The organism is Pseudomonas sp. TE3644, assembly GCF_056278815.1.
In genome coordinates this window covers 6,470,641-6,526,469 of the sequence record NZ_JBWBQF010000001.1, presented here as the reverse complement: position 1 = coordinate 6,526,469, position 55,829 = coordinate 6,470,641, and the positions used below count along the sequence as shown (strand labels likewise).

54 protein-coding genes and 1 pseudogene (2 of these 55 only partly in view) are annotated in these 55,829 nt (G+C 62.3%); 19 read left to right on the top strand and 36 right to left on the bottom strand.

Going from position 1 to position 55,829, the window contains the following annotated elements; genetic code table 11:
- Both ACZ9GA_RS29075 and ACZ9GA_RS29070 read left to right on the top strand, forming a co-directional pair.
- Nucleotides 1–18 carry the final stretch of an MlaD family protein gene (locus ACZ9GA_RS29075; RefSeq protein WP_457358878.1) on the top strand. The gene continues 900 nt to the left of window position 1, outside the view, so the window shows 18 of its 918 coding nt (coding positions 901–918); its start codon lies beyond the left edge, outside the window; the stop codon is at nt 16–18.
- Nucleotides 15–629, top strand: coding sequence for an ABC-type transport auxiliary lipoprotein family protein (locus ACZ9GA_RS29070; protein ID WP_457358880.1), 615 nt, complete (start codon nt 15–17; stop codon nt 627–629). The genes ACZ9GA_RS29075 and ACZ9GA_RS29070 overlap by 4 nt, the downstream gene beginning before the upstream one ends.
- 11 nt (nt 630–640) lie before the next feature.
- Here ACZ9GA_RS29070 and ACZ9GA_RS29065 read toward each other — a convergent pair whose 3' ends face one another.
- From ACZ9GA_RS29065 to ACZ9GA_RS29035, 7 genes are all read right to left on the bottom strand, one after another.
- A complete protein-coding gene (locus ACZ9GA_RS29065; RefSeq protein WP_457358881.1) occupies nt 641–1,942 on the bottom strand; it encodes a hypothetical protein in 1,302 nt (433 codons plus the stop codon).
- A 121-nt stretch (nt 1,943–2,063) separates the two neighbouring features.
- A complete protein-coding gene (locus ACZ9GA_RS29060) occupies nt 2,064–3,305 on the bottom strand; it encodes a nucleoside recognition domain-containing protein (RefSeq protein ID WP_457358883.1) in 1,242 nt (413 codons plus the stop codon).
- Nucleotides 3,306–3,504: 199 nt separating this feature from the next.
- Complete coding sequence (gene gltP, locus ACZ9GA_RS29055; RefSeq protein ID WP_457358885.1) at nt 3,505–4,833, bottom strand: glutamate/aspartate:proton symporter GltP; 1,329 nt, start codon at nt 4,831–4,833, stop codon at nt 3,505–3,507.
- A 741-nt stretch (nt 4,834–5,574) separates the two neighbouring features.
- Entirely contained in the window at nt 5,575–6,045 is a 471-nt protein-coding gene (locus tag ACZ9GA_RS29050; protein WP_457358887.1) for an inhibitor of vertebrate lysozyme family protein, read from the bottom strand.
- Between the two features lie 6 nt (nt 6,046–6,051).
- Nucleotides 6,052–6,216, bottom strand: a complete 165-nt coding sequence (locus ACZ9GA_RS29045) for a DUF1328 domain-containing protein (RefSeq protein WP_457358889.1) — start codon at nt 6,214–6,216, stop codon at nt 6,052–6,054.
- 70 nt (nt 6,217–6,286) lie between these two features.
- Nucleotides 6,287–6,559 carry a hypothetical protein gene (locus ACZ9GA_RS29040; protein WP_457358891.1) on the bottom strand — a complete coding sequence of 91 codons (273 nt, stop codon included), beginning with the start codon at nt 6,557–6,559 and terminating at the stop codon, nt 6,287–6,289.
- Between the two features lie 182 nt (nt 6,560–6,741).
- Nucleotides 6,742–7,593: a BON domain-containing protein gene (locus ACZ9GA_RS29035; protein WP_457358892.1), complete on the bottom strand. Its 852-nt coding sequence runs from the start codon at nt 7,591–7,593 to the stop codon at nt 6,742–6,744.
- Between the two features lie 209 nt (nt 7,594–7,802).
- Here ACZ9GA_RS29035 and algB point away from each other — a divergent pair, with 209 nt between their 5' ends.
- A complete protein-coding gene (gene algB / locus ACZ9GA_RS29030; RefSeq protein WP_457358894.1) occupies nt 7,803–9,149 on the top strand; it encodes a sigma-54-dependent response regulator transcription factor AlgB in 1,347 nt (448 codons plus the stop codon).
- Nucleotides 9,146–10,933, top strand: coding sequence for a KinB sensor domain-containing domain (locus ACZ9GA_RS29025; protein ID WP_457358896.1), 1,788 nt, complete (start codon nt 9,146–9,148; stop codon nt 10,931–10,933). The genes algB and ACZ9GA_RS29025 overlap by 4 nt, the downstream gene beginning before the upstream one ends.
- Before the next feature lie 103 nt (nt 10,934–11,036).
- On the opposite strand, the gene ACZ9GA_RS29020 is transcribed toward ACZ9GA_RS29025, so the two are convergent.
- From ACZ9GA_RS29020 to ACZ9GA_RS28990, 7 genes and pseudogenes are all read right to left on the bottom strand, one after another.
- Entirely contained in the window at nt 11,037–12,656 is a 1,620-nt protein-coding gene (locus tag ACZ9GA_RS29020) for an EAL domain-containing protein (protein ID WP_457358898.1), read from the bottom strand.
- 76 nt (nt 12,657–12,732) lie between these two features.
- Complete coding sequence (locus tag ACZ9GA_RS29015) at nt 12,733–13,509, bottom strand: N-acetylmuramoyl-L-alanine amidase (RefSeq protein WP_457358900.1); 777 nt, start codon at nt 13,507–13,509, stop codon at nt 12,733–12,735.
- Nucleotides 13,510–13,667: 158 nt separating this feature from the next.
- Nucleotides 13,668–15,734: a GGDEF domain-containing protein gene (locus ACZ9GA_RS29010; RefSeq protein WP_457358902.1), complete on the bottom strand. Its 2,067-nt coding sequence runs from the start codon at nt 15,732–15,734 to the stop codon at nt 13,668–13,670.
- Nucleotides 15,731–16,609, bottom strand: coding sequence for an endonuclease/exonuclease/phosphatase family protein (locus ACZ9GA_RS29005; RefSeq protein ID WP_455920987.1), 879 nt, complete (start codon nt 16,607–16,609; stop codon nt 15,731–15,733). The genes ACZ9GA_RS29010 and ACZ9GA_RS29005 overlap by 4 nt, the downstream gene beginning before the upstream one ends.
- Before the next feature lie 15 nt (nt 16,610–16,624).
- Entirely contained in the window at nt 16,625–17,275 is a 651-nt protein-coding gene (locus tag ACZ9GA_RS29000; protein ID WP_457358903.1) for a thiol:disulfide interchange protein DsbA/DsbL, read from the bottom strand.
- 156 nt (nt 17,276–17,431) lie between these two features.
- Nucleotides 17,432–18,037, bottom strand: coding sequence for a c-type cytochrome (locus tag ACZ9GA_RS28995; protein ID WP_457358905.1), 606 nt, complete (start codon nt 18,035–18,037; stop codon nt 17,432–17,434).
- Nucleotides 18,037–18,189, bottom strand: a pseudogene (locus ACZ9GA_RS28990) (hypothetical protein); the annotation flags it as partial. The gene ACZ9GA_RS28995 and the pseudogene ACZ9GA_RS28990, both read right to left, overlap by 1 nt.
- Nucleotides 18,190–18,413: 224 nt before the next feature.
- Between ACZ9GA_RS28990 and yihA the strand changes: the two are divergent.
- The gene (yihA, locus tag ACZ9GA_RS28985; RefSeq protein ID WP_457358907.1) at nt 18,414–19,046 is read left to right on the top strand and encodes a ribosome biogenesis GTP-binding protein YihA/YsxC; all 633 of its coding nucleotides are present in this window, start codon (nt 18,414–18,416) and stop codon (nt 19,044–19,046) included.
- 558 nt (nt 19,047–19,604) lie between these two features.
- Here the strand turns inward: yihA and polA are convergent.
- Entirely contained in the window at nt 19,605–22,370 is a 2,766-nt protein-coding gene (gene polA, locus ACZ9GA_RS28980) for a DNA polymerase I (RefSeq protein ID WP_457358908.1), read from the bottom strand.
- Nucleotides 22,371–22,444: 74 nt separating this feature from the next.
- Here polA and ACZ9GA_RS28975 point away from each other — a divergent pair, with 74 nt between their 5' ends.
- Nucleotides 22,445–22,735: a DUF2782 domain-containing protein gene (locus tag ACZ9GA_RS28975; protein ID WP_457358910.1), complete on the top strand. Its 291-nt coding sequence runs from the start codon at nt 22,445–22,447 to the stop codon at nt 22,733–22,735.
- A gap of 58 nt (nt 22,736–22,793) precedes the next feature.
- On the top strand, nt 22,794–23,744 hold the full coding sequence (locus ACZ9GA_RS28970) for a homoserine kinase (protein WP_457358911.1): 951 nt from the start codon (nt 22,794–22,796) through the stop codon (nt 23,742–23,744).
- 166 nt (nt 23,745–23,910) lie between these two features.
- On the opposite strand, the gene ACZ9GA_RS28965 is transcribed toward ACZ9GA_RS28970, so the two are convergent.
- Nucleotides 23,911–24,834 carry a zinc ABC transporter substrate-binding protein gene (locus tag ACZ9GA_RS28965; RefSeq protein WP_457358913.1) on the bottom strand — a complete coding sequence of 308 codons (924 nt, stop codon included), beginning with the start codon at nt 24,832–24,834 and terminating at the stop codon, nt 23,911–23,913.
- Nucleotides 24,835–24,900: 66 nt separating this feature from the next.
- Between ACZ9GA_RS28965 and zur the strand changes: the two genes are divergently transcribed.
- The 4 genes from zur (at nt 24,901) to ACZ9GA_RS28945 (ending at nt 27,751) form a co-directional block, all read left to right on the top strand.
- Nucleotides 24,901–25,383, top strand: coding sequence for a zinc uptake transcriptional repressor Zur (gene zur, locus ACZ9GA_RS28960; protein WP_457358914.1), 483 nt, complete (start codon nt 24,901–24,903; stop codon nt 25,381–25,383).
- Nucleotides 25,383–26,180: a zinc ABC transporter ATP-binding protein ZnuC gene (gene znuC, locus ACZ9GA_RS28955; protein ID WP_457358916.1), complete on the top strand. Its 798-nt coding sequence runs from the start codon at nt 25,383–25,385 to the stop codon at nt 26,178–26,180. The genes zur and znuC overlap by 1 nt, the downstream gene beginning before the upstream one ends.
- Complete coding sequence (znuB, locus tag ACZ9GA_RS28950) at nt 26,173–26,955, top strand: zinc ABC transporter permease subunit ZnuB (protein WP_457358918.1); 783 nt, start codon at nt 26,173–26,175, stop codon at nt 26,953–26,955. The genes znuC and znuB overlap by 8 nt, the downstream gene beginning before the upstream one ends.
- An 85-nt stretch (nt 26,956–27,040) precedes the next feature.
- The gene (locus ACZ9GA_RS28945; RefSeq protein WP_457358920.1) at nt 27,041–27,751 is read left to right on the top strand and encodes a PA5502 family lipoprotein; all 711 of its coding nucleotides are present in this window, start codon (nt 27,041–27,043) and stop codon (nt 27,749–27,751) included.
- A 98-nt stretch (nt 27,752–27,849) separates the two neighbouring features.
- On the opposite strand, the gene katE is transcribed toward ACZ9GA_RS28945, so the two are convergent.
- Nucleotides 27,850–29,988 carry a catalase HPII gene (gene katE, locus ACZ9GA_RS28940; RefSeq protein WP_457358922.1) on the bottom strand — a complete coding sequence of 713 codons (2,139 nt, stop codon included), beginning with the start codon at nt 29,986–29,988 and terminating at the stop codon, nt 27,850–27,852.
- 267 nt (nt 29,989–30,255) lie between these two features.
- On the opposite strand from katE, the gene ACZ9GA_RS28935 reads away from it, so the two are divergent.
- The 3 genes from ACZ9GA_RS28935 to ACZ9GA_RS28925 all read left to right on the top strand — a co-directional run bounded on the left by ACZ9GA_RS28935 (nt 30,256) and on the right by ACZ9GA_RS28925 (nt 32,774).
- On the top strand, nt 30,256–31,263 hold the full coding sequence (locus ACZ9GA_RS28935; RefSeq protein WP_457358924.1) for a methionine ABC transporter ATP-binding protein: 1,008 nt from the start codon (nt 30,256–30,258) through the stop codon (nt 31,261–31,263).
- On the top strand, nt 31,263–31,934 hold the full coding sequence (locus ACZ9GA_RS28930; protein WP_457358926.1) for a methionine ABC transporter permease: 672 nt from the start codon (nt 31,263–31,265) through the stop codon (nt 31,932–31,934). Before ACZ9GA_RS28935 ends, ACZ9GA_RS28930 begins: the two co-directional genes overlap by 1 nt.
- A gap of 66 nt (nt 31,935–32,000) precedes the next feature.
- The gene (locus ACZ9GA_RS28925) at nt 32,001–32,774 is read left to right on the top strand and encodes a MetQ/NlpA family ABC transporter substrate-binding protein (RefSeq protein WP_457358928.1); all 774 of its coding nucleotides are present in this window, start codon (nt 32,001–32,003) and stop codon (nt 32,772–32,774) included.
- Nucleotides 32,775–32,952: 178 nt separating this feature from the next.
- Here ACZ9GA_RS28925 and ACZ9GA_RS28920 read toward each other — a convergent pair whose 3' ends face one another.
- From ACZ9GA_RS28920 to ACZ9GA_RS28900, 5 genes are read right to left on the bottom strand one after another with little or no spacing between them, the layout of a single operon-like run.
- Complete coding sequence (locus ACZ9GA_RS28920) at nt 32,953–33,585, bottom strand: SCO family protein (RefSeq protein ID WP_457358929.1); 633 nt, start codon at nt 33,583–33,585, stop codon at nt 32,953–32,955.
- Nucleotides 33,582–34,478 carry a heme o synthase gene (cyoE, locus tag ACZ9GA_RS28915; RefSeq protein ID WP_457358931.1) on the bottom strand — a complete coding sequence of 299 codons (897 nt, stop codon included), beginning with the start codon at nt 34,476–34,478 and terminating at the stop codon, nt 33,582–33,584. Before cyoE ends, ACZ9GA_RS28920 begins: the two co-directional genes overlap by 4 nt.
- Before the next feature lie 18 nt (nt 34,479–34,496).
- On the bottom strand, nt 34,497–35,546 hold the full coding sequence (locus ACZ9GA_RS28910) for a COX15/CtaA family protein (RefSeq protein WP_457358933.1): 1,050 nt from the start codon (nt 35,544–35,546) through the stop codon (nt 34,497–34,499).
- Between the two features lie 9 nt (nt 35,547–35,555).
- Nucleotides 35,556–36,149 carry an Ntn hydrolase family protein gene (locus ACZ9GA_RS28905; RefSeq protein ID WP_457358935.1) on the bottom strand — a complete coding sequence of 198 codons (594 nt, stop codon included), beginning with the start codon at nt 36,147–36,149 and terminating at the stop codon, nt 35,556–35,558.
- Nucleotides 36,115–36,870, bottom strand: coding sequence for an SURF1 family protein (locus ACZ9GA_RS28900; protein ID WP_457358937.1), 756 nt, complete (start codon nt 36,868–36,870; stop codon nt 36,115–36,117). The genes ACZ9GA_RS28905 and ACZ9GA_RS28900 overlap by 35 nt, the downstream gene beginning before the upstream one ends.
- Nucleotides 36,871–36,896: 26 nt before the next feature.
- Here ACZ9GA_RS28900 and ACZ9GA_RS28895 point away from each other — a divergent pair, with 26 nt between their 5' ends.
- Complete coding sequence (locus tag ACZ9GA_RS28895) at nt 36,897–37,100, top strand: twin transmembrane helix small protein (RefSeq protein WP_457358939.1); 204 nt, start codon at nt 36,897–36,899, stop codon at nt 37,098–37,100.
- 6 nt (nt 37,101–37,106) lie between these two features.
- On the opposite strand, the gene ACZ9GA_RS28890 is transcribed toward ACZ9GA_RS28895, so the two are convergent.
- From ACZ9GA_RS28890 to coxB, 4 genes are read right to left on the bottom strand one after another with little or no spacing between them, the layout of a single operon-like run.
- Nucleotides 37,107–37,994 carry a cytochrome c oxidase subunit 3 gene (locus tag ACZ9GA_RS28890; RefSeq protein WP_457358940.1) on the bottom strand — a complete coding sequence of 296 codons (888 nt, stop codon included), beginning with the start codon at nt 37,992–37,994 and terminating at the stop codon, nt 37,107–37,109.
- A 50-nt stretch (nt 37,995–38,044) separates the two neighbouring features.
- Nucleotides 38,045–38,578 carry a cytochrome c oxidase assembly protein gene (locus ACZ9GA_RS28885; protein ID WP_457358942.1) on the bottom strand — a complete coding sequence of 178 codons (534 nt, stop codon included), beginning with the start codon at nt 38,576–38,578 and terminating at the stop codon, nt 38,045–38,047.
- On the bottom strand, nt 38,575–40,167 hold the full coding sequence (ctaD, locus tag ACZ9GA_RS28880; protein WP_457358943.1) for a cytochrome c oxidase subunit I: 1,593 nt from the start codon (nt 40,165–40,167) through the stop codon (nt 38,575–38,577). The genes ACZ9GA_RS28885 and ctaD overlap by 4 nt, the downstream gene beginning before the upstream one ends.
- 33 nt (nt 40,168–40,200) lie before the next feature.
- Entirely contained in the window at nt 40,201–41,328 is a 1,128-nt protein-coding gene (gene coxB / locus ACZ9GA_RS28875; RefSeq protein WP_457358944.1) for a cytochrome c oxidase subunit II, read from the bottom strand.
- A 327-nt stretch (nt 41,329–41,655) separates the two neighbouring features.
- Between coxB and ACZ9GA_RS28870 the strand changes: the two genes are divergently transcribed.
- The gene (locus ACZ9GA_RS28870; RefSeq protein WP_457358946.1) at nt 41,656–42,294 is read left to right on the top strand and encodes a hypothetical protein; all 639 of its coding nucleotides are present in this window, start codon (nt 41,656–41,658) and stop codon (nt 42,292–42,294) included.
- A 112-nt stretch (nt 42,295–42,406) separates the two neighbouring features.
- Here ACZ9GA_RS28870 and ACZ9GA_RS28865 read toward each other — a convergent pair whose 3' ends face one another.
- Together ACZ9GA_RS28865 and ACZ9GA_RS28860 are read right to left on the bottom strand one after the other, a co-directional pair.
- A complete protein-coding gene (locus tag ACZ9GA_RS28865; RefSeq protein WP_457358947.1) occupies nt 42,407–43,936 on the bottom strand; it encodes a SulP family inorganic anion transporter in 1,530 nt (509 codons plus the stop codon).
- Between the two features lie 202 nt (nt 43,937–44,138).
- Entirely contained in the window at nt 44,139–44,858 is a 720-nt protein-coding gene (locus ACZ9GA_RS28860; RefSeq protein ID WP_027980992.1) for a carbonic anhydrase, read from the bottom strand.
- 377 nt (nt 44,859–45,235) lie between these two features.
- Between ACZ9GA_RS28860 and ACZ9GA_RS28855 the strand changes: the two genes are divergently transcribed.
- The gene (locus tag ACZ9GA_RS28855) at nt 45,236–45,502 is read left to right on the top strand and encodes a type II toxin-antitoxin system RelB/DinJ family antitoxin (protein ID WP_457358949.1); all 267 of its coding nucleotides are present in this window, start codon (nt 45,236–45,238) and stop codon (nt 45,500–45,502) included.
- Between the two features lie 15 nt (nt 45,503–45,517).
- Here ACZ9GA_RS28855 and ACZ9GA_RS28850 read toward each other — a convergent pair whose 3' ends face one another.
- The 7 genes from ACZ9GA_RS28850 to prlC all read right to left on the bottom strand — a co-directional run bounded on the left by ACZ9GA_RS28850 (nt 45,518) and on the right by prlC (nt 53,703).
- Nucleotides 45,518–45,799 carry a type II toxin-antitoxin system mRNA interferase toxin, RelE/StbE family gene (locus ACZ9GA_RS28850; protein WP_457358951.1) on the bottom strand — a complete coding sequence of 94 codons (282 nt, stop codon included), beginning with the start codon at nt 45,797–45,799 and terminating at the stop codon, nt 45,518–45,520.
- A gap of 70 nt (nt 45,800–45,869) precedes the next feature.
- The gene (locus tag ACZ9GA_RS28845) at nt 45,870–46,928 is read right to left on the bottom strand and encodes a PA0069 family radical SAM protein (protein WP_457358953.1); all 1,059 of its coding nucleotides are present in this window, start codon (nt 46,926–46,928) and stop codon (nt 45,870–45,872) included.
- A 168-nt stretch (nt 46,929–47,096) separates the two neighbouring features.
- Nucleotides 47,097–48,398 carry a c-type cytochrome gene (locus ACZ9GA_RS28840; RefSeq protein ID WP_457358954.1) on the bottom strand — a complete coding sequence of 434 codons (1,302 nt, stop codon included), beginning with the start codon at nt 48,396–48,398 and terminating at the stop codon, nt 47,097–47,099.
- 12 nt (nt 48,399–48,410) lie between these two features.
- Nucleotides 48,411–50,195 (bottom strand): GMC family oxidoreductase, encoded by a 1,785-nt coding sequence (locus tag ACZ9GA_RS28835; protein ID WP_457358956.1) that lies wholly within the window; start codon nt 50,193–50,195, stop codon nt 48,411–48,413.
- Nucleotides 50,196–50,197: 2 nt separating this feature from the next.
- Nucleotides 50,198–50,938: a gluconate 2-dehydrogenase subunit 3 family protein gene (locus ACZ9GA_RS28830; protein ID WP_457358958.1), complete on the bottom strand. Its 741-nt coding sequence runs from the start codon at nt 50,936–50,938 to the stop codon at nt 50,198–50,200.
- A gap of 435 nt (nt 50,939–51,373) precedes the next feature.
- Nucleotides 51,374–51,655: a YheV family putative zinc ribbon protein gene (locus tag ACZ9GA_RS28825; protein ID WP_027980985.1), complete on the bottom strand. Its 282-nt coding sequence runs from the start codon at nt 51,653–51,655 to the stop codon at nt 51,374–51,376.
- Entirely contained in the window at nt 51,652–53,703 is a 2,052-nt protein-coding gene (gene prlC / locus ACZ9GA_RS28820) for an oligopeptidase A (RefSeq protein WP_457358960.1), read from the bottom strand. Before prlC ends, ACZ9GA_RS28825 begins: the two co-directional genes overlap by 4 nt.
- A gap of 89 nt (nt 53,704–53,792) precedes the next feature.
- Between prlC and ACZ9GA_RS28815 the strand changes: the two genes are divergently transcribed.
- Nucleotides 53,793–54,356: a gamma carbonic anhydrase family protein gene (locus ACZ9GA_RS28815; RefSeq protein ID WP_457358962.1), complete on the top strand. Its 564-nt coding sequence runs from the start codon at nt 53,793–53,795 to the stop codon at nt 54,354–54,356.
- A gap of 13 nt (nt 54,357–54,369) precedes the next feature.
- Nucleotides 54,370–55,017 carry an HAD family hydrolase gene (locus ACZ9GA_RS28810; RefSeq protein ID WP_457358964.1) on the top strand — a complete coding sequence of 216 codons (648 nt, stop codon included), beginning with the start codon at nt 54,370–54,372 and terminating at the stop codon, nt 55,015–55,017.
- A gap of 114 nt (nt 55,018–55,131) precedes the next feature.
- Here the strand turns inward: ACZ9GA_RS28810 and ACZ9GA_RS28805 are convergent, their stop codons facing one another.
- Nucleotides 55,132–55,829, bottom strand: partial view of an aminopeptidase gene (locus tag ACZ9GA_RS28805; RefSeq protein WP_457358966.1) — the 3' portion only. It continues 385 nt past the right edge of the window; the window shows 698 of its 1,083 coding nt (coding positions 386–1,083); its start codon lies off the right edge, out of view; its stop codon occupies nt 55,132–55,134.

The window sequence follows — 55,829 nt, the reverse complement described above, 5'->3', positions numbered from 1 at the left end:
AAGGAGTTTGAACCATGAGTGCCGTGCTCCGCAGTGTGGCCCTGGGCCTGGTCATCAGCCTGCTGCCCGCCTGTTCGATCCTGCCCAAGTCCGAGCCCGCCGACGTCTACCGCCTGCCCGCCACTGCCACCCCCCCCCACAGCGGCCCCAGCCTGCCCTGGACGCTGCGCATCGGCAAACCCCAGGCCAGCGACGCCCTGAACAATCCGCGCATCGCTGTAGTGCCTCAGGGCGACCTGATCAGCAGCTACAAAGGCGCGCGCTGGAGCGACCCGGCGCCGGTGCTGCTGCGTAATCGCCTGCTCGATGGCTTTATCAGCGACGGCCGTGTGCGCGGGGTCAGCAACGATGACAGCACCGTACAGGGGACGTTTGAATTGGGCGGGGAACTGCAGGCCTTCCAGAGCGAATACTCAGCCGGCAGCGTGACCGTGCGTGTGCGCCTGGATGCTCGGCTGGTGGACGGCCGCAGCCAGCGCATCCTTGCCAGCCGGCGCTTCGAGGTCAGCCAGCCGCTGACCTCTGCGGCCGTGCCGAGCGTGGTAGCGGGCTTCGGCCAGGCCAGCGACCGGCTGACCGCGCAGGTAGTCGAGTGGACGTTGGCCGAAGTAGACTTGGGAGTTAGATAGGTAAACACACACTAACTCGGCTGACTACGCAGTTTGAGAATGACGCTACCCACTGCGAGGATAACGCTGTTGTCCGGAAGAACGTTGATCTTTCCAGCATGAACAACGCGCCCAAGTTCATCACTAATGGAAACTACACCGTTGTTGCCGAATGAAGCATCAGGTTTACCGCTTGCCAGAAACCTCAATACCCTGATCGTTTTTTCCGCTTGATCAGCATGAAAAACGGTAAATCGGTAGTCATCTGTGGTGCCGCTGGAAGTAGCGCCGTTCCACTCTTTAGAGTTAACGGAAAGGTAACCCGCTTCGCCGAAACTTCCATCGTTTTTTCCATTGACATCAAATGACCGCACGCCCATCGCACTTTCTGATAGTAAGCCCCAAGCCTTGATTGACTCATCGGTGTCTACGGTCAGGCCGTTGGGGATTAGCAGTTGTTGCGTAGTGATAATGGCCAAGCCCTGATCATCTGCTTCTCCGTCACCGAAGGTATAGTCCCGTTGCCCGTCCGAAAGCACGCGCAGAACATGATGAATCCGCGACCCGACCGCTGAGGGGCGCGTCCCGAACAACAACAAATTATTCACTCCAGCAGTCGTACGCTGAGTTGCTACCGCGCTAACATAGTTCCCTTTCGGCCAAGGACTTATCAAAGAAAGAAACTTTGGTCGCCCCCCGTTGAACGAGGAATCCAGCTCACCGGTTTCATCCAAGCAAATAATTACAGGTACCTCCGGCAGACCCAACTCTATATCTTCAGGCCAGTTCACATTGAATACGATGAAAAAACGGTCTCCGTCCACGGTTCCCAAAGCTTTGGAAACAACCATGTTGTTCTCTTCATCACCACCCAAACCCATAGCAAGATTATGGGGGCCATGGCTATCTTCAGAAGTATCTGGAGGCAGAGTGGAAACTTTGATCCGAAGTTCACCTGCATTACCGAACTCAACGTCGGCGGTGCCATCCAAGAGATAGCGGAACACGAGAATACTATCCGATGAGTGCCCGAGCACAACGAACGTATCATCAACAATATGAAGTGACGTAAACTGCTCCGCCATCGTTGACTCCAGTATCACCTCACCCTGATGACCGAATTGAGGATCAAGATTTCCGCTCTCCGTAAGTTTTAGAACGCTGTAGTTCAAGTAGTTCTTGTCTTGCCGGGTAAACACAAGAAAGCTTCCGTCCGATAGCCGGCAAAAATCAAGAAAACTATAACTAATCAGATCAAAGTTTAGGATGGTCTTTCCATCGGTGCCAAACGACGGATCAAGCGTCCAATCGGCTCGAGCTGCGAACTCATTCATGTCTATTGCTCCTGTAAGGGCTGGACTGCCCAACCCCATTAGGATCCACTTCACTGGATTTGAAACCTGTTAGATCTGACAGGTGGCCTTAGGCCATTGGTTTTATCCAGTAACGCAACACTCAGGCCGCCGTGGCCCCGAAGAACCAATAGCACACGGCAATCGCCGCCACCACGCCGGAAAACTCGGCCAGCAGCGCACAGCCCACCGCATGGCGGGCGCGCTGAATACCGACCGCGCCGAAGTACACGGCAAGCACGTAGAAGGTGGTTTCAGTGCTGCCCTGAATGGTCGCGGCCACCAAGGCTGGGAAGCTGTCCACGCCTTTGCTCTGCATGGTTTCGATCAGCATGGCCCGTGCGGCACTGCCGGAGAACGGCTTGACCATGGCGGTGGGCAGGGCGTCGACAAAGCGGGTGTCCATGCCCAGCCATTGCACCAGGTGGCGAATGCCGTCCAGGCCGAATTCCAGGGCGCCCGAGGCGCGCAACACGCCGATGGCGCACAGCATCGCCACCAGGTACGGCAGCAGGTTCTTGGCCACGTCGAAGCCTTCCTTGGCGCCTTCCACGAAGGTTTCATAGACCTTGACCTTGCGCAGCGCGCCAATGATCAGGAACAGCATGATCAGCCCGAACAGCGTCAGGTTGCCCAGGATCGACGACAGGCTGGCCAACGCCGCCGCCGACATGCCCGCCAGCATGGCCATGAACGCGCCCAGCAGCAGCGCGCCGGGGACCAGGTAAGCCAGCACCACCGGGTCCCACAGGCGCAGGCGCTGCATCACCGCCACCGACAGCAGGCCCACCAGGGTGGAAACACTGGTGGCCAGCAGGATCGGCAGGAACACCAGGGTCGGGTCCATGGCGCCTTGCTGGGCCCGGTACATGAAGATGGTCACCGGCAGCAGGGTCAGGGAAGAGGCGTTTAGCACCAGGAACAGGATCTGCGCGTTGCTGGCCGTGGTGGTGCTGGGGTTGAGCTCCTGCAGCGAACGCATGGCCTTAAGGCCGATGGGCGTGGCGGCGTTGTCCAGACCCAGGGCGTTGGCGGCGAAGTTGAGGGTGATCAGGCCCAGGGCCGGGTGGCCGCGCGGCACTTCAGGCATCAGGCGGGCGAACAGCGGGCCCAGCACCTTGGCCAGCCAGTCGACGATGCCGGCCTTCTCGGCGATGCGCAAAAAGCCCAGCCACAGGGTCAGGGTGCCGAACAGCAGCACCATCACCTCCACCGACAGCTTGGCCATGGCGAAGATGCTTTCCACCATTGCCGCGAAGATGCCGGCGTTGCCGCCAACCAGCCATTGGGCCAGGGCGGAAATGGCCGCCACCACGAAAAAGCCGAGCCAGAGGCCGTTGAGCATCAGTCATACCCCGAAGAAGATGCGGCGAATGATAGCGGCCTGGGTCCGGAAACGACAAACCCCGACACACAGGTCGGGGTTTGGGGGTGTTTCTGGATATTTACTGTGGGGCTGATGGCCTCATCGCGGCCAAGGCCGGCTCCTACGCTGTCCGTGGTAGGAGCCGACTTTAGTCGCGATGCAGACACCGCGACCACACTTACTCGGCGACTGCCTTGCCGGCAGCAGCCTGCTTACGGCTCAAGTGCGGCAGCGAGTTCCAGTAGCGCTCGCCCTTGGCGTCGTCGTACATGCCTTCCCAGCGGGCGATAACCAGTACGGCCAGGGCGTTGCCGATCACGTTCAGTGCGGTACGCGCCATGTCCATGATGCGGTCGACACCGGCGATGAAGGCCAGGCCTTCCAGCGGGATGCCCACGCTGCCCAGGGTGGCCAGCAGTACCACGAAGGACACGCCCGGCACGCCGGCGATACCCTTGGAGGTGACCATCAGGGTCAGCACCAGCATCACCTGCTGGCTGATCGACAGGTCGATGCCGTACAGCTGGGCGATGAAGATGGCGGCGATGCTCTGGTACAGGGTCGAACCGTCGAGGTTGAACGAGTAGCCGGTCGGCACCACGAAGCTGCTGATGGCTTTCGGCGCGCCGTAGGCTTCCATCTTCTCGATCACGCGCGGCAGCACGGTTTCCGAGCTGGCGGTGGAGTAGGCCAGTACCAGTTCATCCTTGAAGATGCGGAACAGCTTGAACACCGAGAAGCCGAACAGCTTGGCCACCAGGCCCAGCACGCCGATGGCGAAGAACAGGATGGCGACGTAAACCAGGATCACCAGCTTGGCCAGCGGCAGCAGCGAGGCGAAGCCGAAGTTGGCCACGGTGACCGCGATCAGGGCGAACACGCCGATAGGGGCGTAGTTCATGATCATGTGGGTGACCTTGAACATGGTCTCCGACACGCCCTGGAACACCTTCACCAGCGGCTCGCGGGTTTCAGGCGCCAGGCTCGACAGGCCCAGGCCGAAGAACACCGAGAAGAAGATGATCGGCAGCATGTCGCCACGGGCGATGGCCGCGAAGATGTTCGACGGGATCAGGTTGAGAATGGTCGCGATGAAGGCGTGATCATGCTGCACTTCCGAGGTGGTCTTCTCGTACTGCGAGATGTCCACGGTGCCCAGGGTGCTCATGTCGATGCCGGTTCCAGGGTGGAACACGTTGGCCAGCAGCAGGCCCACGACGATGGCGATGGTGGTCACCACTTCGAAGTACAGGATGGTTTTCAGGCCGATGCGGCCCAGCTTCTTCGCGTCGCCCACGCCGGCGATACCAACGACCAGTGACGAAATCACGATCGGGATAACGATCATCTTGATCAGGCGAATGAAGATGTCACCAGCCGGTTGCAGGACGTTACTGATCCACCAGGCCTTTTCGGCACTGAAATGGTTGAGCAATGCGCCCAATGCAATGCCCAGTACCAGACCGATGAGGATCTGCCAGGCGAGGCTGAGTTTTGCCTTCTTCATATTATTACCCTTGCTTCAAGTGAATCCGGGACATCTGCGTTTGATCCGTCAGAACCCGCAGGCTTGAGCCTTTGGAAGCTCTTTTGCCAGGTCTGCGGATGCCCCCGTAGAAGGTTTTCGCCGCACACCCATAAGGGCGCTTGCCAGCGAAAAAAGGCGCAACTATTCCGATGCAGGCCCGCGACGTCTAATGCCGTAAACGCCTACCCTATGCCGAATCGGCATGATATTTTTTGTGTCTAACGGACGTCACAACGGGTTGCTCTACACCCGTTCGGATTCTCGACGGTGGCCCGAACGGCACCGTTTAACCCGTTGCGCCCCTTGAATCGGGGGCATGGCCCGGCATTGTTCGACAATCCGAACGCGGTTTCCGAACGTTGAGGTAGAAGCGAGAGGGAAAAAAATCACGATAAATGGTCGGCCGGGCTGCGACAAAAAGTCCAAGGGCGTGGCGTCCTACAACCGACCAAACGCAAAAAAACCGCCGAAGATCGCCTGGCGGTTTTCTCAAGTTTCAAGCTCTCCGCAAGTCCGGCCATTGCTGGCACACGGACTTGCGTCGCAGCTTTCTCCTGACCTGGCCCTACATCGGAGGCACTCCCTGTACCCCTAGGTCACTCCGATCCTGTAGCAATCAGAACGTCCCGGCCCCTTGGTCATGCGTCGGCCCTCCTCGGGCGGGCGCAGTTAGTAGAAGCTAAATCCTTGAAAAGGTTCAGCTTCTTGATAAACCACTGGTCAGTACCAGTTAGGGTCTTTTTTCAGTTGCTCCATCAGCAGGGCCTGCATGCCCTGGTCCGGCTTGCCCAGCCACCGGTAATCCGCGTGGCGGGTGGGTGACTTGTCCGAAGGCAGGCCCTCGGGCACATCCACCAACATGGCGTAGGCATGCTGCTTGTCCCAGCTGAATGCCACGATCAGGCGATGGTTCTTGCAGACCTGCTGGCTTTCGCACAGCGGGCCCACAAGGTACTTGTCTCCATCTTCTTCTACAGCCGACATCTGCTGCTCGGAGACGCCAGTGAGGTTGAGTACCCAATCGGGCACGCGTTCCTCTTTCTTGACGACACCTTGCCATGTCTCGCGATACTGGGGGTCGCTGCTCAAAAGGCCATTGACCTGCACCTGGCCGTCATTGGCCGCCATCGCCATGCCACCGCAGCCCATCAGCAGGGCCACGGCGACAGCCTTGAAGGTCATGCATCGCATTGGTGTCTAGCCTCGCCCACGACGGCCAAAGATGAAGGAAGCCACGAACAACACCAGGAAGACGATGAAGAGGATCTTGGCGATCCCGGTCGCGGCGCCAGCGATACCACCGAAGCCCAGGACTGCAGCAATGATGGCAATGATCAGGAATGTGATTGCCCAGCTCAACATGGTGACTCTCCTTACCGTTTTTTGATTAGGGTGCTGCCTACTGCGATGCTCGCGGGGGCGAGACTGTCATCTAGAACACCCAGCTCTGGCTACGCACTGTCTGATCGCTGCTCTCGGCCCGCCGCAGCATGGCCTGGTCTTGCGATAACGGTGCGCGGTTGGAGCTGACGGCATTGAAATGTGGGTAGCTGATAGCGGTTTGCACGGGCGCCTGATGGGCTTCGTGCCAATGCTGATAGAGCTGACCGGCAAGCAGTGTGATCATCAGCGCCAGGGTTACCGACAGGCCCTGCTGGATCTGTTTGGACGAGATCGACAAGTGGGGTGAACATTGGCTTCTCATCCGGTAACTCCTCTTGGTGGTCTGATGATCATCACTGCCTGATAGTGATATTGCAGACACCGTGCCAGCTTTTTGAGAAGAGAAAACCCTTTAGAATCAGTGTGTTACGAGGTAGCTGTAACATCCCTTGGCGAGCAACCTGCACGATGGCCGCCGGTTGCTCGGGCGTTTTGCACGATGGTTCAGCTGGTGGACTTGCCCGCCACTTTCAGCAGGTCGGCGTCCACCCCGCGCACGCCCCGAATGTTGCGGGCGATCTCGACGGCCTCGGTCTTCTCCTGGGTGCTGGCGACCACGCCGGTGAGCGTCACCATGCCCTCCCGGGTGTCCACCTTGATATTGATGCCGTCCAGGTTGCGGCTATATAGAAGGCTGGCTTTGACCTTGCTGGTTATCCAGCCATCGCTGATGGACGCCTCGGTGGTCTTGGCGTCGGCTTCGGCCTTGGTGGTGTTGGTGTCGGCCGCCCCCAGGCTGATCAGGTTGTTCACCTGGGTGACGCCTTCGGTATTGGTCGCCAGGTCACCGGCCAATTGCTTGGCGTCGGCGGTTTGCGCGTGGCCCTTGAGCGTCACCACGCCGCCCTGGGTGTCCACGTCGGTGTCCAGCGCCTGGGTGGCACTGTTCCACAGCAGCTTGGACTTGATGGTGGCGGTCAGGGTGGCGTCGTCGAAGCGCTGGGCAATACGTTTTTGTACGGGAGGCTGGTTGGCCAGGGCCGGATCGATGGTCAGCTGGTTGTCGACCTTCTCGATGCCGGAAGTCTGCAGGGCAATCTGCTCCGCCAGGTCACGGTCCACTTCGTCTTCCACGCCGCCTTTGAGTGTGGCGACGCCCTGGCTGACGCTGACGCTGATCTTGAACGGGCTCAGGTGCCGGTTGAGGGCAAAGGAGGTCCAGATTGAGCCTTCCTGGCGAGCCGCCTGCAATTGGCTGCTGATTTGACTGGTTTCACCGGTGGCCGCCTGGCCGAGTGCAGGGATCAGGGCCACGCTTAGCGAGCAAGCGAGGGCGAGGCGTTTGAGGGCAAACATGACAAGTCTCCTTAAATACAGACAATCAGGTTGGACCCGCAACAGCCATGCCAGTGCCGTTTTTTCTATTTTCTCAATGGAACCAGTGGCTTAATGCCGCCATCACAGATAGTTACCATGCACGTCGCCTAATCAATCAGAATTGACCATGCAACTTGCCCGATTATTCTGACACTAACCAAGATCATTCTTTAAGGAGCGTAGGAAAAATGGAAGCTGGCACGGAACATCAAGGCCGAATCCTCCTGGTGGACGACGAATCCGCCATCCTTCGCACCTTCCGATACTGCCTGGAAGACGAAGGCTATAGCGTCGCAACGGCCAACAGCGCAGCCCAGGCTGACGCCTTGATGCAGCGCCAGGTGTTTGACCTGTGCTTCCTGGACTTGCGTCTGGGTGAAGACAACGGCCTGGACGTATTGGCGCAGATGCGCACCCAGGCACCCTGGATGCGCGTGGTGATCGTCACTGCCCACTCGGCGGTGGACACCGCTGTGGACGCCATTCAGGCCGGCGCCGCCGATTACCTGGTAAAGCCGTGCAGCCCGGACCAACTGCGCCTGGCCACCGCCAAGCAACTGGAAGTGCGCCAACTGTCGGCGCGCCTCGAGGCGCTGGAAGGCGAAATCCGCAAACCCAAGGACGGCCTGGATTCCCACAGCCCGGCCATGATGGTGGTGCTGGAAACAGCGCGTCAGGTGGCCGGTACCGATGCCAACATCCTCATCCTGGGTGAGTCCGGCACGGGTAAGGGCGAACTGGCCCGGGCCATCCACGGCTGGAGCAAACGCGCCAAGAAGGCCTGCGTGACCATCAACTGCCCGTCGTTGACCGCCGAGCTGATGGAAAGCGAGCTGTTCGGCCACAGCCGCGGCGCCTTCACCGGCGCCAGCGAAAGCACCTTGGGCCGGGTGAACCAGGCCGACGGCGGCACGCTGTTCCTCGACGAGATCGGCGACTTCCCGCTGACCTTGCAGCCCAAGCTGCTGCGCTTTATTCAGGACAAGGAATATGAGCGCGTGGGCGACCCGGTTACCCGCCGCGCCGACGTACGCATCCTGGCCGCCACCAACCTCAACCTCGAGGACATGGTGCGCGACGGTCGCTTCCGGGAAGACCTGCTGTACCGCCTGAACGTGATCACCCTGCACCTGCCGCCCCTGCGCGAGCGCAGCGAGGACATCCTGACCCTGGCCGACCGCTTCCTGGCCCGCTTCGTCAAGGAATACGCGCGCCCCGCACGCGCGTTCAGCGAGGAGGCACGGGCGGCCCTGCTGAACTACCGCTGGCCAGGCAATATCCGTGAGCTGCGCAACGTGGTGGAGCGCGCCAGCATCATCTGCGCCCAGGAACGCGTGGAAATCAGCCACCTGGGCATGGCCGAGCAACCCACCAACAATGCCCCGCGCATTGGTGCAGCCCTGAGCCTGGACGAGCTGGAAAAAGCCCACATCGGCGCCGTACTGGCCACCAGCGACACGCTGGACCAGGCCGCCAAGACCCTGGGCATTGATGCGTCGACCCTGTACCGCAAACGCAAACAGTACAACCTGTGAGGTTGCCGATGAAGTTGCGGACCCGGCTGTTTCTCAGCTTCTCGGCCCTGATCACCGTGGCGCTGCTGGGGCTCGCCCTGGGCCTGGTCAGTGTCATGCAGCTGGCCAGGGCTCAAGAGGGGCTGATCCACTCCAACTTCGCCTCCCTGGACCTGGGCCTCAAGCTGCGCCAGAACCTGGGTGACCAGCTGGTGATGATGCTCAGCGACCGCACCGACAAGGTCGCCCTGGGCAACACGCAGCAGCAGTTCCAGGACCTGATCAGCCAGGGCCTGGCCAGCGAGCAAGAGCAAGGCAACCCGGGGCCGTTCGCGCAGACGGCCAGCGACTACCAGAAATTCCTGGCCATTTATGCCCAAGCCAACAGCAGCGACGGCAACATCGGCGACAACCAGCCGCTCAGCGATGCCTTCAATGTGCTGCGCAACAGCCTGATCGATGGCCACAAGCGCGCCCTGGACAACATCAATGCCGCCCAGGAAACCGCCCATCAACGGGCGGTATTGGTGTCGGCGCTACTCGGCCTGGTAGGGCTGGCGGTGTTGCTGATCGGCTTCTTCACCGCCCATAACATTGCCCGGCGCTTCGGCGAACCCATCGAAGCACTGGCCACGGCGGCCGACAACATCAGCCAGGGCAATTTCGAGGTGGAACTGCCGCAGTCCAGTGCCGCCGAGCTCAACCGCCTGACCCAACGCTTCGCGACCATGGCACAGGTGCTGCGCAAGCACCAGGAAACCAATGTCGATGAACTGCTCACCGGGCAGCAGCGTTTGCAGGCCGTGCTGGACAGCATTGACGACGGCTTGCTGATGATCGACCGCGACGGCCGCCTGGAACACCTGAACCCCGTGGCTCAACGCCAGTTGGGCTGGGAGGACGACCGCCTGGGCATGGGCCTGGGCGAAGCCTTGCAGCGCCCGGAAATGGACGAGCAACTGGCACTGATCCTGCGCGGCGGCAGCCTGGAGCGCGCCCTTGAGGACCTGAATTTCGAAGTGGATGGCGAAACCCGGCTGCTGGCTTACAGCCTCACGCCGGTCAGCCACACCGAAGGGCACATCCTGGGCGCGGTGATGGTGCTGCACGACGTCACCGAACAGCGCGCCTTCGAACGTGTGCGCAGTGAGTTCGTGCTGCGCGCCTCCCATGAGCTGCGTACCCCGGTCACCGGCATGCACATGGCCTTCGGGCTGCTGCAGGAGCGCGTGCACTTCGCGCCCGAGTCACGCGAGGCCGACCTGCTGGAAACGGTAAAAGAGGAAATGCAGCGCTTGATGCAGTTGATCAACGACCTGCTCAACTTCTCCCGTTACCAGAATGGCCTGCAGAAGCTGACCCGTGGCCCCTGTGCCATCGACGACCTGCTGGACCGGGCACGGCAACGTTTCGACGAGCAGGCGCGGGAGAACGATATCGACCTGATCATCGAGCACCCGGAGGTGCTGCCGCGCCTGCATGCCGACCAGGCGCAGTTGGATCGTGTGCTGGATAACCTGCTGGACAACGCCATGCGCCATACTCCGCACAGCGGACGTATCCGCTTGCAGGCACGCCGGCATGCCGAGCGGGTGATCATCAGCGTCGAGGACAATGGTGAAGGGATCGCTTATGGGCAGCAGGGACGGATCTTCGAACCGTTCGTGCAGGTGGGGCGCAAGAAGGGTGGCGCCGGGTTGGGGCTGGCGTTGTGCAAGGAGATCGTGCAATTGCATGGTGGGCGCATGGGTGTGTATTCCCGACCGGGCCAGGGTACCCAGTTCTACATGACGCTGCCCCTGTAATCGCGTCGCCTGCATCGCGGCCAAGGCCGGCTCCTACACCGTCCGAGGTATGCGCTGTCCCAGGTAGGAGCCGGCCTTGGCCGCGATGCAGGCGACGCAGACCCTAAGCTTCATCGTCCAGGCGGCGGCCATTGAGGCGCCGCCCCCGGGTCACCAGCTCCATGAACTGCCGGGCATTGAGCGGATGGGCAAACAGCCAGCCCTGGCCGTAATGCACCCCTTCGCTGGTCAACAGCAGGGCCTGGGCCTCCAGCTCGATGCCTTCGGCAATCACCCGCAATTGCAGCGCGTGCGCCATGCGGATGATATGCGGCGCAACCCCGCTGCTGGCCGCATCATGGCCCAGGGCATCGATGAACGCCTTGTCGATCTTCAGGCAATCCACCGGCAAGGTCTGCAGATAGGCAAGGCTGCAATAACCGGTGCCAAAATCGTCGATCAGCACCTGGTGCCCCACATCCCGCAGCGCCTGCAGGTTATCCCGGGCCACCACCACATCGATCAGCCCACGCTCGGTCACCTCGAAGGCAATCTGATGCGCTGCCACCCGGTGCTGCGCCAGCAGGCGCGCCACCACGCGGCCAATGCGCGGCACCATGACGTCGCAGGCGGCCAGGTTCACCGAGACATAAATGTGGGGGTTGGCACGCAGCAACTGGCCCAGTTGCTCCAGCAGTTGCTGCAGGACGAAATCGGTAATCTCGCGGATCTGGCCGGTGTTTTCCGCCATGGGGATGAACAGGTCTGGGCTGGTCAGGGTTCCATCCGGACGCCGCCAGCGCACCAGCGCCTCGGCGCCCACACATCGTCGGCTGTTGAGGTCGAAGATCGGCTGGTACAGCACCTTCAGTTCGCCACGGCGCAAGGCGCCTTGCAGTTCGGCACTCAACGAGCGGCGCTCGCGCACCAGCAACAGCACCATCCAGCCCACGAACCCGGCCAGTACCAGGCTGCCGGGGAACAGCGCCCACAGCGCCGCGTTCATTTTCGGCAGCAGGCTGGTGCGTGGTGCGATCAGCACCAGTTGGTAGTCGGGCGACTTGGTGAACATGCGGTAGATGAGGCTGTCACGGGTGATCAGCAAGGCTTGCTGGGAGGGCGGCGGCCAGTTGGTGGTAGGCGGCCAGGCTTGCACCGGGCCCAGTACCGGCACCGCGCGCTTGCCCTTGTCCAATACCACCAGCAGGCTGCCGCCGGGGGTCAGGTCCACCACGTCGGTCAGATGGCCGCGCGAGGTCGACACCGTGAATGCCCCGCGCCCCAGGCGCAGGGCAGCCAGGTTGTCATCCGGCTGGGTGGTGGTGTTGAGCCAATAACTGTAGGTAGGGCCCTTGATATCCGCCGCGCGCAACTCGCTGGCACCCGGCTGGCCCGGACGGCTTGAGCAGCGTTGCTGGCCATCGGTGTACACCGCGTCGTAGACAAAGCGGTTATCGAACTCAACCTGCTGCAAGGCGCCGATCATCGCCGGGCTGCAGCCTTCAAGCCCTTGCCCGTTGAGCCAGTCGACGCTTTCGCGCAGCTGACCGAATATCTGTTCCAGACGATCGAGAAAGCGCTCGCCGCGAGCATTCATCTGCTCGATTTCGGTTTGCTGCACCTGGTGCATTACCAGCCCGAAACTGGCACTCAACAACAAGGCCGCACAAGCCGCAGCCGCCAGCATCGCCATTAACCAAGGACGATAGATAGCGCTACGAATACGCAGGAATGCGGGAGACATGGGTAAATATCCAGTTGCTTACCATGAGGTATAGCAACTGGCAGGGATTTAGCCTCGCCGTTGGGCGGGGCGCCGCTTAGCGGGCGTTGCTCAGCGCCTGGAGGATGGCGGCCGTTTCAGCGTCGGGCTGGCCATCGAAGCGGGCTGGGCGGAAGTGCATCTGGAAGGCCGAGATCACGTGGCGGGTGGCAACGTCGAGTTCGCCGGTCTGGTCCACGCCGTAACCCAGGCGGGTGAGTTGCTGCTGGTACCAGAGGATGCTCGGCTCGTTGACGTCGAAACGGGCCTTGTTGCGCGCAACGGCGGCGGCGTCGGGCCAGATACCCAGGCCTTCGTCGGCCAGGCGTTTCCACGGGAACATCGGGCCAGGGTCCTGCTTGCGCAGGGGGGCGATGTCGCTGTGGCCGACGATGTAGCGCGGCTCGATGTGGTAGCGCTTGACGATGTCCTTGAGCAGCGCCTCGACGGCCTTGATCTGCTCTTCGGTGTAGGGATACCACAGTCGGCCATTGGGGGTGTCGGTGTAACCCGGGTTGACGATCTCGATACCGATGGAGCTGGAGTTGAGCCAGGTGCGGCCATCCCATTGGCTTTCGCCGGCGTGCCAGGCGCGTTGGCTCTCATCCACCAGCTGATACACCTTGGGCGGGTTGAGGCCCACCAGGTAATGGGCGCTGACCTCGCCGTGGGTCAGCAGCGCCAGCGAGCGCTCGTCGGAGGCAGAGGTGTAGTGCAACACCACGAACTGGATGCGGCTGTCATGGTTGACCGAGGGGTGGCTGCGATCCAGTTGCAGGCCGGTGGAACAGCCCGTCAACACGAGCAACAGCAGGGCGCAGCCGAGGAGTTTCATAGGGGGGGACGACGACTTGGTGGACAGTAATGCAATAGTATAACACACAGGTGATCTAATCCCTGTAGCCGCTGCCGCAGGCTGCGCTGGCCCTGATGTTCACTGGAGATCTCCAGCGGGGGATCGGGCCAGCGCAGCCTGGCGGCAACGGCTACAGGTCAGCCGTTGAGTACGCGGTTGCGGCCGGCGTCCTTGGCGCGGTACAGCGCATCGTCGGCGCGCTTGAGCACCAGGTCGCTGCGCTCGCTGCCGCGGAAAGCGGCCAGGCCGATGGAGAGGGTGATGGTCACGCGCTGGCCCTTGAAGTGGAATGGGCAGGCCTCCACTGCGGCCCGCAAGGCCTCCACCAGGCGCAGGCCGTCGGCCATGGACGTCTGCGGTATCAGCAGCACGAACTCCTCGCCACCGAAGCGCGCCATGAAGTCCCCCGGCCGCACGCGCTTGCGCATTTCATTGGCGATGATCTTCAGCACCTTGTCGCCCGCCAGGTGGCCGTAGCTGTCGTTGATGGATTTGAAGTGGTCCAGGTCGAGCATGGCCAGCAGCAATTCACTGCCATCCTCCTGCCGCTGGGCCACGGCCTGCTCCAGGCGCTCGGACCACGCGGCGCGGTTGGGCAGGCCGGTCAGCGGGTCGATCAGGGCTTTCTGGCGCTGTTCTTCCAAGTGTTCACGGTAGCCCTGGGCTTCGCTTTCCATGCTGGCGACGCGCTCGGCCAGCCCTTGCAGGCGGGTGGCGATTTCCTGCTCGCGCTGGTCGCGTTGCTGCTGGTGCACGTCCATGGTGCCGATCAGGCCTTCCAGTCGCTGCTCCAGGATCTGCTTGAGGCTGTTGACGTCGGTAGCACCCTGCACGCTGCTTTGCAGGCCGCCGACCTGCTCGCGAAGCTGGCTGTCCAGCTCGCGGGCGGCCGAGCGGCTGTCGGCGTGGCCTTCGCTGGCGGCCTGCAGGTGGCTTTGGAAGGTGTCCAGACGCTCATTGAGCTGCTTGAGGTACAGCTCGAAGTCGTGCTGGCCGCTGTCGTTGATGGCCAGCATCAGCGTGGCCAGATCGTCGAGGATCGGCAGCAGTTCGTACCAGTTCAAGCCATGCTGCAGACGGTCGCGCATGTCTTCGGCTTGCGGGCGGTGGCGCTCGGGCAGGGTCAGGTCGTTGAGCAGCCCCAGCAGGGTTTCTTCAATGTGCGCGGCCACCGAGCTGTAGGAAGGCTCGGGCGACGGGGGCAGGGCATAGAGCACATCTTCAGCAGGCGCTTCGGGGTCGATGGCGGCGATGGCTTCGGCCATTACGGCGGGCAGTGGCAGGCGGTCGATGAAGACGGGGGTGGCGCTGTCGCTCGGAGCGGGCGAGGGCAGGTCCACGCTCGGCTCGACGATCGGTGCCTCGGGCTCCACTTCCGGTTCGGGTTCGGGCTCGGACAGCGGTGCTGCTTCGTCCACCGCTGGCAGGTCCACGATAGGCTGCGGGGGCGGCGCAACAACGGCAGGCGGCTCGGGCACCGGGGGCTCAGCCACAGGTGCCAGGACTGAAGCGGGTACTGGCTCCGCAGTTGGCACCGGGGCAATGGCCACGACCGGGGCGACCACAGGCGCTTGGCTGACCGGCTCGGGAGGCGCCTCTGGCTGTGGCGCAGGCTCCGCAACCGGGACGGGGGCCGCAGGCGTCGGGGCGACCGCTTCGGCCGCAGGCTCCGCTTCGGCATCGCGACTGCCGAACAATCGCTCCAGCAGCCCCGGCCGATGGCTTTCACCGCCACTTTCAATGCCGGTCAGCGCCTGGCCCTGCAAGGCGCTGAGTTCGCTGAGCAGCAGCGGAATTTCCCGCGCCTGACCCGCGCGGTCTTCCACCTGCTTGGCAAACTTCTTCAGGGGCTTGGCCACTTCACGGGGCAGCGGCAGTTTCTGCAACTGCTCCACCAGCGCCGTCAGCGCCGTGCTGGTCTGCGTGACCCGCGTTTCACGACGCTGCTCGGAGTCGAGCACGGCCTTTTCCAGGCGCGGGATCAGGGCGGCAAGGCCGGCGTCCATGTCATCGGTACGCACCACCTCGCGCATTTCTTTCATGCACTGGTCCACGGCCTTGTCGGTGCCTTCGGCCGCCAGGGTGCTGCGCACCAGGCCGCGGCGCAACAGGTCGAGCCGCGCATTCCAGCGGCGCTCCAGTTTTTCCTGCTGTTCAATACTCTTGAGGTACTTTTCTTTCCAGCGCTGGGCGTCGTCGGTCATGCCAAGGGTCTGCGAGGTGAGGGGCTAAGGGCCGGAAGCGCGTCGGCCACAAGGGAATCGGGCAAGCGGATCTCAACTGCCACGGGCAGGTGGTCGGAAATCGGCTGGGGCAGCACCTGCACCCGTTCCAGGGTCAGGGTAGGGCTGAGCAAAATATGATCAAGGCAACGTTGCGGGCGCCAGCTGGGGAAGGTGGCTTCCGCCTGCGGGGCCAGCAGGCCAAGGTCGCGCAAGGGCGAATGCAGCAGCAGGTCGCTGGCATGGGTGTTCATGTCACCCATCAGAATCTGGTGGCGGTAACCGCCAATCAGCTCGCGGATATACGCCAGCTGTCGCGCCCGGGTACGGGTGCCCAGGGCCAGGTGCATCATCACCACCACCAGGGCGTCGGCACCTTCGCCAAAGCGCGCCAGGATCGCCCCACGCCCTGCAGGGCCCGGCAACGGGTGATCCTCCAGGCTCCAGGGTCGCAGGCGGCTGAGGATGCCGTTGCTGTGCTGGGCCATGCGGCCAAGGTTGCGGTTGAGTTGCTGGTACCAGTAGGGGAAGGCGCCCAGTTGGGCCAGGTGCTCCACCTGGTTGACGTAACCGGAGCGGATACTGCCGCCGTCCACTTCCTGCAAGGCCACCAGGTCGAAGTCGGTCAGCAGTTCGCCGATCTTCTGCAGGTTGGTGGCCCGGCCGGTGTGGGGAAGCAGATGCTGCCAGCTGCGCGTCAGGTAATGGCGATAGCGTTGGGTGCTGATGCCTACCTGGATATTGAAACTGAGCAGGCGCAGCCGGCCATCCTCAGGGAGGCCGCTGGCAGTTACATGATGCTCGTTGACCCGCGGATCCCGCAGGCCAACCACACGTTCGGATCTCCAGCGGCGCACGGGCTCACCTGATGATTAGTTGGCAGCGCTCTTGTTGGCTGCACGTTCCTTGGCAATCAGTGCATCGGCCACTTTCAGCGTTTCTTCAGGGCCACCTGCGGTACCGAGGTCAAAACGGTATTTGCCGTTGACGATCATGGTCGGTACGCCTTGCACACCGTAAGCCACGGCCAGCTCCTTGTACTGCTTGACCTTGCCCTGGACGGCGAAGGAGTTGTAGGTCTCCAGGAACTTGGTCTTGTCCACGCCCTGGGTGGCTACGAAGTCAGCCATGTCGTTAGGATCGGTCAGGCGCTTGCCTTGTTTCTGAATGGCGTCGAACACCGCGGAGTGAACCTTGTGCTCCACACCCATCATGTCCAGGGTAATGAACAGTTGACCGTGCAGATCCCACGGGCCGCCGAACATGGCTGGAATACGCACGAAGTGTACGTCAGCCGGCAGCTTCTCGATCCACGGGTTGATGGTTGGCTCAAAGGCGTAGCAGTGCGGGCAGCCGTACCAGAACATCTCGACGACTTCGATTTTTCCGGGCTGGGACACCGGCACCGGGCTGGTCAGTTCGACGTACTGCTTACCCGCTTCCAGCGGGGCATCGGCGGCTTGGGCGGTGACGCCGAACAGAGTGGCCACAACCAGCGCGGCGCCGAAGATCAGATTACGCATGCTTTACTCCTGAGCAAATAGGGATCGCCACCCGGCGACGTGCGGTGAGACTCGCTGCCGAGGGGTTCAGTTCGCTAGTGTAACGGCAGACTTCAAGAAAAAGGGTAGCGGCGGCTACCCTTTTCCATTGTTTCATTTCAAGACACGACAATCCCGTCAGTGCAGGCCTTGCACGTAGGCAGCCAGGGCCTCGATGTCCTTGTTGCTGAGCTTGGACGCGATGCTGCGCATCACCATGGTGTCACCGTCATTGGTGCGGTTGCCTTCGCGGAAGTCCGTGAGCTGCTTGGTCACGTAGGGTGCATGCTGGCCGCCCAGGTGCGGGAAGCCGGCCATGGCGTTGCCGATGCCGTTGGGCGAATGGCACCCGGTGCAGGCGGGCATGCCCAGGTCCAGCTTGCCCCCGCGAAACAGCGCCTCGCCCTTGGCCACCAGGTTGGGGTCGGCGGCGCCGATGCTGCCTTTCTGGCTGTTGAAGTAGGCCGCCAGGTCGGCCAGGTCCTGATCGCTGAGGTTGGTCAGCAGGCCGGTCATTTCCAGCACCTGTCGCTTGCCGGACTTGATGTCGTGCAGCTGCTTGTTGAGGTAGCGCTCGCCCTGGCCGGCCAGTTTCGGGAAATTGGGCGCCATGCTGTTGCCATCCGGACCGTGGCAGGCACCACAGACCGCCGCCTTGGCTTGCCCGGCAGCCGGATCGCCCGCCGCCTGGGCCAAACCTGTGATTCCTACTGTCAGCAGCAGACTCACTATTATTTTTTTCATCAGCTAATCCAACTACGGCTAAGGGTGAAAGATCGGTGCCGCAGGCATGGGCCGCTCATCCAGTGGATTACGGTCTTGTAGTCTTCGGCACTGCTGTCCGTGCACAATCCACGTGGCGGCATAGCCTTGAAACCCTGAGTTACATCAGTGACGCTAGCAGCAAGCCGCCATTTCGTCCTGAAACGATAGGTTCAGGGTTGGGGGAATTTGCGTTCTAATGCGCGACGAACATCAAGATGCCCCCCGGTGTGTGCCCCTTTACGGCGGGACAAAGCACACACGAAATCTACGGCATTATATACTACCGACGTCAGCGAAGCGGAAACGACCCGCCTGCCAGGGCCCTTGCCCGGCGTCGCCCCACAGCGGAAATCACATGCAAGTCAAAAACCCCATCCTCGGTCTGTGCCAACAGGCTACCTTCTCGCTCAGCGCCGCCAAGGTCGACCAGTGCCCGGATGATGAAGGCTTTGAAGTGGCCTTTGCCGGCCGCTCCAACGCCGGCAAGTCCAGTGCCCTGAACACCCTGACCCACGCCAGCCTGGCGCGCACATCCAAGACCCCGGGGCGCACGCAGCTGCTGAACTTCTTCCAGCTGGATGAAGAACGCCGCCTGGTGGACTTGCCCGGCTACGGCTACGCCAAGGTGCCGATCCCGCTCAAGCAGCACTGGCAGCGCCACCTCGAGGCCTACCTGGGCAGCCGCGAAAGCCTCAAGGGCCTGATCCTGATGATGGACATTCGCCACCCGATGACCGATTTCGACCAGCTGATGCTCGATTGGTCGGTGGCCAGCCACATGCCGATGCACATCCTGCTGACCAAGGCCGACAAGCTGACTTACGGCGCGGCCAAGAACACCTTGCTGAAGGTGCAGTCCGAAATTCGCAAGGGTTGGGGCGATGCGGTGAGCATCCAGTTGTTCTCGGCGCCCAAGCGCATGGGCCTGGAAGATGCCTACGCCGTGCTGGCGCGCTGGATGGAACTGCCGGACAAGGTTGACGCGTGATTATGTAGGAGAAAGGGGGGCGCCTAGCCCTTGCTCGCGATGCAGGCGACGCAGTTCGGACCTGAACCGCGTCGATGCCATCGCGAGCAAGCTTTGCTCCCACAGGTGAAACGCTCAAATCGAGTTCACACTGTGGGAGCAAAGCTTGCTCGCGAGAGGCCGGTACTGATTGCCGGGAACCATAGATCTGCCACAGTAGATCTGGCAGCAGCTACAGGGTTGGTCAAATCGCGGGCAAAAAAAACCCCGGACTTCGTATGGGGAGGGGGAAGTTCGGGGTCTAAGTTCCGGACCGCTAGGGCGGGGTCCAGATATCTGCCAACACTTAACACAACATAGGAGCATCGAACGGCTTCACCAGCCATTCAGGTACTCTGAGTAGGGTTTGACAGGTTTAGTTCCCCGGGTGCTGAAAACTAATTGTCCTAAGCAGTGCGAGCGTTAGGCCTGATCCAATATCGGGGGCGCTCGCACCGGCCTCATCGCGGCCAAGGCCGGCTCCTACACGATCGGTGTAGCAGCCGACTTTAGTCGCGATGCAGGCGCCGCAATTACGGATCAGTGCGCCTCGTCCCAGTTATTGCCCACGCCCACTTCCACCAGCAGCGGTACGTCCAGTTCGGCGGCGCTGCTCATGTGCGGGCGAATCTGTTCGCTGACCTGGTCCACCAGGTCTTCACGCACTTCCAGCACCAGTTCGTCGTGTACCTGCAGGATCACCCGGGCATCCAGGCCCGAGTCGCTCAGCCAGTTGTCCACCGCCACCATGGCGCGCTTGATGATGTCGGCCGCGGTGCCTTGCATCGGGGCGTTGATCGCCGTGCGCTCGGCACCCTTGCGCAGGGCCGGGTTCTTGGCGTTGATGTCGGCCAGGTACAGGCGACGACCAAACAGGGTTTCCACGTAGCCTTGCTCGGCCGCCTGGGCACGGGTGCGCTCCATGTAGGCCAGCACGCCCGGATAGCGGGTGAAGTAGCGGTCGATGTATTCCTTGGCCTGCTTGTTGTCCACGCCGATCTGCTTGGCCAGGCCGAAGGCGCTCATGCCGTAGATCAGGCCGAAGTTGATGGCCTTGGCGCTGCGACGCTGGTCGGTGGTGACCTGATCCAGCTCCACGCCAAATACCTCGGCGGCCGTGGCACGGTGCACGTCCAGGTTGTTCTGGAAGGCGTGCAGCAAACCTTCGTCCTTGGCCAGGTGGGCCATGATGCGCAGCTCGATCTGCGAGTAGTCCGCGGCCAGCAGTTTGTAGCCTTGCGGCGCCACGAAGGCCTGGCGGATGCGCCGGCCTTCAGCGGTGCGGATCGGGATGTTCTGCAGGTTCGGGTCACTGGAAGACAGACGGCCGGTAGCGGCCACCGCCTGGTGATACGAGGTGTGGATACGCCCGGTGCGCGGGTTGATCTGCTCCGGCAGGCGGTCGGTGTAGGTGCTTTTCAGCTTGCTCAGCGAGCGGTACTGCATCAGCACCTTGGGCAGCGGGAAGTCCTGCTCGGCAAGCTCTGCCAGCACGGCTTCTGCGGTTGAGGCCTGGCCCTTGGCAGTCTTGTTGAGAATCGGCATGCCCAGCTTGTCGTAGAGAATCACGCCCAGCTGCTTGGGCGAACCCAGGTTGAATTCCTCGCCAGCGATTTCGAAGGCCTGGCGCTCCAGCTCGACCAGCTTGGCGCCCAGCTCACCGCTCTGTACGCCCAGCAAGTCGGCGTCGACCAACGCACCCTGGCGCTCGATCTTGGCCAGCACCGGCACCAGCGGCATCTCGATGTCGTCCACCACGGTCAGCAGGCTTGGCGCGGCGGCCAGCTTGGCCTGGAACAGCTGGTGCAGGCGCAGGGTCACGTCGGCGTCTTCGGCGGCGTAAGGGCCGGCCTGTTCCAGCGGGATCTGGTCAAAGGTCAGCTGCTTGGCGCCCTTGCCGGCGATCTGCTCGTAGGTGATGGTGGTGTGGCCCAGGTACTTGGCGGCCAGGCTGTCCATATCGTGACGGGTGGCCGTGGAGTCCAGCACGTAGGATTCGAGCATGGTGTCGAACTTCACGCCCTGCACCTTGATGCCCTGTTGAGGGTCGCCACCGATGGCGCAGTTGGCCAGGATGTTCATGTCGTACTTGGCGTTCTGGCCGACCTTGAGCTTGGCCGGGTCTTCCAGCAGCGGCTTGAGGGCACGCAGCACGGTGTCACGGTCCAGCTGCTCGGGGGCGCCAATGTAGGAATGGGTCAGCGGGATGTAGGCGGCTTCATGGGGCTGCACGGCGAACGACAGGCCCACCAGTTGCGCCTTCTGGGCGTCCAGGCCGGTGGTCTCGGTGTCGAAGGCGAACAGTTCGGCCTTGTTCAGCTTATCCAGCCACAGGTCGAAGCTTGCCTGGTCCAGAATGGTGTCGTAGCGGGTTTCCACGGCAGCCACCGGGGCCACCTCGGCAACCACTTCCTGCCCGGCGCGCTTGGCGTCGCGCTGCACGTCGTCGATCCAGCTCTTGAACTCAAGCTCGGTGTACAACTCTACCAGCGCCTCGCGGTCCGGCTCGCCGCACACCAGGGCTTCCACTTCCACGTCCAGCTCGACGTCGATCTTGATAGTGGCCAGCTGGTAGGACAGGAACGCCATGTCCTTGTGCTCTTCCAGCTTGGCGGGCAGGTTTTTGGCGCCGCGGATGGGCAGGGCAGGGACCTTGTCGAGGTTTTCGTACAGTTCTTTCAGGCCGCCGCCGATGCCTACCAGCAGGCCGACCGCCGTTTTCTCGCCAACGCCGGGAACACCGGGGATATTGTCGACTTTATCGCCCATCAGGGCCAGATAGTCGATGATGTGCTCAGGGCCGACGCCAAACTTCTCCTTTACCCCTTCAATGTCCATGACGCTGCCGGTCATGGTGTTGACCAGGGTCACGTGCCCATCGACCAGTTGGGCCATGTCCTTGTCGCCGGTGGAGATGATCACCGGCCGATCAGCGGCAGCGCTGCTGCGCGCCAGCGTGCCGATCACATCGTCAGCCTCGACGTTGTCCACGCACAGCAACGGGTAGCCCAGGGCACGCACGCTGGCGTGCAACGGCTCGACCTGCACGCGCAGATCGTCGGGCATGCTGGGGCGGTTGGCTTTGTAGTCGGCGAACATTTCGTCGCGGAACGTGCCGCCTTTGGCGTCGAATACAACGGCAAACGGGCTGTCCGGGTACTGTTTGCGCAGGCTCTTGAGCATGTTCAGCACGCCTTTGACCGCGCCGGTCGGCATCCCCTTGGAGGTGGTCAGCGGTGGCAGGGCATGGAAAGCCCGGTACAGGTAGGAGGAACCGTCCACCAGGACGAGGGGAGCTTTGCTCATGAGCAGAATCAACCTTTTCGGCGGGTCCGGCGCTAGAATGTCCGGAACATTGACGACAAAGGGACAAGGTTATCATGCGAACCGCTAAACGCTTGTTGCTGGCCAGTGTGTTGATTGCCTGTCCGATGGCCGTAATGGCTGCGGACGAGCCCGTCACGGCTGATCCGGATGTCACCATTCGCCAGGAAGGCGACAAAACAGTCCAGGAATACCGGCAAAATGGCTTCCTGTATGCGATCAAGGTCACCCCGAAACATGGCAAGCCGTACTTTCTGGTTCGCGCCGACGGTACCGATGCCAACTACATCCGGTCTGACCAGCCGGACATGCTGATTCCGGCATGGAAGATTTTTGAATGGAAATGACTCAACCTTAACTTCAACCGGGCGCCCCGACGGGGGTGCCAGTATGGGCAAATTTTTCATGTCAGTGTTTACACCCCTGTCGCGGCCTGAGCTTGAAACCTTTCTCGCACCTTACGGCCTGGGCCGTCTTCGCGACTTCCAGGGAATTGCCGCAGGCACCGAGAACAGCAATTTCTTCATCAGCCTGGAACAGGGCGAGTATGTCCTGACACTGGTCGAACGCGGCCCGGTGCAGGACCTGCCGTATTTCGTGGAACTGCTGGACGTGCTGCACGAAGCCGACCTGCCGGTGCCGTACGCCCTGCGCACCACCGACGGCGTGGCCCTGCGCGAGCTGGCCGGCAAACCCGCGCTGCTGCAGCCGCGCCTGCCGGGCAAGCACATCAAAGAGCCCAACAGCCAGCACTGCGTGCAGATGGGCGAGCTGATCAGCCACATCCACCTGGCCACCCGTGACCACGTGCTGGAACGCAAGACCGACCGCGGCCTGGATTGGATGCTGGAAGAGGGCGAACGCCAGATCGGCCAGTTGAGCAGCAATGCCGCCGCCCTGCTGCGCAGCGCCCTGGACGAGATCAAGGCGCACAAGGCGCAGATCATGGCGTTGCCCCGCGCCAACCTGCACGCCGACCTGTTCCGCGACAACGCGATGTTCGAAGGCACGCACCTGACGGGCGTGATCGACTTCTACAACGCCTGCTCGGGACCGATGCTGTATGACCTGGCCATTAGCCTGAATGACTGGTGTTCGGATGCCGCCGGTGCGCTGGATGCGCCACGGGCGCGAGCGATGCTGGGGGCGTATGCCGGGCTGCGGCCTTTCACGGCAGCCGAGGCCGAGCTGTGGCCGGTGATGCTGCGCGTGGCGTGCGTGCGCTTCTGGCTGTCGCGCCTGGTGGCGGCGCAGGCGTTTGCGGGGATGGATGTGTTGATTCACGACCCGGCGGAGTTTGAGCACCGCTTGGCGTTGCGCCAGCAGGTCAGCGTGGCGCTGCCGTTCGCGTTGTAATCTTTGGCTTAGCGTCGCGCCCATCGCGAGCAAGCTTTGCTCCCACAGTGTTGAGCCCGATCACGATGGTCGGCTTGAACACTGTGGGAGCAAAGCTTGCTCGCGATGAGGGCGACGCGGTCTGCGTAGGAGCCGGCCTTGGCCGCGATACAGGCGACGCAGTCCTTCAGAGTTGCTCCAGGCAACCAGCCAAATCGTTGCCCAGCTTTTCCATCAACTGCTCATAACCCTTCGGCGTAGCCTCGGCAAACCCACCCAGACCATCCAGCTCCGCCAGGCGCACCGGCAACCCTGCCGTCAGCGTCTCGGCCAACCGTGGCCGCGCCGGCGGTTCGCTGAACACACACGACTTGCCCACTTCCTGCAATCGCGCGCGCATGGCAGCCACGTGCTGCGCACCCGGCTGCACTTCGGCGGCCACGCTGAACACGCCGGTGTGCTTCACGCCGAACTCGTCCTCGAAGTAATCGAAGCCTTCATGGAACACGAAGAACGGCTTGCCGGCGACACCGGCCAGGCGCGACTTCAGGCGCGCATCCAAGGCATCCAGGCGACCGTCAAAGGCCTTCAGGTTGCTGGCATAACGCGGAGCGTTGGCCGGATCGGCCTTGCCCAGGTCATCGGCCATGCGCTGCGCGATCACGCGGGCATTGACCGTGGACAACCACAGGTGCGAGTCCAGGGTGCCAGGGCGGTGGTCATGGTCGTGCTCGTCCGGATCAGCCTCTTCGTGGGAATGGCTGTCGGCGGTGAAGTGGCGCAGTTTCAGGCCGCCCATGTCCTGGATGGTCACGGTGGGCTTGCTGCGGGTAGCCACTACGCGCGGCAGGAAGCCTTCCATGTCCGGGCCGATCCAGTACAGCAGGTCGGCATCGGCCACGCGGCGCACGTCGGAGGGGCGCAGGGCGTAATGGTGCGGCGAGGCACCCGGCGGCAGCAGCACTTCAGGGCTGCCGACACCGTCCTGCACGGCTGCGGCAATCAGTTGCAGTGGCTTGATGCTGGTGAGCACGCGAACCTCGGCCTGAGCAGGCAGCGTCACGACAGCGGCAAGGCAGAAAGCGACAGAAAGAGCAAAATTACGGGACACAATGACCACTCAAGTCGGCGAGAACGGGTAATATAATAACGTCTCTTGCTGATATCGTCGCCGCTCATGCCCAATACCCCGCTGGCCAACCGTCCCCACGACCACTCCCACTGCGTGCACAGCGCCCTGTCGGAAGCCGATGCCCTGTGCGCACGCATGGGCCTGCGCCTGACTGCCCTGCGCCGGCGGGTGCTGGAGCTGGTATGGCAAAGCCACAAGCCGCTGGGCGCCTACGATATCCTTGCGGTGCTGAGCGAGCAGGATGGCCGCCGTGCCGCGCCGCCTACCGTTTACCGCGCGCTGGATTTCCTGCTGGAAAACGGTCTGGTGCACCGCATCGCCTCGCTCAACGCCTTCATCGGCTGCAACCACCCCGAGCACGCACACCAGGGCCAGTTCCTGATCTGCCGCGAATGCCACGTGGCGCTGGAGCTGGAACAACCGGCCATCAGCCAGGCCATCGTCAACAGCGCCGCCGACGTGGGCTTCAAGGTGGAAGGCCAGACCGTGGAAGTGGTCGGCCTGTGCTCGGCCTGCCAGGCCGCCTGATGAGCGACGCACTGATCCGCCTGGAACAGGTGGCGGTCACCTTCGCCGGGCAGCCCGTGCTGGACAACATCCAGCTCAGCGTGCGCAGCGGCGAGATCGTCACCCTGATCGGCCCCAATGGCGCCGGCAAGACCACCCTGGTGCGCGCCGTGCTCGGCCTGCTCAAGCCCGACAGCGGCCTGGTGTGGCGCAAGCCCAAGCTGCGCATCGGTTACATGCCGCAGAAGCTGCACGTAGACCCGACCTTGCCGCTGTCGGTGTTCCGCTTCCTGCGCCTGGTGCCTGGCGTTGACCGCAAGCGCGCCTTGGCAGCACTGGCCGAAGTCGGCGCCGAGCAGGTTATCGACAGCCCGGTGCAGAACATTTCCGGCGGCGAGATGCAGCGCGTGCTGCTGGCACGCGCCCTGTTGCGCGAACCTGAATTGCTGGTGCTCGACGAACCCGTGCAGGGCGTCGACGTGGCCGGCCAGGCCGAGCTGTACAGCCTGATCACCCGCCTGCGCGACCGCCATGGCTGCGGCGTGCTGATGGTGTCCCACGACCTGCACCTGGTGATGAGCACGACCGATCAGGTGGTGTGCCTGAACCGCCACGTGTGCTGCTCCGGCCACCCGGAACAGGTCAGCGGCGACCCGGCGTTCGTCGAGCTGTTCGGCGACCACGCGCCTAGCCTGGCGGTGTATCACCACCACCACGACCATGCCCACGACCTGCACGGTGAAGTCGTGGCAGGCGATGGCAAGCATTCCAGTATTCTCACCCCCCATGTACACGGAGACGGCTGCAAGCATGGCTGATTTTCTGCTTTACGCCTTGCTGGCTGGCCTGTCCCTGGCGGTTGTCGCCGGCCCTTTGGGGTCCTTTGTGGTATGGCGGCGCATGGCCTATTTCGGCGACACCCTGTCCCACGCAGCCTTGCTGGGCGTGGCACTGGGCTTTGTGCTGGACGTCAGCCCCGCGCTGGCGGTGACCGTCGGCTGCCTGTTGCTGGCTATCCTGCTGGTCACCCTGCAGCAGCGCCAGCCACTGGCCTCGGACACGCTGCTGGGCATCCTGGCGCCCAGCACGCTGTCCCTGGGCCTGGTGGTGCTGAGCTTCATGCATGACGTGCGCATCGACCTGATGAGCTATCTGTTCGGCGACTTGCTGGCCATCAGCCCGTCCGACCTGGGCTGGATCCTGGGTGGCAGCGCGGCGGTCATGGCCCTGGTCCTGGCCCTGTGGCGCCCGCTGCTGGCGGTCACGGTGCATGAGGAACTGGCGCGGGTCGAAGGCCTGCCCGTGGCCGCATTGCGCATGACGCTGATGCTGTTGATTGCTATCGTGATTGCCGTGGCGATGAAAATCGTCGGCGTGCTGCTGATCACTTCGCTGCTGATCATCCCCGCCGCTGCGGCGCAACGTCACGCCCGATCACCGGAACAGATGGCCCTGGGCGCGAGTATCCTTGGCGTCATCGCCGTGTGCGGCGGCCTGGCCATGTCGTGGTTCAAGGACACGCCGGCCGGTCCGTCCATCGTCGTCTGCGCCGCTACACTGTTCCTATTGGGCTTCGCACTGCCGCGCCGTTGATGGTATTGATGGATCCCACAGGTTTTCGTGTCGCCGGGCAGGGTGTAGACTTGCTCGCTTTTTGCGCAAATAGAGAGTCGCAGGAATGAAGCCGTTCGCCTCCCGTTATCTGCTCCTTGCCGCATTTTCGCTCGTTTTGGGCGCTTGCCAGAGCCATGTGCCGCAGCCCGCCGCGCCCGCGCCGGTGCCTGACGTGTATCTGCAATTGCAGAAAAATATCGATGGTGGCGAGCTGGCCACCGCCGAGGATCAACTGGGCGCCTTGCAAAAGCAGAGCCCGGATGACCCACGCCTGGAGCCCTACCAGCGCCAGCTGGCCGAAGCCTACCTGCAGCGCAGCCAGATCGTGCTGCAGAAGGGTGACGTCAACGCAGCCGCCACCGCCCTGGCCCGCGCCCGCGCGCTGATGCCCAAGGCCCCGGCCCTGACCGGCGGCGCCAATGGCCCGATCCGCCAGGCACGCAAGGCCGAGCTGGACCAGGCCGAAGCCGCCTTGCAGGCAGCCGAAGCCAAGCCTGTGGCCAAAGTCATCGACCCTACGGCCCAGAGCACGCCGGTTGCCTTGAACATTACTGAAAGCCGCGCCTTGCAGCGTCAGCTGGATGATATCGCTGCGGACGTGGTGAATTACCACTGCGATGTGTTGGTGGTGGTGCCGCGAACCCAGGACTGGCCGTGGTTGCAGACGCTGATCAAGAAGCGTGTGGACAAGCTGGCGCCGCAGTTGCAGTGGGAATTGGGCCACAAGGTTGTGCGCAACCAGCCTGCGCAGATGGTGCTGACACCCCGCAAATAAACCGTAGCCGCTGCCGTCAGGCTGCGCTGGCCCTGTGCTTCACTGAAAATCACCAGTGACCATCAGGGCCAGCGCAGCCTGGCGGCAGCGGCTACAGGTTATGCCGGGACGGCCTTGGCCTTGGGCTCGCGATCCCACACGCGGTGCTTGGCGATGGCAGCAATGAAGGCCTTGTGCGCCTTGGCATCATCCCCCACCAGCAACCCCGCATCTTCTTCCAGCTTCAGCCCGTCAATCAGCGACTTCGCCTCGGTGCTCACGCCAATGGCCTTCAAATGCTTGTAGGCCTCAAGCACGAAGTGCAACGCCACCCCGTCACCACTCAACGCCTGCACCGACGCCTTGCCTCCCGGCACCCATACCGCATCGAACGCCACCGAAGGCAAGCCCTCGGCCGATGCATCCACGGGCAGCGCCTGGCCATCGGCCGTCTTCACCGGCGCTGACGTAGGCCCCAGCACCTTGGCGTGTGCACCTTCGCCCTCCAGGGCGGTCTTGATGGCAGCCACTTGTCCGCCATCGACACCGTCGGCCACCAGGATCGCCACCTTGCGACCCTTGATATCCCCCGACAGCAAGTTCAACTGGCTCAACGCCGGGGAGGTCTTGAGCGAAGGCTCGGGTACCTGCACGGTACCGGCCTTGGGCGCTGGCAGGCCGAGGTTCGCCGCCACGCGGCCAGCCAGGTCCAAGTCGATGTTGGCGAGGATCTCGTTCACCTCACGGGCACGGATGTACTCACGCTCGACCTTGCCCAACTCGAAGCTGTAGGCAGCAATCACGTGCTCCTGCTCGGGCTTGCTGAGGCTGTGGAAGAACAGCCGCGCCTGGGAGAAGTGGTCGGCAAACGACTCGCTGCGCTGACGGATCTTGTGCGCGTCGATCCGCTCGGGGTACGACACGAAGCCGCCATCCTGCGCGGCGGCGGGGGTTTCCTTCGGCCAGCCACCATCAATGGAGTTGGGCTCGTAAGAGGCCCGGCCCTTGTCGATGGTCACCCGGTGCTGCGCGTCGCGCTGGCCATTGTGGTTGGCGGCCAGCGGGCGGTTGATCGGGATTTCGTGGAAGTTCGGCCCGCCCAGACGGCTGATCTGGGTGTCGGTGTAGGAAAACAACCGCCCCTGAAGCAGCGGGTCATTGGAGAAGTCGATACCCGGGACGATATGCCCAGGGCAGAACGCAACCTGCTCGGTCTCGGCGAAGAAGTTGTCAGGGTTGCGGTTGAGCACCATTTTGCCCAGCGGCGTAACCGGCACCAGCTCCTCGGGGATGATCTTGGTGGGGTCCAGCAGGTCGAAGTCGAACTTGTGCTCGTCTTCTTCCGGCACGATCTGTACGCCGAACTCCCACTCGGGGTAGTCACCCATCTCGATGGCTTCCCACAGGTCGCGTCGATGGTAATCGGTGTCCTTGCCCGCCAGTTTCTGCGCCTCGTCCCACACCAGCGAGCAGACGCCGGCCTTGGGCTTCCAGTGGAATTTGACGAAGCTGGATTTGCCCTCGGCATTGATCAGCCGGAAGGTGTGAATACCGAAGCCTTGCATGGTGCGCAGGCTTTTCGGGATGGCACGATCGGACATGGCCCAGATCACCATGTGCGCCGACTCGGGCACCAGCGAGACGAAGTCCCAGAAGGTGTCATGCGCCGAGCCACCGGTGGGGATCTCGTTGTGCGGCTCGGGTTTCACGGCGTGGACGAAATCGGGAAACTTGATCGCGTCCTGGATGAAGAACACCGGCATGTTGTTGCCAACCAGGTCGAAGTTGCCCTCATCGGTGTAGAACTTGACGGCAAAGCCGCGTACGTCGCGCACGGTATCGCCCGAGCCACGCGGCCCCTGCACCGTGGAGAAACGCACGAAGACCGGAGTGACTTTCGCCGGGTCCTGCAGGAAACCGGCCTTGGTCAGGTCGGAATGCGCCTTGTAGGTCTGGAAGTAGCCATGGGCGCCTGTGCCGCGGGCATGCACGATGCGCTCCGGAATCCGCTCATGGTCAAAATGCGTGATTTTCTCGCGCATGATGAAGTCTTCCAGCAGCGATGGGCCGCGGGCGCCGGCCTTCAGGGTGTTCTGGTTGTCGCTGATCTTCACGCCCTGGTTGGTGCGCAGGGCCTGCCCGGTGGCGTCGGCACGGAAGGTTTCGAGGCTGTCGAGTTTGGGATTGGTGTTGGCGCGGTCCGGTGCGTCGGTACCGGCGGCCTGGCTTTGGCCGGAACTGGGCGTGTTCTTTTTCATCTGTCCTAGACTCCTCATCTGCGGCCATCCGTTGCGGATGGTCTGCATGGGCTAAACCCCTGTCACGGTCAGGGATCATGGGTATGCCTAGTAGTGACTGGCCGTGTTGGGCCCCGTTCCGTTTATTTTTCGAGACCTTCGATCGCCTTATTGCCGAATGAAAGGATGTTTACGAAATAAATGCTAAGTCTCTCTAAACGGACAGGCTAAAATGCGCGACCGGCTAACCGCTGTCCCCCATTCCATGCGCCCCACAAGGTTCGCTACGTGATCGAGTTTCAAAATGTGCATAAAACCTACCGCGTCAACGGTAGGGACATCCCCGCGCTGCACCCCACCAACCTGACCGTCGAGAACGGCCAGGTCTTCGGCCTGATCGGCCACTCGGGTGCTGGCAAAAGTACCCTGCTGCGCCTGATCAACCGCCTGGAAGCGCCCAGCGGCGGCACCATCATCGTTGACGGTGAAGACGTCACCGCCTTCGACGCCAACAGCCTGCGCCGCTTCCGCCAACAGGTCGGGATGATCTTCCAGCACTTCAACCTGCTGGCGTCCAAGACCGTGGCCGACAACGTCGCGCTGCCGTTGCGCCTGGCTGGCGAGCTATCGGCCAGCGAGATCAACGCCCGCGTTGCCGCGCTGCTGGAGCGTGTCGGCCTGTCCGACCACGCCAGGAAGTACCCGGCCCAGCTGTCCGGCGGCCAGAAGCAGCGCGTCGGCATTGCCCGCGCCCTGTCCACCAACCCCAAGGTACTGCTGTGCGACGAGGCCACCAGCGCCCTCGACCCGCAGACCACGGCGTCGGTGCTGCAACTGCTGGCCGAGATCAACCGTGAGCTGAAGCTGACCATCGTGCTGATCACCCACGAGATGGACGTGATCCGCCGCGTGTGCGACCAAGTGGCCGTGATGGACGCCGGCGTGATCGTCGAGCAAGGCCCGGTGGCCAAGGTGTTCCTGCACCCGCAGCACCCCACCACCAAGCGTTTCGTGCAGGAAGACGAGCAGGTCGACGAAGCTGAGCAAAGCGATATTTTCGCCCATGTGCCCGGCCGTATCGTGCGCCTGACCTTCCAGGGCGATTCCACCTACGCGCCGCTGCTGGGCACCGTCGCCCGTGAAACCGGCGTGGACTACAGCATCCTGGCCGGCCGCATCGACCGCATCAAAGACACGCCTTACGGGCAGTTGACCCTGGCCATCACCGGTGGCGACATGGACGCCGCCTTTGCCCGCTTCACCTCTGCAGACGTTCATATGGAGGTGCTGCGCTGATGGATTTCCTCAATTACTTCGCCAACGTCGACTGGTCCGAGATTCTCGAAGCCAGCAACGACACCATGATCATGCTCGGCGCCTCGCTGTTCTTCACCGTGCTGCTGGGCCTGCCGCTGGGCGTGCTGCTGTTTATCTGCGGCCCGCGTCAGTTGTTCGAGAACAAGGGCATCTACGCGCTGCTGGCCCTGTGCGTGAACGTGCTGCGTTCGCTGCCGTTCATCATCCTGCTGATCGTGCTGATTCCGGTCACCGTGCTGATCACCGGCACCTCGCTGGGCGTGGCCGGTGCCATTCCGCCGCTGGTGATCGGCACCACGCCGTTCTTCGCGCGCCTGGTGGAAACTGCCCTGCGTGAGGTCGACCGCGGCATTATCGAAGCCACCCAGTCGATGGGCGCCACGCCGCGCCAGATCATCGTCAACGCACTGCTGCCGGAGGCTTTGCCGGGCATCATCGCGGCAACAACCGTGACAGCGATTACACTGGTTTCCTACACGGCCATGGCCGGTGTGGTTGGCGCCGGCGGCCTGGGTGACCTGGCGATTCGCTTTGGTTACCAGCGTTTCCAGACCGACGTGATGATTGTCACCGTGGTGATTCTGGTGGTGCTGGTGCAAGTGCTGCAAACCATCGGCGACAAGCTGGTTGTGCACTTCTCCCGCAAGTAACCCCTAATGATGTGCCGCGGCCATGCCGCGGCGCCGAGGGCCCAAGGCCTTCGCAAGGAGCTGAACATGAAAAAACTGCTGGCGGCCTTTGCCGCTGTTGCCGCCCTGTCGGCCCATGCCAACGACACCCTGACCGTGGCCGCCACCGCCGTGCCCCACGCCGAAATCCTCGAATTCGTGAAGCCGCAACTGGCCAAGGAAGGCGTGGACCTGAACGTGAAGGTGTTCACCGACTACATCCAGCCCAACGTGCAGGTCGCCGAGAAGCGCCTGGACGCCAACTTCTTCCAGCACCAGCCGTACCTGGATGAGTTCAACAAGGGCAAAGGCACTAACCTGGTTGCCGTCACCGGCGTGCACCTGGAGCCGCTGGGCGCTTACTCCAGCAAATGGAAGAGCCTGACCGACCTGCCGGGCGGCGCCAACGTAGTCATCCCCAACGACGCCACCAACGGCGGCCGTGCGCTGTTGCTGCTGCAGAAAGTCGGCCTGATCAAACTGAAGAATCCGACCGACATCCTGTCCACGCCCAAGGACATCGTCGAGAACAGCAAAGACCTGAAAATCCGCGAACTGGAAGCCGCCACCCTGCCGCGCGTGCTGACCCAGGTCGACCTGGCGCTGATCAACACCAACTATGCACTGGAAGCCAAACTGGACCCGTCCAAGGATGCCCTGGCCATCGAAGGCAACGACTCGCCTTACGTGAACATCCTGGTTGCGCGCCCGGACAACAAAGACTCGCCTGCCATGCAGAAGCTGGCCGCGGCGCTGCACAGCCCTGAGGTGAAGACCTTCATCCAGGACAAGTACAAGGGCGCGATCATTCCGGCGTTCTGATTGACTCGCCGCTAGGCTGCTCTGGTCCTACGCCCCACGTGCCATCGTGGGCGTACATGCTGGCCAGCGCAGCCTTCGGCAGCGGCTACAGCGTTCCCACCTACCACACACAACCCGTAGCCGCTGCCGCCAGGCTGCGCTGGCCCGGTGCTGCACCCTGGAATCACGTGCGTAGATCCTAGTTGCGTTGCACCAACGCTGGCAGCTGCGCAGCCAGCTTCGGCCCGTTCAGCGGCGCGCGTATGAAACCACGCTGCGTACCATCCGGCCCCAGCAACGCCAGGTTGCCGCTGTGTTCCACGGTGTAGTTGGGTTTGCTGGTGTCAGCCGGGATGTAGGGGATGCTCAGCCCATTGGCCAGCTTCTGCAGGCCGTCCTCATCGCCAGTGAAACCCCGGAAATCCTTGTCGAAATAGCCCAGGTACTGCTTCAACTGTTGGGGCGTATCACGCTTGGGGTCGACGCTGACCAGAATGACCTGCAACCGCGCCGCCGCGTCCGCTGGCAGCTCGCTCTTCACTTGCCGCAGCTGCGCCAGGGTGGTGGGGCAGATGTCCGGGCAGAAGGTGTAGCCGAAGAACAGCACGCTCCATTTGCCTTTCAGATCATCCAGGGCCACCGGCTGGCCGTTCTCGTCGGTCATGGTCACCGAGGGAACGCTGCGGTGTTCGGGCAGCAGGATGATGCCGGCGTCGATGAAGCCGGTGTTGGCCCCCTCGTGGTTGTCCTGCAGCACCCGGTGCACGGTGAGGCCCAGGATGATGGCGACAATGGCGGCAAGGATGAAGACGGTTTTCTGGACTCGGGTCATAGGCTCAGCAACAGGTAATGATCGACGAGCAGGGCAACGAACAGCGCCAGCAGGTACCAGATGGAGTACTTGAACAGGCTCATTGCCGCATGCGGATTACTGCCACGGTACAGCACCACCGCCCATTGCAGGAAGCGCGCGCCCAGGCCCAGGGCGCAGATCAGGTAGAGCAGGCCGCTCATGCGGATCACGTACGGCAGCAGGGTGGCAACCAGCATCAGGGCGGTGTACAGCAGGATGTGCACTTTGGTGTAGTACACGCCGTGAGTGACGGGCAGCATGGGAATCTCGGCGCGGGCATATTCGTCACGTCGGTGAATGGCCAATGCCCAGAAGTGCGGTGGCGTCCAGGCGAAGATGATCAGTACCAGCAGCAACGGTTCGGCGCTCATGTGCCCGGTGACGGCTACCCAGCCGAGCATGGGCGGTGCCGCGCCAGCCAGGCCGCCGATGACAATGTTCTGCGGCGTGGCCCGCTTGAGAAAACCGGTGTAGATGACGGCATAGCCCAGCAACGACGCCAGTGTCAGCCAGGCGCACAGGGGATTGGTGAATACCAGCAACAGGACCATGCCGCCGACTGCCAGAAGCGCCGCAAAGCCCAGCGCCGCCGTGGGGCCTACCCGGCCTTCGGCCACCGGGCGCTTGTGGGTGCGGGCCATCAGTGCGTCGATGCGCCGGTCCACCACATGGTTGATCACCGCCGCACCGCCCGCGCACAGGGCAATGCCCAGGTTGCCGAACACCAGTACCGCCCAGGGCACGCCACTGCGGGTTGCCAGGAACATCCCCACCAGCGAGGTCATCAGCATCAGCACCACGACCTTGGGCTTGGTCAGTTCCAGGTAATCTCGCCAACCGGCCTGGGCATGGTCGCCCGTTGCCGTACTCATCGGGTTTCTCCTCAGTTGTCATTTACCTGACCAGAGCACCGGCAGGTGGGGGCGCCAAGGGCGGCGCTGCGCAATGGCCCGGGGTACCGGCACTGCGCGCACGCGGTAGTTCACCGCGATGACTGTCATCAACAGTATGGCCCCGCCTGCGTTATGGGCCACTGCTACCGCCAGGGGCAAGTGCAACACCACGTTGCTGATGCCCAGTGCCAGCTGCAACCCCAAGGCCGCCAGCAGCGCCGCACCAAGGCGGCCCAGGCCTTCGCTGCGCAGTCGCCAGGCCAGCCCGAGCAACACCAGGCTCAACACGCAGGCGCCGGCGCGGTGGGTCAGATGAATCGCCGTGCGGGCCTCGCTGTCCAGATGCCCGCCCAGGTAGTTGGGGCCAATGTGCTGGGTCAGGTGGAAGCCGTTGGCAAAGTCGGCATCCGGCAACCACTGGCCTTGGCACAGCGGGAAGTCCGTGCAGGCCATGGCCGCGTAGTTGGAGCTGACCCAGCCACCCAGCGCGATCTGCCCAATGGCCAGGCTCAAGGCCAGCAGTGCCCAACGGCGCAGGCGAGGCGACAGGCCAGGTAACGGCTTGAACGCCCCCGATAACCGCAGGGTAAGCAAAAGCAGCAGGCTGAGGGTCGCAAAACCGCCCAGCAGATGCGACGTAACTACCTGGGGCCACAGCTTGAGCGTCACGGTCCACATGCCAAAGGCCGCCTGCGCCACCACCACGCCCAGCAAGCCCAGCGGCAATCGATGGGGCTGTCCATCCTGACCATGTCGACGCCAGGCCTGGACGGCCAGCAAGCCCACCAGCAATGCCAGGCTGCCCGCACAGTAACGGTGGATCATCTCGCTCCAGCCCTTTTCGGCTTGCACCGGATGTTCGGGGAAATGCGCCTGGGCATGGGCCAGTTGCGCATCCGAGGTCGGCACCGCGAGGAAGCCGTAGCAACCCGGCCAATCCGGGCAGCCCAAGCCGGCATGGGTAAGGCGGGTGTAGGCACCGAGCATGATCACGATCAGCGCCAGCACCGTGGCCAGCAACGCGAGGCGAAATCCAGGTTTGGCCATGGTCGACTCCTACCCGATATTGGACAGTTTCAACAGTTGGCGCAGGTCGTTGAGCAGGTCCTTGCCGTTGACCTGCGGGCCGTAGCGCAGCACCAGGTTGCCGTGCGGATCGATGATCCACAGGTGCGGTCCGGGCTTGCCTTCGACCATAGGCGCGTACTTGTCCAAGGCCAGGGGGTAACGCTGCAATTGCGGATATTCATGGCTCAGGCGCGCTTCATATTCGACGCTTTGCGGGCCAGCGCTGGCCAGCGCGTGGCTGGCGCGCGATGCATCGCGGCCCAGGCCGATCTGGATCTGCCGCGCCAGGTACACCAGTTGCTGGCAGTCGGCGGTGCATTTACCCGGGCTGGTGACCAGCATCTGCCAGCGCTGCTCATCGGCCTGCACGCCCAGCTCGGCACGGGTCTGGCCGTTGGCGATCAGTTCGCCGTGATAGCTGCGCCCCTCCGGCACCCAGAAGTTGAGCTTGTACATGAAGGTGGCCAGCACCATCGGCCCGACCGTCACCAGCACGATCAGCAACAGTTGCAATCGCCCCTTGCGTCGGGTGGCCGGTGCCTTCACCTCAGACAGGCCGGGTGGATTCATGGCTGCTCCCATGGCGCTTCTCCTTCTTATTATTGAAGCCAAGGTAGACGTAGAGCCCCGCCAGCGTCAGGGACATGGCAAACCACTGCACGGCATAGCCGATGTGCTGTTCGGGCCCTAGGCTTACTACCGGCCACCCCAGTTGATAGGCCGCAGGCCCAGACGTAAGCCGCAGCTCATGGGCGTAACCTTCACGGCCCAGCTCGGCCCACAGCTTGCCCGGATCCAGTGCTGTCACCAGGCGCGGCCACTGCTGATTGGCAGGGTCGGCGCTCAACTGGTAGGTTGCGCCGGGCGGGACATAGATCCACGCCTCCACTTTCAGCACCTGCGCCGGCGTATCGAAACGAGGCGGGGTACGACGGTCCTGCCAGGGCATCCACCCGCGATTCACCAGCACCCAAAGACCGCTGGCCTGATCACGAAATGGCTGCAGCAGCTCGATGCCGACCCGCCCATCACGCTGGCGATTATCGAGAATAAGGCTGTGATCAGCGTCGAACTGACCGCTAAGCATCACTCGCCTAAACGCAGGGGCTTCCAGTGTTTGCAATTGCGTGCTGGTGACCGGTTCGGCCACACGATGCTGAGCGTCCAACGCCAGCAACTCACGTTTTTCCTCAGCCCGCCCCAACTGCCAGAACCCCAGGCTGATCAACGCAGGCAGCAATGCCAGCACCACCAGGGTGGGCAGCAGCCCGGGGCGAAAGCGCCTCGCTATACTTGAATACATCGCTTGCCCCCCTTTTGGAGTCCGCCATGCTCAAAGCCGCGATCGTGCTGATGTTGCTGGCGACGGTGGCCAGCCTGTTCAGCGGTCTGTTCTTCCTGGTCAAGGACGATGGCCACTCCAACCGCCTGGTCAAGGCGCTGACCGTGCGCGTTATCCTGGCGGCCCTGACCATCGGTCTGGTGGCCTGGGGATTCTTCAGCGGCCAGCTGACGTCCCACGCCCCCTGGTAACCTTGCCTACAGCACGTACACGAAAACAAACAGCCCCACCCACACCACGTCCACAAAGTGCCAGTACCAACTGGCCGCCTCGAACCCGAACTGGTGATCGGCATCGAAATGCCCGCGCAGGATGCGGATCAGCATCACCGTGAGGATCAGCGTGCCCATGGTCACGTGAGCACCGTGGAAGCCGGTAAGCATGAAGAAGGTGGCGCCATAGATGCCCGACCCCAGGGTCAGCCCCAGCTCCTGATAAGCCTCGACGTATTCATGAGCCTGCAGGAACAGGAAGGCCACCCCTAGCGCAATGGTTGCCGCCAGCCACAGCTTCAGCGGGCCGCGATGCCCGCGCTTCAGCGCATGGTGGGCGATGGTCACGGTGACGCTGGAGCTGACCAGCAGCACGGTGTTGATCAGCGGTAGGTGCCAGGGGTCGATCACCCCCTTGGGCGGCGGGAACTGCGCCGGGTCCGGGGTGTGCAACAGCGGCCAGGCGAACTGGAAATTGGGCCACAGCATATGGGCGACACCCTTGCTACCTTCACCGCCCAAGGCGGGGCCTGCAATGGTGCGCACGTAGAACAGCGCACCAAAGAAGGCAACGAAGAACATCACCTCGGAAAAGATGAACCACGACATGCCCCAGCGGAATGAGCGGTCCAGTTGCGGGCTGTATAGCCCCGCGCGGCTTTCCCTGATGACCGTGCCGAACCAGCCGAACATCATGTAGGCGACGATCAACGCACCGACGAAAAAGATCAGTGGCCCGTGGGAATGGGCGTGCGCCGCCTTCAGATCATTGAACCAGGTGCCCAGGCCGAACACCGTGACGAACAGCCCCACGGTGGCAATGATCGGCCACTTGCTTTGCGCCGGAACGTAGTAGTGCTGGTGGGTCGCCATCGTGTTGTTCTCCGTTGTTGCGGCACCGTTGTTGCGGAAAAATCCCGCGGCTAGCTGCCGGTCTTGACCGGCGGGTGTCGCGCGGTGATATCGAAAAGCGTGTAGGCCAGGGTCAGGTGCTTGATGTCCTTGGGCAGGTCGCGGTCGACGATGAAGCGCACCGGCATTTCGATGCGCTCGCCGGGGTCCAGCACCTGCTGGGTAAAACAGAAGCACTCGGTCTTGTGGAAATAGGCCGCCGCCTCGGCGGGCGCGATGCTGGGCACGGCCTGGGCGCTCATGGGCCGGTCAGTGGGGTTGCGTGCCACAAACATCATCTGCGTGACCGCCCCTGGGTGCACCGTGACCTCGGGCGCCGTGGAATAGAAGTCCCAGACCATGTCGGCGTTGTTGGTGGGCAAAAATTGCACACGCACTTCACGCGTCGTATCCACCACCTGGTTGCCTTCGTACTGACCGGCCGTCTTGCCGTTGATGCCGAACGCCTTGCACATCACGTCGTACAGCGGCACCAACGCGAAGCCGAAGGCAAACATCAGCGCCACCACCAGCAACAGGCGCGTCACCAGTCGTCGGGTGTTCATTCCACCTCCGGCGGTGTGGTGAAGGTGTGATACGGCGCGGGTGAAGGCACCGTCCACTCCAGGCCTTCGGCCCCGTCCCACGGCTTGGCCGGGGCAGGGGGGCCGCCGCGAATGGTCTTGATGACAATGAACAGGAAAAAGATCTGTGTGGCACCAAAGGTGAAGGCGCCAATGGACGAGACCATGTTGAAGTTGGCGAACTGCAGGTTGTAGTCCGGCACCCGCCGCGGCATGCCGGCCAAGCCGACGAAGTGCATGGGGAAGAACGCCATGTTCATGCCGATGAAAGACAGCCAGAAGTGCAGCTTGCCCAGGGTTTCGTCATACATGTGGCCGGTCCACTTGGGCAGCCAGTAATACGCCGAGGCAAAAATCCCGAAGATCGCCCCCGGCACCAGCACGTAGTGGAAGTGCGCCACCACGAAGTAGGTGTCCTGGTACTGGAAGTCGGCCGGGGCAATGGCCAGCATCAGCCCGGAGAAACCGCCGATGGTGAACAGGATCACAAACGCCACCGCAAACAGCATCGGCGTCTCGAAGGTCAGCGAGCCCTGCCACATGGTGCTCACCCAGTTGAACACCTTCACCCCGGTGGGCACGGCGATCAGCATGGTGGCGTACATGAAGAACAGCTCGCCGACCAGCGGTATGCCCACCACGAACATATGGTGCGCCCACACCAGGAACGATAAAAACGCGATGCTGGCCGTGGCGTAGACCATGGAGGTGTAGCCGAACAACGGCTTGCGCGAAAACGCCGGGATGATCGAACTGACCGCGCCGAACGCCGGCAGGATCATGATGTACACCTCGGGGTGCCCGAAGAACCAGAACACATGCTGGAACAATACCGGGTCGCCACCACCGGCAGCGTTGAAGAAGCTGGTGCCGAAGTGGATGTCCATCAGCATCATGGTCACGCAACCGGCCAGCACCGGCATCACGGCAATCAGCAGGAAGGCGGTGATCAGCCAGGTCCACACGAACAGCGGCATTTTCATCAGGGTCATGCCGGGCGCGCGCAGGTTGAGGATGGTGGCAATGATATTGATGGCGCCCATGATCGAGCTGATGCCCATCAGGTGGATGGCGAAGATAAAGAAGGTGACGCTGGCCGGGGCGTAGGTGGTGGACAGCGGTGCGTAGAAGGTCCAGCCGAAGTTGGGGCCACCGCCCGGGGTGAACAGGGTCGAGACCAGCAGCAGGAAAGCGGCGGGCAGCAGCCAGAAACTGAAGTTGTTCATGCGCGGCAGGGCCATGTCCGGCGCGCCCACCATCAGCGGGATCATCCAGTTGGCCAGGCCGACGAAGGCCGGCATCACCGCGCCAAACACCATCACCAGGCCATGCATGGTGGTCATCTGGTTGAAGAACGCTGGCTCCACGATCTGCAGCCCGGGCTGGAACAGTTCGGCACGGATGACCATGGCGAACGAGCCACCCAGCAGGAACATGCAGAAGCTGAACCACAGGTACAGCGTGCCGATGTCCTTGTGGTTGGTGGTCAGCACCCAGCGCATCAGGCCCTTGGCCGGGCCATGGGCGTGGTCGGCCCCGGCATGGCCATGATCGTCGATCACTGCACTCATCTGTGTCTTCCTCGGCAAGCACGCTTGCCCGGGTTATTTGGCTTGGGCCTGTTTCAACGCCAGCACATCCTTGGGCGTGACCATGTCACCTTTGTTGTTGCCCCAGGCGTTGCGCTCATAGGTCACCACGGCGGCGATATCCACTTCCGACAGTTGCTTGCCGAAGGCGGCCATGGCGGTGCCCGCCTTGCCGAAGTACACCCGGTGCAGGTGCGCGTCGGCAGGGCCGGTGGCAATTGGCGAGCCCTTGAGTGCAGGGAACAGCGGTGGCAGGCCCTGGCCTTCGGCCTGGTGACAGGCTACGCAGGTGGTGTGGTAAACCTTGTCGCCACGGTCCACCAGTTCCTGCAGGGTCCATTCCTTGCTGGTCAGTTCCTTGAGCTTGGCCGCCTCGGCCTTGCGTTCGCCCATCCAGGTGTCGAAATCGGCCTGGGTCTTGGCCTCCACCACGATAGGCATGAAGCCGTGGTCCTTGCCGCACAGCTCGCTGCACTGACCGCGGTAGATGCCGGGCTTGTCGATGCGGGTCCAGGCTTCGTTGATGAAGCCGGGGATGGCGTCACGCTTGACCGCGAAAGCCGGTACCCACCAGGAGTGGATCACGTCGGCACCGGTGACCAGGAAGCGGATCTTGCGGCCCACCGGCACCACCAGCGGGTTGTCCACTTCGAGCAGGTAGTGCTCGTCCTTGGGCGCCTGGTTGTGGATCTGCTCCTGGGGCGTGGCCAGGTTGCTGAAGAACTCCACGTCCTGGCCCAGGTATTTGTAGTGCCACTTCCACTGATAACCGGTGACCTGGATGTCCAGGTCGGGCTCGCTGGTGTCGTACATGCGGATCAGGGTGCGGGTGGCAGGGATAGCCATCACCACGAGGATGACCAGCGGTAGCACGGTCCAGAGGATTTCCACCTTGGTGCTTTCGTGGAAGTGGGCGGCGACCTGGCCGGTGGAGCGGCGATGGATGACCATCGACCAGAACATCACGCCGAACACCACGATGCCGATGACCACGCAGATCCAGAAGATGGTCATGTGCAGGTCGAAGACCTGATTGCTGATGTAGGTCACCCCCGGCGCCATGTTGGTGGTCCAGGCAGCGTGGGCAGGCGTGAATATCGGCCACAGCGCTAGGCCCATCCAGACTTGTGGATGTCGCATCATCGCGGGTTCCCCTTATCGTTCTTGTTCTACCCCAGGCTTTACAAGCCCACGGCTAAGGGAGCGGCGGTCAAGACGGCGATCTTCAACGGCCGGGGCCTTGCTGCGCTTGCAGTCGGGCATCAGGCAACGCGGTACTAAGGCGAGTATAGACAGCGCCTTTAGTGCTGCAACGAAAGGCGGGAAATGAAAATTTTCAAGGGCGCGACAACGCAGCGTTATAGCCGTTCCATATAAAGGTTAATTAATTATGACAAATGCGTCTTAGGCGGCGTCAGAACCCAGCTACCCTAGGTCTTCCGTTTGAAATAGCCCCGCCCTGGAGTCTTCATGAACACCGCCGCATTGCGCGAGCAGATCCAACGTGCCCATCAACACGAGGCCGAGACCGGCCAATTGACCCAGCAACTGGAAAAACAGCTGCCTCATCTGCACCCCGTCATCCAACTGCCGGAGGCGGATCGCAAGGGCGTGCTGACCCGCTTCGTGGCTGCATACATCGATCAGGTCCCAGACATGCTTGACGCCGCAAACGATGTCGCGGTGAAAGCCGGGATCGAGTCGCAGATCAAGCCGGTGCTTAAAATCGCCGAACAGTACTTCATTCAGCCGCCAAAAGAATTGAACGGCCATGAAGGGCTGGATTGTCTGCTGGATGAGGCCTACCTGGCCCACCGGTTGGTGGAAGAGGTCAACGACCTGTACATCAAGCACTTCCAACAGCCGCTGATTCCGCTGGATACCACGGTGGCCAACCTGATCGCCCATCAACTGATCGGCGAGGCGTTTGCCAACCAGCTGGATGAGGTGGTGCACCATTCGGTGGACCACATGCTCAACGAGGAAAGCTTCGCGCTGGAATCGGTGGAGCAGTTCCGCGACAAGCTGTCGGCTGAAGAAACCGGCAAAGCCTGGAGCCAGTGGCCCTGCCTGTCGCGCCAGTTTGGGCTGGCGCTGGATTTGAATTGATCTGCTGACGCCATCGCGGCCAAGGCCGGCTCCTACACTATCCGTGGTAGGAGCCGGCCTTGGCCGCGATACAGACGACGCCGATGTGGCGACCGATCACGTGGCGATGACTTTAGGCGTTCACACCAGCGCTGGTACGCATCTGCCCCTCAATCCTGCGCTTCAACCCGCGGCTTTCAATGATCAGCCGCGAACCACTGGCACGGTTCGCCCGCCCCCAGTCCTCCAGCAGTTCCAGGCAAGAGTGATCGATGTAACGCAGGTTACCCAGCGGCACATGGACGATGCTGCCCGCCGGAATGGTATCCAGCACCTGAGTCAGCGCCGGCACCTTGAGGAACGTGGCCGCCCCGGTCAGGCGCAATTCCAGTTCCTTGTCATCACGCTCCACCAGGTTGATCTTCAAGCGCGCCGCTTTCAGCGCCAGCATCAGCAGGGTCAGGGCAAAGCCCAGCAACACACCGGTCAGCAGGTCGGTGAAGATAATGGCCAGGGCCGTGGCACCGTAGATGAACATCGGCATGCGCCCATAACGTCCCAGGCTGCGCAGCGCCTTGAGGTCCACCAGCTTGAAGCCGGTATACACCAGCACGCCCGCCAGGCTGGCCACCGGAATGCTTTGCAGCACACTGGACAGCACCACCACGAAGCCCAGCAACCAAACCCCATGCAATATCGCGGACATGCGTGTTTGCGCACCGGCCTGCACGTTGGCCGAGCTGCGTACGATCACGCCGGTCATCGGCAGTGCGCCCAGCACCCCACACAGCATATTGCCTACACCCTGCGCCGACAGTTCGCGGTCGAAGTCAGAGCGTACGCCGCTGTGCATGCGATCCACCGCCGCAGCCGAGAGCAGTGTTTCGGCGCTGGCGATAAACGCTACGGCGAAAGCGGCAATCAGCAAGGTGGGATCGGCCAGGTTGAGCAGATCCGCAGGGCGCAGCCAATCGATGGCCTCAGCCAGGTTGGCCGGTACTTCCACGCGCTTGACCGCCATGCCCATGGCCAGGCTGACGGCGGTGGCCACGCCGACACCCAGCAGCGCGCCCGGCACAAAACGCAGCCGCTGGGGCCGCAGTTTCTCCCACGCATACATGATCGCGATGGTACCCAGCCCCAGCAGCCCGGCCTGCCAGCCAATACCAGCGCCCATCACCGGCAGGGCCTCGGCCACCGCGCCGGGGAAGCCGATCAGGTTGTGCATGCCCGATGGCAGTGGGGTGCGATCGAGCATCACGTGCAACTGCGACAGCACAATCAACACGCCGATACCCGCCAGCATCCCGTAAACCACGGCCGGCGCGGTGACGCGGAACCAGCAACCCAGTTTGAAGCGGCCTGCGAGCAATTGCAGAAAGCCTGCCAGCAACAGGATCGGGCCCAACATGGCCATGCCGTGCTGACGCACCAGCTCGAACACCAATACCGCAAGCCCCGCAGCCGGCCCGCTGACCTGCAACGGCGAGCCCGCCAAAAAGCCCACCACCACGCCACCGATGATCCCGGTGATCAACCCCTTCGCCGGCGGCATGCCGGACGCGATGGCGATGCCCATGCACAGTGGCAGCGCCACCAGGAACACCACCACCGAAGCCAATAACTCTCGCGGCAATACCGCCTTTAACTGTGCCATGTTCATGACGTTTCTCCTGAAAAGTAGTGCTGCAAGCCACATCCATGGCCGATCTCGAAAACCCTGTCAGGTTTTTCAGGCATGCGACTGCCCGCAACCGGGCCTACGGGCCGGCTGGCAATAACAGGGTTTTCGATAACGGCAACGGGGCAGGCGGCGTACCACAGTACGCCGCCCTCCAGGCCTCGTTTATCGCAAGGTCCGAGCGTTAGAAGCGCCCTTTGGGCGTTGCACTCGGGGTCGGCAGGGTGCCGTCCAGAGGGACGAAGCAGTCGCGCTCAGCGTCGTAGGCTTTGATTTCGCTGGTCTCGATGCTGTAGACCCAACCGTGAATGAACAACTGGCCGCTGGCCATGCGCGAGGCCACCGACGGGTGGGTACGCAGATGCTGCAGTTGGGCGATGACGTTCTCCTCGGTCAGCACCTTCATGCTTTCGGCTTCGGTGGCGCAGTTGCAGTTGTCGTGCACCACGGTCTTGGCCACTTCGGCGTGACGCAGCCAGGCCTTTACCGTGGGCATCTTTTCCAGCGTGTGCGGGTTGAGCACAGCGCGCATGGCGCCGCAGTCCGAGTGCCCGCAGACGATGATGTGATGCACGCCCAACGCCATGACGGCGTATTCGATGGCGGTGGAAACACCACCGTTCATCTGGCCGTACGGCGGCACCACGTTGCCCACGTTACGGGTCACGAACAGGTCGCCAGGCGAGCTGTGGGTGATCAGCTCGGGCACGATCCGCGAGTCAGCGCAGGTGATGAACATCGCCCGTGGGGTCTGGGCAGTGGCCAGTTTCTTGAACAGTTCTTCCTGCTGCGGAAACACTTCGTGGTGAAAATGCAGAAAGCCATCAACGATCGTCTTCAGTGCAGCTTCCGCGCTTTCAGCCTCGACGGCCGGCTCGTTCAGGGAAGAGTCCTTGTCGGTCATGATTCGTCCTCGTGAGTCGGTTAAAGGATTTTTCCCATTTTACGGGGTAAAACGCCCTACAAGAAGAAACTATGCAGGGCGATTTATGCAGCTTAGTGACTAATCGGTCACGTGGGATTCAAGGTAGAGATGAAATCTTAATTCAAGCTGAATAGAAGGCTCTGGGACGGGGGTTTGAAGTGTTTCAGGAAGCTACGAAGTGATGGCAAAAAAACATGATCTTAACTGCCAGAAGCCCTGAAACCGGCTCGGATCCACCCGCAATGGCCTTTGCTGGTCGCAAAGCGGACGGCGGTTTGTAGACCTTCAAAGGTATACAGCGTCATCGAGGCAGCGTAAGCTCATTGTAGCTACAATATGCTCACAAGGAGCCACTCATGGCGCATACTGAAGTTGTAAGGACCCGCATCGACAGCGAACTCAAGGCCAGTGCCACGGCTGCGCTTGAGGAAATGGGCATGACGATTTCGCAAGCCATTCGAATGATGTTGGTCCAGGTTGCCCAAACAAGAGAGCTGCCCTTCCAGGTTAAAGCCCCGTCACTCAATGCACGTGCTCACAAGGTGATGGAGGAACAGGACGCCAACCCGATAACCGTCGAATATGAGAGTGCAGAGGCCTTGTTCAAGGATCTCGGCGTTTGAGATCTAAAGCTCTGGTCATTCGAACAGGTCGTAAAAGCCGCCTGTCTGCTCTAGCGTGATCGTGCCCAGATGGATGTCACAGCGGTAGATCACCCACCAGTCGAACCCCACTCGACAGTTCCAGCGGCCAGGCGCGTTCACCAAGGGACAGTCGCATGCCTTCAACGGCAGGGGCAGTTGCTGTTCAAGGAGCTTCACCGCCTCTTTGAAAAATGTGGCATCACGCCCAGCACTATGCCGTTTGAAATCCTCGAGGAACTGCGGGGTTATCAAGATTTTGAGCAAGGTCGAGCCCACGTCGAAAAACGTCCGAGCGTAAAGACCTAAGCTAGAAAGTGATACCCAGTGGTCATCCCTGGTAACAACATCACAGCAACGACATCTGCCCCCCAGGCGGGCAAAAGGCGGTGCAGTCCAGCGAATAGCCTTCGCGCCGGCTCAGCCCGTAACGCTTGATACCGGCCTTGAACCGCTGCTCCAGCAAATCGGCAAACACGCCCTCGCCGCGAAAGCGCGCGCCAAAGCGGCTGTCATACAGCTCACCGCCACGGCTCTGGCGGATCAGGCTCAGCACATGGTCGGCCCGTTGCGGGTAATGCTGCTGCAGCCACTCCTCGAACAACGGGGCCACTTCCAGCGGCAAGCGCAGCAGCATGTAGTTGGCCGTCAGCGCCCCCGCCGCCTTGGCTTCGCGCAGCAGGCTTTCCAGCTCCATGTCGTTGATCATGGGGATCATCGGTGAGCACAGCACGCCCACGGGGATGCCGGCCTCGCGCATCACCCGGATGGCACGCAGCCGCGCCTTGGGGGCCGCGGCGCGCGGCTCCAGGGTGCGTTTGAGTTCGTCGTCCAGGGTGGTGAGGCTGATCATCACCGACACCAGATTGAGCTGCGCCAGCTCGGTCAGCAGGTCCAGGTCGCGCAATATCAGTGAGCCCTTGGTGACGATGGTGACCGGATGGCGGTAGCGCAACAGCACTTCCAGCACGGCGCGGGTCAGCTTGTGTTCACGCTCGATGGGCTGGTAGGGGTCGGTATTGGAGCCCAGGTTGATAGGCGCCACCTTATAGCCACGCTTGGACAGTTGCTGTTCCAGCAGGGCGGCGGCGTTGGTCTTGGCGATCAGCTTGGTTTCGAAATCCAGGCCGGGGGACATGTCCCAGTAGGCGTGGCTGGGGCGGGCGTAGCAGTAGATGCAACCATGCTCGCAACCGCGGTAAGGGTTGATGGTGCGGTCGAAGGGCAGGTCGGGGGAGGTGTTGCGAGTGATGATGCTCTTGGCCGTCTCGATGCGCACTTCGGTGCCCTGCGTGACCGGGACTTCCTGGTACCAGCCATCGTCTTCGGCCACCGAGCGGTGGGCGGCGAAGCGGTTGTGCGGGTTGGCGGCAGTGCCGCGGCCTCGTGGGGGCAGGGGCGTGGACATGGGTGGGCCTCTGTGCTGTATTTATATACAGTACACAGGCCGCAACCGTTTGGATAGCGCCGACCGTCCTGTAGCCGCTGCCGCAGGCTGCGCTGGCCCTCACCTTCGCTGGAGATCTCCAGTGTCAATGAGGGCCAGCGCAGCCTGCGGCAGCGGCTACAGGGGATTTTACTTGGAGGTCACTTGGCCCAGGTCATCGCCTGAGGTGGTTTTCAGGTCATCGGTGCGCAACGCTTTCACGTCCTTGGCCGATACCTGCGACCCGTTGTTGCCCCAACTGGTGCGGATGAAGTTCACCACGTCAGCCACTTCCTGGTCCGACAGGCGCCAGGCGTAGGACGGCATCGTGAAGTTCGACGGCGCGGTCTTGGTGGCCACCAGGGTGCCGCCCTTGAGCACGATATGGATCAGCGAGGTCGCGTCTTCAGTCTGCAACACCGGGTTGCCGGCCAGGGCCGGGAACACGCGGGTGTAGCCCTTGCCGTCAGTACGGTGGCAGGCGGCGCAGTTGTCGATGTACACCGAGGCACCCGGCTTGCTGTCGTCGCCTTTCCACAGCGCATCGGCGACGGCCTTGTCGTAGACCTGCGGCTTGTCGTCGGGATTCACCGCCGGCAAGGACTTCAGGTACCGGGCAATGGCGGTCAGGTCGGCGTCGCTCATGTACTGCATGCTGTGCTCGACCACGTCGCTCATGCCACCGAACACAGCGGTGCGGTCGCTGCGGCCGGTTTTCAGGAAGGCGGCCAGCTCTTCTTCGCTCCAGCTGCCCAGGCCGTCCTTGTGATCACCGCGCAGGTTCTTGGCGATCCAGCCTTCCAGCGGCGCGGAACCTGCCAGGAATTCCTTGCCGTCAGCCGGGTTCAGGGCCTTTTCCTGCATGGTGATGGCACGCGGGGTGTGGCAGGCGCCACAGTGGCCCAGGCCCTCGACCAGGTAGGCGCCACGGTTGATGGACTCATCGTTGCCAGCGGCTGTGAACGGCTCGACCTTGGGCGCGAACATGCCGCGCCAGATAGCCAGCGGCCAGCGCATGCTCAGCGGCCAGGGGATATCGACGTCCTTGTTCTCCTGAGGCACCGGCTGCACGCCCTTCATGAAGTAGGCATACAGCGCGTGCATATCTTCATCGCTGACGCGCGCGTAGGACGGGTACGGCATGGCCGGGTACAAGGTACTACCGCTTTTGCCGACGCCGTGACGGACAGCCTGGTCGAAGTCTTCGTACGAATATTCGCCGATACCGGTCTTGTCCGGGGTGATGTTGGTGGAATAGATGGTGCCGATCGGCGTTTCCATCGGCAGGCCACCGGCGAACGGCTTGCCGCCCTTGGCGGTGTGGCAGGCGACGCAGTCGCCAGCACGGGCCAGGTACTCGCCTTTCTGCACCAGCGCTGGGTCAAACGACGGTTCGGCTGCCCATACGGGCAGGCTGGCCAGGGCCAGGGATGCGATAAACAGGTTTTTCATGGTCATCGCTCCTTAAGCCTGCACCAGCGGGCCGGGGTTTTTCAGGTACTGCTCGCGAATGGCGCGGGCCGACCAGTAGGTCAGCGCGGCAACCAGGCCGGTAGGGTTGTAGCCCAGGCCTTGTGGGAACGCGGAAGCACCCGGCACGAACACGTTGTGCACGTCCCAGCTCTGCAGGTAACGGTTGATGGCGCTGGTCTTGGGGTCGGTGCCCATGATCGCGCCGCCGTTGAGGTGGGTGGTCTGGTAGGCGGCAGTGTTGAATTTTTCACCCACTTTCTTGCCCAGGATAGCGATGGACTTGGGGTTCATGGCCTTGGCGATCTTGCTCAGCTTGTCCGCCATGAACATGTTCATCTTGATGTCGTTTTCCTGCCAGTTGAAGGTCATGCGCAGCAGCGGCATGCCGAACGCGTCCTTGTAGGTAGGGTCCAGGTCGAGGTAGTTGCCACGGTAGGACTGATGCGCACCGTGGGCGTCCATCGACACCTGGTGGGTGTAGTACTCAGCCGTAGTCTTTTTCCACGCGCTGCCCCAGGCCGGGGTGCCGGGCGGGTTGGAAGTGCCGGCGATAGGGCGGCTGCCGGCCTGGTTGACCCAGAACGGCGAACCCCCGACGAAGCCGTGCGGGCCATGGTCAAAGTTATCGGCGTTGAAGTCATCGATGGCCACGCCATTGCCGCCGGCACCGATGAAGTTGTTGGTGTGGGTGTCTTTGTCGAAGAAGGCTTTGACCGTGGCCATGTTCTGGTAAGCGAAGTTCTTGCCCACCACGCCTTCACCGCTGACCGGGTCGTACGGCTTGCCGATGCCCGACAACAGCATCAGGCGTACGTTGTTGAACTGGAAAGCACCGAGGATCACCAGGTCCGCAGGCTGCTCCACTTCACGGCCTTGGGCGTCGATGTAGCTGACACCGGTGGCCAGCTTCTTGTCATCGGTGAGGTTGACCTTCAGCACATGGGCATTGGTGCGCAGCTCGAACTTGGGCTCCTGGCGCAGGGCCGGCAGGATGTTCACGTTCGGCGAAGCCTTGGAGTACATGTAGCAGACGTAGCCGCTGCAGAACCCGCAGAAGTTGCACGGCCCCATCTGCGCACCATAGGGGTTGGTGTACGGCCCCGAGGTATTGGCAGACGGCAGGTTGTAGGGCTTGTAGCCCGACTCGGTGGCGGCCTTGTGGAACAGCATCGCCGAGACGCCGTTCTTCTGCGCTTCGAGCGGGAAGGGGTTGGAGCGATCCGGTGCGTAGGCGTTGCCGCCTTTGCCCTGGCCAACGACTTGGCCCTTGACCGACCAGGCGGTGCCCGAGGTGCCGAAAACTTTTTCCGAGAAGTCGAAGAACGGCTCCAGTTCTTCGTAGGTCACGCCGAAGTCCTGAATGGTCATGTCTTCGGGGATGAATTTCTTGCCGTAGCGCTCTTCGTAGTGGCTGCGCATGCGCAACTCGATCGGGTCGACACGAAAGTGCACGCCCGACCAGTGCAGGCCCGCGCCGCCCACGCCTTTGCCCGGCAGGAACGCGCCCAGCTGGCGGTTGGGCAAGGCCACGTCATTGACGCTGTGACGGATGGTGACGGTCTCTTTGGAAATATCCTGGAAGAGTTTTTTACGCACGCTGTAGGTCAATTCATCGATGACCTGCGGATAGTTGCCGTCCGGGTAGGTGTCCTGCATCGGCCCGCGCTCCAGCGCTACCACGTGCAAGCCTGCCTCGGTGAGTTCCTTGGCCATGATGGCGCCGGTCCAGCCGAAGCCGACGATTACCGCGTCGACTTTTTTCAATACGGTCGCCATGCTCAAGCCCTCTCGCCGCGAATGGATACTGCCGGGAAGGGATAGGCCTCGTTGCGTTCCACCCAATCCATGAAATCAGCGCGTGCGCCGGGGAAGCCCACCAGGGTCCAGCCGACCATGCCCTTGTTGCCGCCGTGCACCGGGTCGCTGAAAAAGCCTTCCTTGGTGTTCTGAATCAGCAGTGCGAAGAAGGACTTGGACGGCACGTCATCGAACTGGATCTCGCCCGACTCAAGCTTGGTCAGCACGCTTTCCTGGGCGGCGGTGTCCAGTTGGGCAAACACCTTGCCGGCCTGCTTCTGGCACCAAGCGTCGGTGGCGGCGATGCCCAGACGGTAGATTTCCCGGGGCACCAGTTTGAGCTGGTAGCCCATTTCCGGCGGCGCATCGGCCACGAACGGCCCCTGCATGAACCACAACGCCCCGCTGGCGTAGGCGGTGTTCATCTGCCGGTCGATGAATTCCGGCGCACCGGCCTCCAGCGCACCCGGGCCCAGGTCATCAGCCGGGATCAGCCGCGCCACGGCGGCGTTGACGAACGCCCACTCTTCGGCGGTGAAGTAGGTGGGCTGATAGTCCTGCGCTGGCTTGACAGGCGCCGGCGCGGCCGGCTTTTCCGGCGCTGCCATCAGCTCGCCCACACCCATGCCCAGGCCAGTGCTGGCCACGGTGACGACGGGTATCAGGGTCAGTGTTTTGCGCAGGAAATCGCGCCGCGGGTTGTCGTGGTCTTGTTCATACATGGGTGATCCTCATCCGATCGCGGATTGTTCGCAGCCTTGGGGCTGCTTATCTTTTTGGTTGCTCATCGAGCTGCACAGGCGGGCATCGCGACGCTCTAAATAAAGAGCACCACGACGTTTTTTAGTTTTATCGAGTCTGGGCGGCACGCCAGGTTGTTGCTTCAGCCTCAGAAAAGGCTTTTCGAGAAGCGAAAATGTAACCGGTTTCAGCTAGGTTTTACAGGACTTTTACACGAAGTTTTACTTAAGCATAACGAACGGTGAGCAATCGGTAGGCGGTCGCCGCGTGTGCAGTGAGAGGGGTGGCGAAGGCGTCGATATGAAAACCAACTGCCTGTGGGACCGGGCGAAGCTCGGGAAGCGGACGACGCGACATTGCTGCCAGCCTTTTCCCGAGCTCCGCCCGGTCCCACAGAGACAATTGCTGATAGCGGGTTACGCCTCAGGCTTCTTCAGCTTCGGGTTGGGGAAGAATTGCACCGTCTGCACTTTCGGGTTGGCGACTTTCGGCGCCGACTGGTTAACCCGCGTCCCCAGCTCGCTGGGGATCGACTGGCCTTGTGCATTGAGTGTGTCGCTGTAGCCACAGGCCACGCACTCACGGTGCGGGACTTCGTCCTCGCTCCACATCATCAGCTTGTCCGACTCGCTGCACGCCGGGCAGACAGCCCCGGCGATGAAGCGTTTCTTGGTCTTGATCACGGTACTTTCACTCATGCTGCCGCGTCCTCACTCAGGCCGCTGTGGCGCAAGAGTGCATCAATCGACGGCTCGCGGCCGCGGAAGTCGACGAACAACACCATCGGCTCCTGCGAGCCGCCGCGCGCCAGGATGGCTTCGCGGAAGGCACGACCGGTGGCTTCGTTGAGCACGCCTTCTTCCTCGAAGCGCGAGAAGGCGTCGGCCGACAGCACTTCCGCCCACTTGTAGCTGTAGTAACCGGCCGCATAGCCGCCAGCGAAGATGTGCGCGAAGCTGTTGGGGAAGCGGTTGAACGCCGGTGGGCGCATCACCGAGACTTCGTCACGCACGCCTTCGAGCACCTGCAGCACCGAGCGGCCGTCGCCGTGGGTAGCGTGCAGTTCGAAGTCGAACAGCGAGAACTCCAGCTGACGCACCATCATCAGGCCGGACTGGAAGTTCTTGGCGGCCAGCATTTTCTCCAGCAGGTCCTGGGGCAGGGCGACACCGGTCTCGTAGTGGCCGGAAATCAGCGCCAGGCCTTCCGGCTCCCAGCACCAGTTTTCCATGAACTGGCTTGGCAGCTCGACCGCATCCCACGCCACGCCATTGATACCCGACACGCCAGCGTGCTCGACGCGGGTCAGCAGGTGATGCAGGCCGTGACCGAATTCGTGGAACAGGGTGGTCACTTCATCGTGGGTCAGCAGCGCTGGCTTGCCGGCGTCGGCCGGGGTGAAGTTGCACACCAGGTTGGCCACCGGGCTTTGCACCACGCCATCGACCTTGCGGCGATGATCACGGGCGCCGTCCATCCAGGCACCGCCACGCTTGTTGGCGCGGGCGTACAGGTCGAAGAAGAAGCGGCCCACGTGCTGGCCGTTTTCCTTGATTTCGAACAGGCGAACATCGGGGTGCCAGGTGTCGAAGCCAGTCTGTTCGGCGATTTCGATGCCATACAGGCGCTGGACGATGGCGAACAGGCCGGTCAGCACTTTGTCGATCGGGAAGTAGGCGCGAAGGGCTTCCTGGGAAACGCTATAGCGCTGTTCGCGCAGCTTTTCACCGTAGAAGCCGCTGTCCCAGCTTTGCAGATCGGGGCAGCCTTGCTCGGCGGCGTAGGCCTTGAGCTGGGCCAGGTCTTGCGCGGCGAACGGCTTGCTGCGCTTGGCCAGGTCCCGCAGGAAACCCAGCACCTGGTCGCTGGACTCGGCCATTTTGGTGGCCAGGCTCAACTCGGAGAAGCTGCTGTAACCCAGCAATTGCGCCAGTTCCTGACGCAGGTCGAGGATTTGCTCCATCACCGGGCCGTTGTCGTTCTGGCCGGCGTTAGGGCCTTGGTCCGAAGCACGGGTGCAATAGGCGGCGTAGATTTCTTCGCGCAGGGCACGGTCCTGGGCGTAGGTCATCACCGCGTAGTAGCTGGGGAATTCCAGGCTGATCAACCAGCCGTCCAGATCCTTCGCCTTGGCCGCGGCAGCCATTTGCGCCTTGGCCGAATCGGTCAGGCCGGCCAGGGCCGCTTCGTCGGTGACGTGCTTGGTCCAGGCTTGGGTGGCGTCCAGCAGCTGGTTGGAGAACTGGCTGCCCAGCTCCGACAGCTTGCTCTGCACTTCGGCATAGCGCTGTTGCTGCTCGGGCGGCAGGTCGATACCCGACAGGCGGAAGTCGCGCAGCGAATGTTCCAGGATGGTTTTCTGCGCCACGTCGAAGGTGGCCGCTTCCGGGCTGTTGACCAGGGTTTCATAGGCCTGGAACAGTTCGCGGTTCTGGCCCATCTCGGTAGAGTAGGCGCTCAGGGCCGGCAGGCAGGCTTCATACGCCTGGCGCAGTTCCGGGCTGTTGCACACTGCGTTAAGGTGGCTGACCGGGCTCCACGCCGCGCCGAGGCGGTCGTTGAGTTCATCCATGGCCAGTACCAGGCCGGCCCAGGTAGGGTTCTTGACCTGGGTTTCGAGAATCTTGGCGATCGCCGCACGGTTGTCGGCCAGGATCTGTTCAATCGCCGGCTGTACGTGCTCGGCACGGATCGCCGAGAACGGTGGCAGGTCATAAGACTGCAGTAGCGGGTTGGTCGCGCTCACGGTTACACACCTTGGCTGAAGAAACACCAGACCATCTTAATTACAATCGGCGCTGACCGCAGCTATCAACGCCAGAGAAGGAGCCTATCGTGGCCATTCGTACTTTCCAGCAGCACACGCCCGTGGTGGGTGAGCGGGCCTTTGTCGACCGTTCGGCGGTTGTGATCGGCGATGTCGAAATCGGCGAAGACAGCTCGGTGTGGCCCATGACCGTGATCCGCGGTGACATGCACCGCATCCGCATCGGCGCCCGCACCAGCGTGCAGGACGCCAGCGTGCTGCACATCACCCACGCCGGGCCGTTCAACCCGGATGGCTTCCCGCTGATCATCGGCGACGACGTGACCATCGGCCATAAAGTGATGCTGCATGGCTGCACCGTCGGCAGCCGCATCCTGATCGGCATGGGCAGCACGGTGATGGACGGCGCGGTGGTGGAAGATGAGGTGATCATCGGCGCCGGCAGCCTGGTGCCGCCGGGCAAGCGCCTGGAAAGCGGCTTTCTTTATGTGGGCAGCCCGGTCAAGCAGGCGCGGCCGCTGACCGACAAGGAGCGCAGCTTCTTCACCTATACCGCCGCCAATTACGTAAAACTCAAGGACCAGCACCTGGACGCCGGCTTCGCCAGCCCCAATCCGCTGTCCACTGACTGATCCAGGAATACCCATGCACTATCAGAACATCCTCTTCGACCTCGACGGCACCCTGACCGACCCGCGCGAAGGCATCACCCGCTCGATCCAGTACGCGCTGGAGAAGCTGGGCATCATCGAACCCGACCTGCAAAAGCTTGAGCATTTCATTGGGCCACCGCTGTTGCAGGCATTTATGCAGTTCTATGGCTTTGAAGAAGAAAAGGCCTGGCAGGCGGTGAATTTCTATCGTGAGCGCTTCAAGGTCACCGGGCTGTATGAGAACGAAGTGTTCGAAGGGGTGATCGAGCTACTTGAAACCCTGGAAGCGCAGGGCCGCCACCTGTACGTGGCTACCTCCAAGCCGTGGGAATTTGCCCGTGAGATCGCCCGGCATTTCGACTTTGCCAAGCATTTCAAGGTGATCTACGGCAGCGAGCTGGATGGCACCCGCACCAACAAGGTGGAGTTGATTGCCCACCTGCTCAAGGAAGAAGGCCTGGACCCGGCGCAGACGCTGATGATCGGCGACCGCAAGCATGACCTGATTGGCGCCAAGGCCAATGGTGTGGATGTGGTGGCGGTGGGGTATGGCTTTGGTAGCCGGGAGGAGCTTGCGGCCGAGGCGCCTACCTATCATTTCGATACCCTGGTCCAGTTGCACCAGGCATTTTTGGGGTGAGGCTGATGGCCTCATCGCGAGCAAGCTTTGCTCCCACAGGTGTACGACTCAGGTGGGGTGAACACTGTGGGAGCAAAGCTTGCTCGCGAGAGGCCCTTACTATCGATACAAATCTCAGAGGCCAGCCAGGTGTATCAAGGCAGCCTTACGCTCATCCGGCGGCAATTTGCCCAAGCGCTCCACCTCGCTGAAGAACCTCGGCCAATCACCACCGACCTGCCTGAACAACGCCGCAAACGACGGCACCCACTGGTCATACAGCCCAAACGGCAACAGCTTGGCGTTGTTCATCGGCGAGTACATCCAGGCGTCATAGCGCTTGTCACCGCTCCACTGGCTATCACGCAGCTGCCGGTAATCAGCCCGCATCCGCTCGAACTCACGCTGTTTGGCCACGCGCATCGCTTCAGGCGACAACGGTTGGGCATACACCGCTTTCAACCGCTCCCGGGTATCGAGCACCAGCTGGGTGAACTGATGGATTTGTTTCGACTGGTCCACGTTCGCCGGCGGCAACCCCTGATACGCCCGCCACTGCCGCGTACCCTCCTGCTCGACAAAAGTGGCGTACGACTCGTTGAACTCACTGTCGTCCTTCACATAAAACCGCTGATGCGCCAGCTCATGGAAAATCAGCGTCGCCAGCCGTTCGTCGCCACGATCCATCATGGTGTTGATGATCGGGTCATCGAACCAACCCAGGGTCGAATAGGCATCCACGCCACCGATGTAGACGTCCATCCCAGCCTGCTTCTGCAAGGCTGCCTCGCCCCGTGCACCGCCCAGGCTGTAGTAACCACGATAGGCCACAC

Coding starts and splice junctions, on each gene's coding strand:
- ACZ9GA_RS29070 (WP_457358880.1), top strand. CDS start 15: ATGAGTGCCGTGCTCCGCAGTGTGGCCCTGGGCCTGGTCATCAGCCTG.
- ACZ9GA_RS29065 (WP_457358881.1), bottom strand. CDS start 1,942: ATGAATGAGTTCGCAGCTCGAGCCGATTGGACGCTTGATCCGTCGTTT.
- ACZ9GA_RS29060 (WP_457358883.1), bottom strand. CDS start 3,305: ATGCTCAACGGCCTCTGGCTCGGCTTTTTCGTGGTGGCGGCCATTTCC.
- gltP (WP_457358885.1), bottom strand. CDS start 4,833: ATGAAGAAGGCAAAACTCAGCCTCGCCTGGCAGATCCTCATCGGTCTG.
- ACZ9GA_RS29050 (WP_457358887.1), bottom strand. CDS start 6,045: ATGCGATGCATGACCTTCAAGGCTGTCGCCGTGGCCCTGCTGATGGGC.
- ACZ9GA_RS29045 (WP_457358889.1), bottom strand. CDS start 6,216: ATGTTGAGCTGGGCAATCACATTCCTGATCATTGCCATCATTGCTGCA.
- ACZ9GA_RS29040 (WP_457358891.1), bottom strand. CDS start 6,559: ATGAGAAGCCAATGTTCACCCCACTTGTCGATCTCGTCCAAACAGATC.
- ACZ9GA_RS29035 (WP_457358892.1), bottom strand. CDS start 7,593: ATGTTTGCCCTCAAACGCCTCGCCCTCGCTTGCTCGCTAAGCGTGGCC.
- algB (WP_457358894.1), top strand. CDS start 7,803: ATGGAAGCTGGCACGGAACATCAAGGCCGAATCCTCCTGGTGGACGAC.
- ACZ9GA_RS29020 (WP_457358898.1), bottom strand. CDS start 12,656: ATGTCTCCCGCATTCCTGCGTATTCGTAGCGCTATCTATCGTCCTTGG.
- ACZ9GA_RS29015 (WP_457358900.1), bottom strand. CDS start 13,509: ATGAAACTCCTCGGCTGCGCCCTGCTGTTGCTCGTGTTGACGGGCTGT.
- ACZ9GA_RS29010 (WP_457358902.1), bottom strand. CDS start 15,734: ATGACCGACGACGCCCAGCGCTGGAAAGAAAAGTACCTCAAGAGTATT.
- ACZ9GA_RS29000 (WP_457358903.1), bottom strand. CDS start 17,275: ATGCGTAATCTGATCTTCGGCGCCGCGCTGGTTGTGGCCACTCTGTTC.
- ACZ9GA_RS28995 (WP_457358905.1), bottom strand. CDS start 18,037: ATGAAAAAAATAATAGTGAGTCTGCTGCTGACAGTAGGAATCACAGGT.
- yihA (WP_457358907.1), top strand. CDS start 18,414: ATGCAAGTCAAAAACCCCATCCTCGGTCTGTGCCAACAGGCTACCTTC.
- polA (WP_457358908.1), bottom strand. CDS start 22,370: ATGAGCAAAGCTCCCCTCGTCCTGGTGGACGGTTCCTCCTACCTGTAC.
- ACZ9GA_RS28975 (WP_457358910.1), top strand. CDS start 22,445: ATGCGAACCGCTAAACGCTTGTTGCTGGCCAGTGTGTTGATTGCCTGT.
- ACZ9GA_RS28970 (WP_457358911.1), top strand. CDS start 22,794: ATGTCAGTGTTTACACCCCTGTCGCGGCCTGAGCTTGAAACCTTTCTC.
- zur (WP_457358914.1), top strand. CDS start 24,901: ATGCCCAATACCCCGCTGGCCAACCGTCCCCACGACCACTCCCACTGC.
- znuC (WP_457358916.1), top strand. CDS start 25,383: ATGAGCGACGCACTGATCCGCCTGGAACAGGTGGCGGTCACCTTCGCC.
- znuB (WP_457358918.1), top strand. CDS start 26,173: ATGGCTGATTTTCTGCTTTACGCCTTGCTGGCTGGCCTGTCCCTGGCG.
- ACZ9GA_RS28945 (WP_457358920.1), top strand. CDS start 27,041: ATGAAGCCGTTCGCCTCCCGTTATCTGCTCCTTGCCGCATTTTCGCTC.
- katE (WP_457358922.1), bottom strand. CDS start 29,988: ATGAAAAAGAACACGCCCAGTTCCGGCCAAAGCCAGGCCGCCGGTACC.
- ACZ9GA_RS28930 (WP_457358926.1), top strand. CDS start 31,263: ATGGATTTCCTCAATTACTTCGCCAACGTCGACTGGTCCGAGATTCTC.
- ACZ9GA_RS28925 (WP_457358928.1), top strand. CDS start 32,001: ATGAAAAAACTGCTGGCGGCCTTTGCCGCTGTTGCCGCCCTGTCGGCC.
- ACZ9GA_RS28920 (WP_457358929.1), bottom strand. CDS start 33,585: ATGACCCGAGTCCAGAAAACCGTCTTCATCCTTGCCGCCATTGTCGCC.
- cyoE (WP_457358931.1), bottom strand. CDS start 34,478: ATGAGTACGGCAACGGGCGACCATGCCCAGGCCGGTTGGCGAGATTAC.
- ACZ9GA_RS28910 (WP_457358933.1), bottom strand. CDS start 35,546: ATGGCCAAACCTGGATTTCGCCTCGCGTTGCTGGCCACGGTGCTGGCG.
- ACZ9GA_RS28905 (WP_457358935.1), bottom strand. CDS start 36,149: ATGGGAGCAGCCATGAATCCACCCGGCCTGTCTGAGGTGAAGGCACCG.
- ACZ9GA_RS28900 (WP_457358937.1), bottom strand. CDS start 36,870: ATGTATTCAAGTATAGCGAGGCGCTTTCGCCCCGGGCTGCTGCCCACC.
- ACZ9GA_RS28895 (WP_457358939.1), top strand. CDS start 36,897: ATGCTCAAAGCCGCGATCGTGCTGATGTTGCTGGCGACGGTGGCCAGC.
- ACZ9GA_RS28890 (WP_457358940.1), bottom strand. CDS start 37,994: ATGGCGACCCACCAGCACTACTACGTTCCGGCGCAAAGCAAGTGGCCG.
- ACZ9GA_RS28885 (WP_457358942.1), bottom strand. CDS start 38,578: ATGAACACCCGACGACTGGTGACGCGCCTGTTGCTGGTGGTGGCGCTG.
- ctaD (WP_457358943.1), bottom strand. CDS start 40,167: ATGAGTGCAGTGATCGACGATCATGGCCATGCCGGGGCCGACCACGCC.
- coxB (WP_457358944.1), bottom strand. CDS start 41,328: ATGATGCGACATCCACAAGTCTGGATGGGCCTAGCGCTGTGGCCGATA.
- ACZ9GA_RS28870 (WP_457358946.1), top strand. CDS start 41,656: ATGAACACCGCCGCATTGCGCGAGCAGATCCAACGTGCCCATCAACAC.
- ACZ9GA_RS28865 (WP_457358947.1), bottom strand. CDS start 43,936: ATGAACATGGCACAGTTAAAGGCGGTATTGCCGCGAGAGTTATTGGCT.
- ACZ9GA_RS28860 (WP_027980992.1), bottom strand. CDS start 44,858: ATGACCGACAAGGACTCTTCCCTGAACGAGCCGGCCGTCGAGGCTGAA.
- ACZ9GA_RS28855 (WP_457358949.1), top strand. CDS start 45,236: ATGGCGCATACTGAAGTTGTAAGGACCCGCATCGACAGCGAACTCAAG.
- ACZ9GA_RS28845 (WP_457358953.1), bottom strand. CDS start 46,928: ATGTCCACGCCCCTGCCCCCACGAGGCCGCGGCACTGCCGCCAACCCG.
- ACZ9GA_RS28840 (WP_457358954.1), bottom strand. CDS start 48,398: ATGAAAAACCTGTTTATCGCATCCCTGGCCCTGGCCAGCCTGCCCGTA.
- ACZ9GA_RS28835 (WP_457358956.1), bottom strand. CDS start 50,195: ATGGCGACCGTATTGAAAAAAGTCGACGCGGTAATCGTCGGCTTCGGC.
- ACZ9GA_RS28830 (WP_457358958.1), bottom strand. CDS start 50,938: ATGTATGAACAAGACCACGACAACCCGCGGCGCGATTTCCTGCGCAAA.
- ACZ9GA_RS28825 (WP_027980985.1), bottom strand. CDS start 51,655: ATGAGTGAAAGTACCGTGATCAAGACCAAGAAACGCTTCATCGCCGGG.
- ACZ9GA_RS28810 (WP_457358964.1), top strand. CDS start 54,370: ATGCACTATCAGAACATCCTCTTCGACCTCGACGGCACCCTGACCGAC.